The sequence below is a fragment of the Aeromonas sp. 5HA1 genome, assembly GCF_029237245.1.
Taxonomy (GTDB): Bacteria; Pseudomonadota; Gammaproteobacteria; order Enterobacterales; family Aeromonadaceae; genus Aeromonas; species Aeromonas salmonicida.
In genome coordinates this window covers 1-57671 of record NZ_JAACFW010000027.1, presented here as the reverse complement: position 1 = coordinate 57671, position 57671 = coordinate 1, and the positions used below count along the sequence as shown (strand labels likewise).

Sequence of the window (57671 nt, the reverse complement as noted above, 5' to 3'; positions counted from 1 at the left end):
GCAAACCGGCAATAAAGTTATCCATGATGACGGCTCCATCAGCACACAGACAGCGAGACCTGCCACTTGCAGAGCGGATCCCTTCCCTCTCCCTTTTCATTGTGTACCTATCTCGCCTGGTAGGGGGAGACTTGTCATCAAACCGACTTATAATGGCGTCACAAAAACAACATAACTGATTGAAGATATTAAGAGTTGGCGTCCGCCCCGCGTTCACTCTTGTGCCCTATACAAAGGAGTTCCCATGAAAAAAAGCGTCATCTGTGACATCGACGGCGTCATTCTGCACAACAACGATCTCATCCCCGGTGCCGACCGCTTCGTTCATCGCTTGCTGGAACAGGGCACCAAGCTCTTGTTCCTCACCAACTACCCGGCCCAGACCCAGAAAGATCTGCAAAACCGCTTCCGCTCCGCCGGGATCGAAGTACCGGAGGAGTGCTTCTACACCTCCGCCATGGGCACAGCCGATTTTCTCAAACGCCAGGATGGCAAGAAGGCCTATGTGATTGGCGAGGGGGCCCTGACCCACGAGCTCTACAAGGCCGGTTTCACCATCACCGACATAGACCCCGACTTCGTGGTCGTGGGCGAGACCCGCAACTACAACTGGACCATGATGCAGCTGGGGGCCAAGTTCGTGGATCAGGGGGCACGCTTCATCGCCACCAACCCCGATACCCATGGCCCCATGATGCATCCAGCCTGCGGCGCCCTCTGCGCTCCCATAGAGCGGATGACGGGCAAGAAGCCATTTTATGTGGGCAAGCCGAGCGCCTGGATCATTCGCGCGGCATTGAACCGGATGGAGGCCCACTCCGACGACACCATCATCATCGGCGACAACCTGCGCACCGATATTCTGGCGGGCTTCCAGGCCGGTCTTGAAACCGTGCTGGTGCTGTCAGGGGTGAGCAAGGTCGCGGATATCGATCGCATGCCGTTTCGCCCGAACCACATCTTCGACTCAGTCGTGGATATCGATATCGTCTGATGTGATCACAGGAGTCATCCATGGAACCGCTCTTCATTGCCGTCGCCTTCGCCTGCGGCATGCTGGTCAACCTGGTGGGGCTGCCGCCCCTGATCGGCTTTCTCGCCGCCGGTTTTGTGCTCAATGGCCTCGGCTATCAAAGCTCCGAAGTGCTGACCACGGTGGCCGAGCTGGGGGTGACCCTGATGCTGTTCACCATAGGCCTCAAGCTCAACATCAAGACCTTGCTGCGCCGTGACGTGTGGGGCACTGCCACCGTCCATATCCTGCTCTCCAGCGGCCTGTTCTGGGTGATCCTGCTCGCCTGCAAGGGGGTCGGCATGACCTTGATGCTGGATCTGGAGTGGCCCCACGCCATCATGTTGGGGTTTGCACTCTCCTTCTCCAGCACCGTCTTTGCGGTCAAGGTGCTGGAAGATCGCAGCGACATGAATGCCCTCTATGCCAAGCTGGCCATCGGGGTGCTGATCATGCAGGACATCTTCGCAGTGGGTTTTCTGACCGCCTCCACCGGCAAATTACCCAGTATCTGGGCGCTCTGGATACTGGCGCTGCCCTTCCTGCGCCCCCTGCTGTTCAAGCTGCTGGAGCGGGCCGGTCACGGTGAATTGCAGATGCTGATGGGGATCACCCTGGCCCTGGTGCTGGGGGCCGCCGCCTTTGAGGCTGTCGGCTTGAAGCCGGACTTGGGGGCCCTGGTGATCGGCATGCTGCTGGCTTCCCACCCTGCGGCGGCGGGGATGGCAAAATCCCTGTTCAGCCTCAAGGATCTGTTCCTCATCTGCTTTTTTCTCTCCATCGGCCTCAACGGCATGCCGACCCAGGAAACCATGTGGATGACACTGGTGCTGATGCTGGCACTGCCGCTCAAAAGCGCCCTCTATTATCTGGTCTACAGCGGTGCCCGGCTGCGGGTACGAACCGCGTTGCTCTCGACGCTGGCTCTCACCAACTACTCGGAGTTCGGCCTGATTGTGGCCGCCATTGCCGCCAAGGCGGGCTGGCTCTCCCACGAATGGCTGGTCGCCCTCTCACTGGCGCTGGCGGGCAGCTTCATGCTGTCGGCCCCGCTCAATAGCTACAGCGAGTGGATCTATCAGCACATAGGCCCCTGGTTGCGCCGCCTGCAATCGGACACCCTGCACCTGGATGACAGGCCCATCGAACTGGGGGATGCAGAGGTGATCATCCTCGGCATGGGGCGCATCGGACAGGGCGCCTATCATGAGCTGGAGCGCAAATATGGCAACGTCATACTGGGGGTCGAGAACAACGGGGACAAGGCCCCCCTGCTGCGCGAACAGGGAATGAACGTGCTGGAAGGGGATGCCACCGATACCGACTTCTGGGACAAGGTGATCCTCTCCCATCAGGTTCAGCTGGTGATCCTCGCCATGCCCCATCACTCGGGCAACCTCTACGCCATCGACAAGCTGCGCAGCCACGGTTTTCACGGCAAGATAGCGGCCATAGTCCGCTTCGAGGATGATATCGCCTCGCTGCGTGAACAGGGCGTCGATGCAGTGTTCAACGTCTACGACGAGGCAGGCAGTGGCTTCGCTCGCCACGTCATCAGGGAGTTGCAGCCACTCGGCACCGAGGCCCCCCTTGTCAAGGAGTGGCCACCTCGTTTAACTTAACGTCAACATTGTTAAACAAACTAAACGAATGCGGGGCCAGGATGGCCCCGCACTCTCAATCTCTCACTCACCATTGGCAAGGATGCACCATGAAAACCCTTAACGACTGGGTACTGCTCAACCAGCACGCCGTCTCCCCCACCCCGCTCACGCCCCCAGCCGAGCGCATCAAGGCCGGCAACCCTGAACAAACCCTCTGGAACCACTACTCGGATCCCAGCCAGCAGTTTCACGTGGGCTTCTGGGCCTGCGAGCCGGGGCGTTGGGCCATCCACTACACGGAGCACGAATATTGCCAGCTGCTGGAAGGGGATGTGGTGATCCACGACAGCCTGGGGGGTCAACTTGCCCTCAAACCGGGGGATCAGTTCGTTATTCCGGCGGGCTTTGTCGGGGAGTGGGAGACACTCACCTCCTGTCGCAAGGTCTATGTGATCTTCGAGCCCGCCACCGCTTGACGTTGGCGTCAACTCGCCCTGTTTTTCCACTCGGCCCATCTGCCCGTCTGCTTGACGTTTACGGCATGATTTTCTGCGGTTTTCCCGCTTGCAAAAGGTTTTTGCGCTAGGCATTGTGATTGACGAGGAATGTAAATGGAATTTCGAGCCCGTATGTGGGGGCTCCTATAAAAATCAAGAGGATTACCGCCAATGTGTTCTATTTTCGGCATTCTGGACATCAAATCCGATGCAGCAGCCTTGCGCAAATCGGCGCTGGAGATGTCCAAGCGATTGCGTCACCGCGGTCCTGACTGGTCCGGCGTCTACAGCACAGACAAAGCCATACTGGTGCACGAGCGCCTGGCCATCGTCGATCCGGGCAATGGCGCCCAGCCGCTCTACAACCCGGAGCGCACTCACGTATTGGCCGTCAACGGCGAGATCTACAACCACAAGGAACTCGAGAAGAACCTCAAGGTCGACTTCCAGTTCCAGACCCACTCCGACTGCGAGGTGCTGCTGGCACTCTACAAGGAGAAGGGCCCCGCCTTTTTGGACGATCTCAACGGCATCTTCGCCTTCATCCTCTATGACGCCGAGCAGGATGCCTACCTGATTGGTCGTGACCACATGGGGATCATCCCCCTCTATACCGGTCGCGATGAGCACGGCAACTTCTATGTCGCCTCCGAGATGAAAGCCCTGGTGCCGGTTTGCAAGAGCGTCGAAACCTTCCCGCCCGGACATTACCTCTGGAGCAAGGATGGTGAGCTCAAACAGTGGTACAAGCGCGACTGGATGGAATACGGCGCTGTCGAGCACAAGGTCAGCGACAGAGCGGAACTGAAAGCCGCGCTGGAAGCGGCCGTCAAGCGTCAGCTGATGTGCGACGTGCCCTATGGTGTGCTGCTCTCCGGCGGACTGGATTCGTCCGTCATCTCCGCCATTGCCAAGATCTACGCCGCCCGCCGGGTGGAGGACGATGGCAACAGTGCCGCCTGGTGGCCGCAGCTGCACTCCTTTGCCGTGGGGCTGGAAGGCTCGCCGGATCTCGCCGCCGCCCGCAAGGTGGCTGACCATCTGGGTACCATCCACCACCAGATCCACTTCACAGTGCAGGAAGGGCTGGATGCCCTGCGCGACGTCATCTATCACCTCGAGACCTATGACGTCACCACCATCCGCGCCTCCACCCCCATGTACCTGATGGCCCGTTACATCAAGGCGATGGGCATCAAGATGGTGCTCTCGGGCGAAGGCTCCGACGAGCTGTTCGGTGGTTACCTCTACTTCCACAAGGCGCCCAACGCCAAAGAGTTCCACGAAGAGAACGTGCGCAAGCTCGCCTCCCTGCACTTGTATGACTGCCTGCGCGCCAACAAGTCCATGGCCGCCTGGGGTGTGGAAGGCCGCGTGCCCTTCCTCGACAAGGAGTTCATGGACGTGGCGATGCGCCTCAACCCTGCCGACAAGATGTGTGGCAACGGCAAGATCGAGAAGCACATACTGCGTGAAGCCTTCGAGGAGCTGTTGCCCCACGAAGTGGCCTGGCGCCAGAAAGAGCAGTTCTCCGACGGCGTGGGTTACTCCTGGATTGACAGCCTCAAGGCCATGGTCGAGGTCGAAGTGACGGATCAGATGTTCGAGGCGGCGGCATTCCGCTTCCCCGTCAACACCCCGCTCACCAAGGAGGCCTATTTTTATCGCGCCATCTTCGACGAGCACTTCCCGCTGGAGTCCGCCGCCCGTACCGTGCCCTACGGCAAGTCGGTCGCCTGCTCCACTCCTACCGCCTTGGAGTGGGATGCCAAGTTCAAGGAGATGGCCGACCCGTCCGGCCGCGCCGTGATGGACGTCCACCAGCAGAGTTACTGACAGGCTGACGGGTATGCGCAGATAAGCAAATACCCACGACCAAGCCAGTCCATCACTGCCAAGCCCCTCACTCAGCTGAGGGGCTTTTGTTTTTCCGCGTCTATCCATTCCCATTTTTCGCATATTCCCTGCCACGCTTGCTGCTTGGCGAAGGGGCTCGCTCGTGTCACATTGTTCAGGCTTGGAAGCAACGAACAACACAAGGAGAAAAGGATGAAGCGACTGCTATTGCCGCTGGTGCTTGGCACGGCCCTGTTCCATGGCGAGGCGTACAGCACCGGCCATCTCTGGGCCAAGGCGCTGCCCGATTACAGTCAGGGATATGACAAGCAGCGGGATCCGGCGCAGGATCTGGCCTCCGCCACCGCCAAGGCACAGAGGGAGGGCAAGAAGGTGTTGCTGCTGGTCGGCGGAGAATGGTGCAGCTGGTGCCAGGAGATGAACCACTTCCTGGACCGGGAGCCAACCCTTGCCAGTCAGTTCAACCAGACCTTCGTGGTGGTCAAGGTGAACGTCAGCAAGGCGAACAAGAATGAGCCCTTCCTGAAACGCTACCCCGAGTACCTGGGGGTGCCCCACTTCTACGTGCTGGATGCCAAGGGCAAGCTGCTGGAATCGGTCAATACCGGGCTGCTGGAGAAGGGAAGGAGCTACGACGAGGCGAAATTCGGCAAGTTTATCGCCTTCTTCCAGCCACCATCTGAACGCAGCTGAGTTGCCTCGACTCACCCCATAACGCCATCGCCCCGCACTGTTGGAGACAAGGGGGCGGGGCGATGGGTTTCAAAAAACGCTTTCGAGTCAGTCAAATATCAAGGCTGCGCATCCGGCTGATTGGCGGGTGCGGCCTTGATAAAGGCCTGCAGTTGCTCGCAGTTGGCGACGATGCGGGCGATAGTGGGGTACTCATCCAGGGTCATGTCGTAGCGGCGGGCGTTGTAGACCTGGGGCACCAGCATACAGTCGGCCAGGGTCACCTCGTTGCCGACGCAATAGACGCCGGCCGTGGTCATCAACAAGGGCTCGAGCACCCTGAAGGTCTCGTCAATCCAGTGGCGATACCAGGCGTCACGCTGCGCCTTGCCTAGCCCCAGATCCTGCTCCAGATAGGTGAGCACCCGCAGGTTGTCGAGGGGGTGCGTATCGCAGGCGATCATGTTGACTATCTGGCGCACCCTGGCCCGCGCCTGGGCGGCTGATGGCATCAGCGGATAGGCAGGATAGGTTTCGTCGAGGTACTCCATGATGGCAACCGACTGACCGAACTGCACATCCCCGTCGATAAGAAAGGGCACCAGCCCCTGGGGGTTGACACGATGATAAGCCTTCTCGCGCTGCTCGCCCTGCCTCAAGTTGACCGGGTGATACTCATAATCGAGCCCCTTGAGCTGCATGACTATCCGTACCCGATAACTTGCCGATGAACGCCAATATCCAAACAACTGCAACATAATCTGTCCCTGTGTTGGCAGGTGCACGGGCACCTGCCGTTCACCAGTCGGCCCTGTGTCCGCGCTGGCTTATTCACTTCGTCTGGCTGGCATCCTGTTGCGTGACTTTTTGCAAAATGGTGCCGAACAGACTCATCCCGTTGCGATCCTGCATCGCGATGGACACTGTATCACCAAAGCACAGAAAGGGTGTAGTGGCTTGACCTGACTCGATAATTTCCAACATCCGCCGTTCGGCGAGGCAGGAGGAACCGGCGCTGCGGTCATAGTTGGAGACAGTCCCCGAGCCGATAATGCAGCCCGCCCCGAGCGGCCGGGTTTTGGCGGCATGGGCAATCAGCTCGAAGAAGTTGAAGGTCATGTCCACCCCGGCATTGGGCGCGCCAAACAGCGCGCCGTTGAGGTGCGTTTCCAGCGGCAGATGCACCTTGCCATCCTGCCAGTCACTGCCCAGCTCGTCCGGCGTGATGGCCACCGGCGAGAAGGCGCTCGACGGTTTGGACTGGAAGAAGCCAAAGCCCTTGGCCAGCTCGCCCGGAATAAGGTTGCGCAGGCTCACGTCGTTCACCAGCATCAACAGTTTGACGTGGGCGGCGGCCGCCTGCGGGCTGGTGCCCATGGGCACGTCGTCGGTAATGATGGCCACTTCCGACTCAAAATCGATACCCCAGGCCTCCGAGCCCATGACGATGGGACCACGGGGGGCCAGAAAGCAGTCCGAGCCGCCCTGGTAGATCAGGGGATCGTGCCAGAAGCTTTCCGGCATCTCGGCGCCGCGGGCCTTGCGCACCAGCTCCACATGGTTGACGTAGGCGCTGCCGTCGGCCCATTGGTAGGCACGGGGCAAGGGCGAGAGACACGCACTCTCATCAAACGGGAAGGCATCGGCACAGGTGCCATCGTTGAGGGTCTGATAGATGGAGGCCAGCTTGGGCTCGGTCTCAGCCCACTCATCGAGGGCCGCCTGCAGGGTGGGGGCGATGGACGCCACCCGCACTGCACGGCTCAAATCCCGGCTGACCACCACCAGGGCGCCATCGCGCTTGCCATTGTTCAAGGTTGCAAGTTTCATAAAAATCCTTATTTGCCAGTGGCAGTCGAAAGTTCGGGACGCTGCCAGCTGCTGACGTAGCGCGGGTTTTCTATCCCCTCGCACAGGCCGCCAACATTGAGCGCATCGCGGGTATCCAGCATCACGGCCACCTCGTCGGTGAACTTCTTGGCATAGGCCTGCCCCGCCGCAAACGCCTTGGGATGGGGGCCGTGGGTGAAACCGGCGGGGTGGAAAGTAACCATGCCCCGCTCGATATTGTCCCGGCTGAAGAAGTCCCCTGCGTGATAGAAGAGCACCTCGTCGTAGTCGTCGTTGCTGTGGTAGAAGGGCACTTTGAGGGCGCCGGGGTCACTCTCTATGGGGCGCGGCACGAAGGTGCAGATCACAAACCGGCTCGCCACGAAGGTGGAGTGGGCCGAGGGCGGCAAGTGGTAGCGGTGGCTCATCAACGGGCGAATGTCGCGCCAGTTGAGGCGCACCACGCACAAATCCCCGTGCCAGCCCTGGGCATCCAGCGGGTTGAAGGGCCAGGTGATAACCGACACCTGGTTGTGGCGCTTGACCTGCAGCGACCAGGGATTCTCATCCTGCTGGGCCAGAAAGCGTTCATTGATGGCAGGCACATCCAGCGCCGCCGGATCGAAGATGGCGTGATTGCCCACCAGCCCCTTGTCCGGCAGCTGATAGCTGTCGTTGGTCGCCTCTATCATCAAAATGAACATGGGCGCCGTGGGCTCGATGCGCCACATGGTGCCACGGGGGATCACCACATAGTCGCCATCCCGCAAGGTCAGGTGGCCGTAGTCGCAATAAAACTCGCCACTGCCCTCGTGGATGAACAGCAGCTCGTCGCCGTCGGCATTGCGCACCAGAAACGGCATAGGCTCGTGCAAACGCCACATCCGGTAGCGGCAGTGAGCATTGTGCAGAATATCCGGCATCACCCAGGGGGAGAGGGAACTCACCTCCTCCTGCAAGCCGTTCAAGTCAAACGCCCTCGGCCGCAGCGGCCCCTCCCAGTTGGTCCAGTCAGTGGGAGCATGCTTGTGGTGCATATGGGTGGCGGGGCCGAAGAAGCCGGCCCGCCCCAGTTCGCGCTCATAGATGGCCTGCTCTGGCAGATCGGCATGAGCCTGACGGGAGTGAGTTCCCTCCCGATGAGGAAAGCTTATCCAGTTACGCATCGCTGGGTTCTCCATGCAACACACCACGGCGGATCTGGTCCAGTTCAATGGATTCGAACAGTGCCTGGAAATTGCCCTCGCCAAACCCTTCATTGCCCTTGCGCTGAATGATCTCGAAGAACACCGGGCCTATGACGGTGTCGGTGAAGATCTGCAGCAGTATGCCGTCCTTGGTGGGAGAACCATCGATGAGGATCTGCAGATCCTTGAGGGAGGCCAGATCTTCCTGATGGCCCTCGACCCGGCTGTTGACCTTCTCGTAGTAGGTGTCCGGGGTCGGCATAAAACCGGTACCACGGCCACGCAGGGTGCGGATGGTCTGGTAGATGTCACTGGAAGCGAGCGCTATGTGCTGGATCCCCTCCCCCTTGTACTGACGCAGGTACTCCTCAATCTGGGACTTGTCATCGGAGGATTCGTTGATGGGGATGCGGATTTTGCCGCAGGGGGCCGTCATGGCACGAGAGTGCAGGCCGGTCAGCTTGCCCTCTATGTCGAAGTAGCGAATTTCACGGAAATTGCCGATCCGCTCATAGAAGTTCGACCAGACATCCATGTTGCCACGCTGGACGTTGTGGGTCAGGTGATCGATCTCGTAGAGTCCCGCATCCACCTCGGCCATGCGCGCCTGCCAGTCGGGGTAAAATACAAAATCCACGTCATAGATGGAGCCCTTGTCGCCGTAGCGGTCAACAAACGACAGTGTGCTCTCGCCTATGCCATAGATGGCGGGAATGTTGAGCTCCATGGGCCCTATCTTGCCGACGAAGGGCTTGGCCCCCTTGGTGATGGCGTATTGCTGGGCCTTGCCCGCATCCGCCACCCGAAAGGCCATGCCGCACACACTGGGCCCGTGCAGGCTGGCGAACTGCTCCGCCTGGGAGTGGGGCTCGGCGTTGACCACGAAGTTGATGTCACCCTGACGATAGAGCCAGCACTGCTTGTGCTTGTGCTTTGCCACTTCGGCAAAACCCAGTGAAACGAACAACGCCTTGAGAGCGGCAATGCCCTTGGCATCCGGCGCTGTGTACTCGACGAATTCGAAGCCATCCGAGCCGAGGGGATTGATGGTGTGGGAACGGGAAGAGGAGGAAGTGGTCGTCATGATGCGCTCCTTGCAATGTGCTGATGACTGAAAGTGGTTAAAGCGGTTTGACCTGGGGCGACGGCCTGACCGTCGATCCCGTCAAACAGGCCTTGTTAACAACTTGTTTCATTAGATGCAGGTGCGCAGCAGAAGAGAAGAGGCGGGTTTCAGATACTTTCTCGGGGTCCTCCACCAAAAGATGTAAATAGATTGTGACATTCAAGCCGCAGCCTTGCGGATCGCCCCATGGCGACCCGGCAGGCTGTCAGCTTTGCCTTACAGTCGCCAGCATTTGGTCATGATGTGGGGCAAACAGGCCTGCGCCTTTTGCAGACGAAGCGGGGTGGGATTGATGAGCCAGGCCTCTGCGCCCTGCGCCAGCAGCGGCAGATCGTGCAGGCTGTCACTCAGGGCCAGCGTCACAGTGAGGGCGCGGATCTCGGGCATTATCTTGTGCTGACCGTGGCAGTAAAAGCGCGGCATCAAGCCCCCCAAGCGGTAGTGCATCCGCGAGCCCAGGGTGCGATGGGGCAGCTTGCCAGGCAACTGTTGATGGAGCTGCCCGCGCACCAGGGCGCGAGGGCTGGCGGAGATCACCCAGCAGCGATCACCGTCTTTCATCAGCAAGGCGCGCGCCTCGCGAAACAGCCCAGGCCGGGTGCGGCAATAGGCCCGCACCAGTTTGCGCCAGCCCAGTGGCGAAAGCCCCAGTGTGATGGCCCACCAGATCAGCGAAATCCCCTGCCTGCGCCGGCTTGGCACGAGGTAAACCAGGCCACCCAGTGCGATCACCGGCAGCAGCAAGAGTGGCCAGAGGCGACGGCGCAGTATATAGCGCAGCAAGCCGGCGTGGCTGTCGCCCGGGGCCAGGGTGTCGTCAAAGTCAGCCAGGATCCAGTCTGTACGCATAGTATCTTGTCCTCCCCTCACTCACTCAATCCGGCGATGGCGACATGGAGCTCGGGGGTGAGAAACATGGCCCCCTCATCGGGAGGGCAGATAAAATCGAATGCCTCGTCTGCCAGGGTGAAACTCAGGCGCCAGGCATGCAGGTAGCCGCGGTCGGCCGCCGTGCCGCCGTAACGTTCATCCCCCAGAATGGGTGCCCCTATGCTTTTCAAGGCAACCCGGATCTGGTGGGTCTTGCCGGTCTGGGGCTTGATGCGATAGAGCCGCAGGCCCTCGCGCACCGGCACAGAGTCAAACCAGCTGATGGCGGGGTTGTCCAGGCTGCGCGCCAGCATCCAGCTGCCACCCCGCCCTTTTTGCATGTCCCCTTTTACCCAGCCCTGCTTCTTTTTGGGCTTGCGATCTGAGAGGGCCAGATACTGCTTGCTCACCTGTCGATCCGCAAATGCCATGCTGAGTGCCCGGTTCGCCTCCGTGGTACGCGCCAGCAACACCAGACCAGAGGTCATCTTGTCGAGCCGATGAACGGGATAAAGCACCAGCCCGGTGTCGGCCTTGACGCGACTGACCAATCCCGGATTGACCTGACCCGACTCACCGGCTTCGTCATGCATGCCAAGGCCCGGCCCTTTGTTGATCAACATAAAATCTTTGTGCTGCGCTAGTATCCGGTACATCTATAACCTTTTAGAATGTGTTTCATTACAAGAATATGACTCCATCAAGGGGTCGCCCCCCCATGAATACTCAGAACAAGAATCGCACGGATGAAGAGATACTTGCTTTGGTTACTGCTGATTGGCGCCAGTTATATCGGGCCCCTCCTGGCCAATGAATCCTCCCTTGAAGCCCCGGAGCAGGTGGTGCTCCAGTTGCGCTGGCTGCACCAGCCCCAGTTTGTGGGCTATCACATGGCCAAGGCCAAGGGCTTCTATGCCAAAGCCGGACTGGACGTGGAGATAAGGCCCGGTGGCAAGGGAATAAGCCCGGTGGACGAGGTGCAAAGCGGTCGTGCCGACTTTGGCGTCGGCAACACAGAGGTACTGACCGCCTATGCCAATGGCAAGCCACTGCTGGCACTCGCCTGCGTCTTTCAGCACTCGCCGTCCATCTTCCTGGCCCGTCGTGACAGCGGCATTCTCACTGTTGATGGCATGCGTGGCAAACGGATCATGATGTTTTCCGCCCATCAGGATGCCGAGTTGCTGGCGACACTTTTCTATCAAGGTCTCAATGAAAGCCAACTTACCCCGATCCAGACCTCGGTCAATATCGATGATCTCGTCGAGGGCAGGGTCGATATCTTCAACGCCTATCTCAGCAACGAGCCTTTCTATCTGGAAGAGCGCGGCATCCCCGTCTCCATCATCAACCCGCGCAATTACGGCATCGACTTTTACAGCGACATACTCTTCACCACTCAGGCGCAGGAGCAGGCCCATCCGGGCAGGGTAGAGCGGTTTCGGACCGCCAGCCTTGAAGGGTGGCGCTATGCCCTCGCCCATCCCCAGGAGGCCATCGCCCTGCTGCGCAGTGAATACGGCGTCAACCGCAGTCAGGCCCACATGGAGTACGAGCTGCAGGTAAGCAAGGAGATGATACAACCGCTCTATGTGGAGATCGGGTATATGAACCCGGATCGCGTCACCCACATCATGGAGCAGCTGGCCGAAATCGGGCTCATCAAGCGACCCGTGCCGCTGACTGACTTTCTCTATCAGGCCCCCTCCGAGCAGTGGGTATTCTGGCGTCCCTGGTTTTTGCTGAGTCTGGCCGCCTGCGTGCTCATATTGCTGCTGGCGGTCTACCTGCTGGTGTGCAACAAACGGCTCAATCGCGAGATTGCCCTGCGCCAGCAGCGGGAAGAGGAGATATTGCAGCTGGCAAGGCAGGACCCGCTCACCGGCCTGCCCAACCGTCTGAGCCTGATGGAGCGGCTGGAGGCGCAGATAAGCAGCCCCAACCCCGGCTGCCTGCTGTTTTGCGATCTCAACAACTTCAAACAGGTCAACGACGGCTTTGGCCACAGCCATGGCGATGCCATCCTCTGCCAGCTGGCGGAGCGGATCACCCGCAGCCTCAACCACCAGCGCTTCTTCGCCAGACTGGCCGGTGACGAGTTCGTGCTCTTGCTCCCCGATCACGACCTGCTCGATGCCGAGGCCATTGCCGAGGTGATCAGAATGGCCATGGCCCAGCCATTTCAGGTCAAGGACCATCAACTCGAGGTTGGCATCAGCGTCGGGGTCAGCCAATACCAGCCGGGCTGGCGTGCCGAGCAGTGGCTTATCCACGCCGATCGCGCCATGTACAACGACAAGGGGATCGAGCTGGCGGTGGCGCCCCCCTAAGCCCTTCATCCTGACCTAGTCAGCCTGGCTGCACCTCACAACATCGCGCTGGCAGCGCCAAGGCGCAGGGCAGTACAAGGCAACAAGGCCACCGCTAGGTGGCCTTGTTGCTTTTGGTGAGCGCGCGGGAGATCAGCCGAAGGTCTGCCCCAAGGATTTGAGCTGTCTGGCCTTGGTCAACAGTATCTCGCTCGACTCATCCACATCCTGCATCTTGTTGCTGTTGGCGTGGGAGTGCTGGGAGATGAGGTTGACGTTCTGGCTGATGTTTTCGACTACCGCCTGTTGCTGCTCCGCCGCCGCCGAGATCTGGGCAGAGAAATCCATCACCAGTTCAATTTCGGCCAGTACCTGATGCAGGCTGCCGGAACCCTGACGGGTCATCTCCACGCAGGACTGCGTCTGTTGCAGGTTGTTCTGCATCATCCCCTTCCAGCCGTTCAGGGTGCGCTGGATCTGCCCTATGCTGCTCTGGATCTGCTCGGTCGCCTTGTGGGTCCGGGTCGACAGGGTACGTACCTCGTCCGCCACCACCGCAAACCCCCGCCCCTGCTCTCCCGCTCTGGCCGCTTCGATGGCGGCGTTGAGCGCCAGCAGGTTGGTCTGATCGGCGATGCCCTGAATTTCGCCCATCAAGACCCCGATACGATCCGATTCACTGGCCAGCGCTACCGCAGAAGCAAACGCATGCTCCGCCTCCGTCGCGAGCTCGGTTATCTTGCGCTCCGTGTCGAGCAACTGCTTGTCCGTGTGCTGGCAGTGAGCCTTGGCCTGAGCAACCTGGCTGTTGGTATCCTGAATGTTGCGGGCTATCTCCTGCGCCGTGCTCGCCATCTCGGTAATGGCCGCCGCCATCTGCTGGGTCTGGGCATCCTGCTCGGCAATGTCCGAGCTGACCTCACTGGAGGCACTCTTCAGGTGTACGGCCAGATCCTGCAGAGCGTGGGTGGCATCGTCTACCCGCCCCAGCACGGTCCGGATGCGGGCCTGCAGCAACTTGATGTGAAAATCGGCGATGGCGCTGGGCTCCTGACCCGAATAGATAAGCCGCGTCAGACTGTCATATTCATCGGCCAGCTGCTGCAAATAGCGCGGAGTCGTGATGAGCTCGTGGCGGTAGAGACCTCCCAGCAGCAGGAGTGGCAAAGCCATATAGAGCGGAGCCCAGGCTCCCAGCTGCACGGCCCCCAGCCAGGCCAGCGCCAGCAATCCTGCACCGGCAACCAGATGGCGCAGCCGTGACAGGGAAATACGGGGCTTGCGCCCTCCCTGCTCGGCGGCGCGCAGGCGGGCATAAGTCCTGGCGGCAATCTCCTTCATCTGCGGATCGGCACGGCAACGCACCGACTGATAGCCACTTATCTTGCCCTGCTCGAAGATGGGAGTGACATAGGCATCGACCCAGTAGTAGCGACCATCCTGGCAACGGTTCTTCACCATGCCGCGCCATGGCTGCCCCTGCTTGAGCTTGCCCCACAGATCGGCAAAGGCGGCCTTGGGCATGTCGGGATGGCGCACCATGTTGTGGTGCTGGCCTATCAGTTCGGCACGGCTGTAACCGGCAACCCGGCAGAAATGATCATTGGCATAAGTGATGACGCCACGCAGATCCGTGGTGGATACCAGCTGTTCATCCGCTGGGAAATCTACCTCCTGATCAACGAGATGTGTCTTTGTTTCACGCATACTCCACTCCCTCCTGAGCAATCACTCAACCAAGTGTTGGTAAGGAAATCAGGGCTGTAAAGGCGCGTAAAAACAGAATATGAAATATGCAGGCTGGCGCAGATTATGTCGTCAAATGGATGCTGACTGCAGGGCGATGAGACGCAGTAAAAAACCCGGCCAACAGCCTTGGTCGGGCTTTTTGTCAACCTGGCGAAAGGGATATCCCCGTCAATCTTTGGGTATAGTCCGGGGCGATCAGGACGTGGCCTGGATTGGCCAGGAAAGCAGGAATGTGGTGCCGCCCCGCCCGGTGGGCTGGCAAACCGCGCTGCCGCCGTGGGCCTCGGCAATGGCCTTGACCACGGCGAGTCCAAGTCCACTGCCGCCGCTCTTGCGCGAGCGTGACGGATCCCCCCGGCGAAACGCATCGAAAATGTAGGCCGCCACCTCCTCGCTGATGCCCGGGCCTTCATCTTCCACACTCAGGACGCACAGGTTGTCTGAGCGATACAGACGCACGGTCAGCAGGCCCGGCAGCGCGTGCTTCCGGGCATTCTCCAGCAGCGCCATCAGGGCCTGACGGATGCGAAACAGATCGCAGCAGACATGAAGTTCGCTATCCAGCTCACGCTTCAATACAAATCCGCTCGCCGCCAGAGGGTTGGCAAACGCCTCAAGCACCACGGCGAGCTCATCGGCCAGCCGGACCTCTGTCCGTTGCAACTCCAGGTGACCGCTGTCGTTGAGGCTCAATACCCGCAAGTCTTCGATCAGGTGATTGAGGCCTTCCACCTGACGCAGCAAGCCTTGGAACAGTTCGCTGCTGGGAGGAAACACCCCTTCGGCCAGCCCCTGCAAGCGGCCGCGCAAAATGGTGACGGGAGTGCGCAATTCGTGGGCGATGGCGGCATTCCAGAACTCCCGCTCACGGGTCATGCTCTGCAGACGTTCGGCCATGGTGTTGAAGTCGCGCACCAGTTGCGCCGTCTCCCCGATCGCCTGTTCATCCATCGGCACGCGGGCATCGAGCTTGCCCTCGGCCACCTCGCGCAGGCTGTTCGCCACCGAGTTGAGCGGGGTCAGTATGCGGCGAGAGAGGCGAACCGCCACGTACAGCGCCATTCCCAATGCAATGAGAATGGTCGAGCCGATCCAGATCATCTCGACCCTGGAGGGTATCCAGCTCTCGGAGATGCTGCCCGGCACATAAGTCACTGCAATGGCGTAGAAGACATAGGTGCCTATCACAGCAAGGGAGATGATGCCGAGCGCCATCAGGCCCAGAGAGCGGATGATCTGTCTGCGCAGGCCAGGTGTTGGTTTCATGTGTCGCCCCCGAAGCGATAGCCAACACCCCAGACACTGGCGGGGACCCCCTGAATGCCGTGTGTCTCCAGTTTTTTGCGCAACTTGCTGATGTGGCTATCCACAGTGCGCTCCTGGGTATCCCCCTCCGGCAAGCAGTGAGTCAGCAGTTCGGCGCGGCTGAACGCCCGTTTCGGCGCCCGCATCAAAGAGGCGAGCAACTTGAACTCGGTCAGGGTCAGCTCCAGCACCTGCTGCTGGTCATCGCGGACAATGCTGGCTTCGTGGCTCTCCAGATCGATCTGAAACTGGCCGACCCGCAGCACGTTCGCCGTGGCAGGCTTTACGGCCCGGGTGCGCCTGAGCACGGCCTGCACTCGCGCCACCACTTCGGCCGGATTGAAGGGTTTGACCACATAGTCATCCGCCCCCATGCGCAGCCCCATCAGCTTGTCGAGATCCTGATCGAGGGCGGTCAACATGATCACCGGCGTATCGCCGCGCGCCCGGATCTCGCTGAGCACCTGCCAGCCATCCAGTTGCGGCATCTGCACATCCAGCAGCAGGAGGTCGGGTTTGAATGCCTGATGCATGGCCAACGCTTCACGGCCATCGGCGGCGTGCAGGGAGCGCAAGCCATGACGTTGCAGGTAAGCGGCGAGGATATCGGCGATCTCGGCTTCATCCTCTGCAATCAGTACCAGTGACTGGCCTGCCGGGCTGGCGGAAGCATTGAGATGGGACATAGTCGGACTCGAAAAAAGGTGGCGTTGAACTTTATCATCGCCTCCATGGATTCTCCACAAAGCCTCGAATCATTCGCAATAGCCCCTCGCCATAATGGCCACTCGATGCACTCTTCGGTCATATCACACCGGAGAGACGGTTTAACGAGGTGAGTGGATGATGTTTGTCAAACAGCGGTATGCGGGCGCCCTGCTCGCCGTCATTGCCGCATTCGGGTTGGCGGGGTGCGATGTCGCGCCGCAAGAGCAGGAGGCACCCGCCCTGCCTCAGGTGTCGGGGCTGACATTGACTGGTCGGGAGCTTGTCATCAGCGAGGAGCTGCCCGCCCGGGTGGCGGCACTGCGCAGCGCCGACATTCGCGCCCAGATCAGCGGCATAGTCCAGCGCCGCCTGTTCGAGCAGGGCGCCGAGATCAGCGCTGGCACCGTGCTGTTCCAGATAAACCCGGCCCTCTTCAAGGCGGATGTCGACAGCGCCGCCGCCGCATTGCAACGGGCCGAGGCCGTGCTGGCCCGCGCCCGCATCCAGATTGAGCGCCTGAAGCCGCTGCTGCGCACCGACGCCATCAGCCGCCAGACCTATGACGATGCGGTCTCCCAGCGGGATCAGGCGGCCGCCGATGTAGCCCAGGCCAGGGCGACCCTGGCCCGGCACCAGCTGAACCTGCAATTTGCCAGCGTGGAGGCCCCCATCGCCGGACGCATCGATCAGGCGCTGGTGAGTGAAGGGGCCCTGGTGTCGCCCACCGATGCCACCCCCATGGCCAGGATCCAGCAGATTGATCAGGTCTACGTCGATGTGCGCCAACCAGCCTCTGTGCTGGAATCCCTGCGCCAACAGGCTGGCTCAACGGCACCGGAACTGGCGGTGGAGATCCTCGGCAGCAATGGCACACCGCTGGGCATGCATGGGCGCATCCTCTTCTCCGGCATCGAGGTCGATGCCGGGACCGGCGACGTGCTGCTGCGGGTGCTGGTGGACAATCCCGAGAGGCGGCTCTTGCCCGGCCTCTATGTGCAGGCGCGCATCCCCCGGGCCCGCTATGCCAACGCCCTGACCGTGCCCCAGCAGGCGGTAGTTCGCAAATCGGGTCAGACCAGCGTCTGGGTGCTGGATGGCCAGGGGCAGGCACAGCTGGTTCCGGTCAACACCGCTGAACTGGTGAATAGCCAGTACCGCATCGCGTCCGGGCTCAGTGCCGGGCAACAGGTGGTGATCGAAGGGATCGACCGTCTGACCCCGGGGGTTCAGGTCACAGCTTCCCCCTGGCAACCACCCGCTGTCAGCCAACCGGCTGACGGTGGCATTCGCTGAATCGGAGAGTTATCCATGCCGCAGTTTTTTATCCATCGCCCGGTGTTTGCCTGGGTGATCGCCCTGTTCATCGTGCTGGCAGGGGTCATTGCCATCCCCAAGCTCCCCATCTCCCGCTATCCCTCGGTGGCGCCGGTGTCGGTGACCCTCTATGCCACCTATCCGGGCGCCACGCCGCAGACACTGAATGATGCGGTGGTGAGCCTGATCGAGCGCGAGCTGTCGGGAGTGAAGAACCTGCTCTACTTCGAGTCCTCTGTGGACGCCTCGGGCAGCGCGCAGATCACTGCCACCTTCAAGCCGGGCACCGATCCGGAGCTTGCCCAGATGGACGTGCAAAACCGCATCAAGGCGGTCGAGCCTCGCTTGCCACAAGCGGTGCGGCAAACCGGCCTGCAGGTAGAGTCAGCCTCATCCGGCTTTCTGATGATGGTCGGCATGACCTCACCGGATGGCCGCTTCGATGAAGTTGCCCTCAACGACTACATGGCACGCAATATTGTGCAGGAGCTGCGCCGCATCGACGGGGTAGGACGAGTGCAGCTGTTCGGCGCCGAGCAGGCCATGCGCATCTGGGTAGATCCGGCCAAACTCGCCGCCTACGGGCTGACCATCAGCGAGGTGGCACAGGCCATCGAGCAGCAGAACGTCCAGATAGCACCGGGGCGCATCGGCGACGAACCCGCCCTGCCGGGGCAACGCCTGACGGTCCCCCTCACGGTGCAAGGGCAGCTGACGACCCCCGAGGCGTTCGCCGCCATCGTGTTGCGGGCCGGTACCGATGGCGCCAAGCTGGTGCTGGGTGATGTGGCACGGGTCGAGCTGGGGGCGCAATCCTATGCGTTTTCCAACCGCGAGAACGGCGTAGCCGCCACCAGCGCCGCCATCCAGCTCTCCCCCGGTGCCAACGCCGTGCGTACCGCAGATGCAGTGCGCACCCGTCTCGCCCAGCTCGTCCCCACCCTGCCGGCGGGCATGGCCTATTCGATCCCGTTTGACTCAGCCCCCTTCGTCAAGGTATCCATCGAAAAGGTGATCCACACCCTGCTGGAAGCCATGGTGCTGGTGTTCCTGGTGATGTTCCTCTTCCTGCAGAACCTGCGCTGCACCCTGATCCCGGCCATCGTCGCCCCCATAGCGCTGCTCGGCACCTTCGCGGTGATGCTGCTCGCCGGCTTTTCAATCAACTCCCTGACCATGTTCGGCATGGTGCTGGCCATCGGCATCATAGTCGACGACGCCATCGTGGTGGTGGAGAACGTCGAGCGCCTCATGGCCACCCGGGGGTTGTCACCAAAGGAAGCGACCACTCTGGCCATGAAGGAGATCACCGGGGCGGTGATCGGCATCACCCTGGTGCTCACGGCGGTGTTCATCCCCATGGCGTTCGGCAGCGGCTCCGTGGGGGTCATCTACCAGCAGTTCACCCTGTCGATGGCGGTGTCTATCCTCATTTCGGCCTTCCTCGCCCTGACCCTGACGCCGGCGCTCTGCGCCACATTGCTGCGCCCAGTCAGCCCGAGTCATCATGAAAAACGCGGCTTCTTCGGTGCCTTCAACCGGGGCGTCGAGCGACTCACGGCAAGCTACGGTGCGCGGGTGACCCGCCTGGTCGGGCGCAGCGGACGCATGATGGCGGCCTTCGTCGCTCTCTGCGCCGTGCTGGCCATCGCGGCCGCCCAACTGCCCTCCTCTTTCCTGCCGGACGAGGATCAGGGCTACTTCATGACCTCCATCCAGTTGCCGACCGGCGCCACCAGCGAGCGCACCCAGGCCATCATCAAGGAGTTCGAGGCCCATGTGACCTCTCGCGAGGCGCTCGACACCAACCTGGTGGTGCAGGGCTTCAGCTTCTCCGGTGCCGGCCCCAATGCGGCCATGGCCTTCACCATGCTGAAAGACTGGGATCAGCGCCATGGCGCCACGGCTGCCGAAGAGGCAGACCTGGCACAAGCGGCCATGGCAAACATTCCTGAAGGCACGGTAATGAGCCTGTTGCCGCCCGCCATCGACGAGCTGGGCACCTCTTCGGGTTTCACGCTCTTCCTGCAGGACAGAGCCAACCAGGGGGAAACCGCGCTGCTGGCCGCCCAGGCGCAACTGCTGGCGCTGGCCGCCCAAAGCGAGGTGGTAAGCGATGTCTATCCCGACAGCCTGCCCCCCGGCGAGAGCATTCATCTTGAGATCAATCGGCAGAAGGCCGAGGCCATGGGACTCTCGTTCACCAGCGTGAGCAGCACACTGTCGGCCGCTATGGGGTCGCTCTACATCAACGACTTCCCCAACGGCGGGCACATGCAGCAGGTCATACTGCAGGCCGACGCCAAGGCGCGCATGCAGCTTGATGACGTGCTCGGCCTGCGGGTGCGCAATGCCAGCGGCGGCATGGTGCCCCTACGGGAGGTGGTGACGCCAACCTGGCGCCAGTCGCCGCAACAGATGATGCGCTTTGAGGGCTTCCCCGCCGTGCGTCTCTCCGGGAGTGCCGCCCCCAGAGTTTCCAGCGGCGCCGCCATGGCGGCGATGGAGCGACTGGTGGGACAGCTGCCGCCGGGCTTTGCCCTGGCCTGGACGGGGCAATCGCTGCAGGAGCGCCAGTCGGCGGCCCAGGCCCCCATGCTGATGCTGCTGTCGGGGCTTGTGGTGTTCCTGGTGCTGGCCGCGCTCTACGAGAGCTGGTCCATCCCGCTCTCCGTGATGCTGGTGGTGCCGCTGGGCCTGCTCGGTACTGTCGCGGCGGTGATGCTGCGCGGCATGCCCAACGACGTCTTCTTCAAGGTGGGCATGATCACCATCATCGGTCTGTCGGCCAAGAACGCCATCCTCATCGTGGAGTTTGCGCGCCAGTTGCACGCCGAGGGTCGCACGCTGCTTGATGCGGCTGTGACCGCCGCACGCCTGCGCCTGCGCCCCATCCTGATGACCTCGCTCGCCTTCACCCTCGGCGTGGTGCCGCTGATGCTGGCCAGTGGTGCCAGCGCGGAGACCCAGCACGCCATCGGCACCGGCGTATTCGGCGGCATGATCAGCGGCACCCTGCTGGCCATCTTCTTCGTGCCGGTCTTCTTTGTCTTCGTCATCGGCATCCAGGAACGCTTTCAGCTCTGGCGGGCCCGGCGTGCTCAGCAACGGGGGGAGCAATAATGGCCGTGCTCTGCCCCCTGATCCTGTTGTGCGGCCTGAACGAGGGCCGCCAGACAACCGGGGTTAAGGCCAGCGCAGCCAGCCCCCATTCATTGGTCATTACGGAGGAGTCACGCCATGTTTTCTGACGCTCAACGCCGCTGGCTGGTACTGCTGGCCGTCATGCTGGCCTTCCTGCCGGTGGTCATCGACATGACCATACTGCATATTGCAGTGCCTTCGCTGACCCAGACCCTAGGCGCATCCGCTACCGAGGTGCTGTGGATCATCGATATCTATCCGCTGCTGATGCCGGGACTGCTGGTGGCCATGGGCGCTCTGGCGGATCGTATCGGCAACCGGCGTGTGTTGCTCACCGACCGGGCTTGCCATCTTCGGGGTTGCCTCCCTGCTGGCCACCTTTGCGCCGACGCCAGCCATGCTCATCAGTGCACGGGTGCTGCTGGCGTTGGGAGGATAGATGATCATGCCATGCGTGCTTGGCACCATACGGCGCACCTTCGAAGAGGAAAATGAGCGCGCCATGGCGCTGGGCCTGTGGGGAATGGTCAGTGCTGCGGGGGCGGCCGTCGGCGCCACTCACACCCCTGGGATGGCACTCGCCGCGCCGCTCGGTGGCGCCGGGCTACTGACCCTGTTTGCGCGCCTGTAGTTGCGCTCGGCCACCCCCATGCTGGATCTGTCGCTCTTCTCGCGCCCGGCGATCCTCGCAGGGATGATCATGGCGGTGGTGGCAACAGGCGCCCTGGCAGGTGTCGAACTGACGCTGGCGCAGGAGCTGCAATACGTGCTGAGCATCACGCCGCTGCAAGCCGACATATTCATGATCCCATCATGGCCGCAGCCGCCGTGGGCGGCCCGGTCGCGGGTTACCTCTTCAACCTCTGCGGTCTGTGCACCGTCGCCAGTTCATCGCTGGCATTGTCTGCGGGGGCTTTGTGCTATCTGGCGCAAGCCGGCTTTCAAAGCCCGGGTTTCTGGGTACCGACCATGCTGGCCCTGCTGGGGCTAACCCTCAGCATCGGCCTGACGGCCTCTTCCATTGCCATCATGGGATCGGTGGAGGCAGACAAGGGGGTCGCCGCAGGCTCGCTGGAAGCGACCGCCTACGAACTCGGGACCGGGCTCGGGCTCACCTTCTTCGGTGTCTTTATGTCCAGAGTGTTCAGCCGCGCCATCCTGCTGCCCTCCACGCAGGCCGAACCACTCAAGGATCAAGCCGTGCACTCCATCGGCGACAGCTATCTTGTCGCACGGACGCTGGCGGAGCCTCCGGCAACCGCGCTCATCGAGGCAGCGAAAGCCGCCTTCTCAGCAACCCATTCAACCCTGTTGATGAGCACTGCCGGGCTGATGAGCGGCCTTGCCGTGCTCGTTTTCATCATGCTTGGCAGCTATCGAAGAGATGGCTAAGTGAGAGAAAAACCGTTCAGGTCATCAGTCAATGGCGCCGACTTGTGGCACGCGAATACGAAAAAGCCCATCTCATGAAATGAGATGGGCTTCAATGTCTGGCGGAGGAGGTGGGATTTGAACCCACGGATGGTCGCCCATCGCCGGTTTTCAAGACCGGTGCATTCAGCCGCTCTGCCACCCCTCCGAACGGCGTGCATACTACGTCAAGCCCATGTTCATATGCAATACATATTTGTTCTGGGATAGTAGGGGGCAACAGGCTGGGGTGGCGCTTGAAATCAGCGCTCGTCATCCCAACATTGAGTGCATACAATGCGATAACGAAGCGGAATGTACCGCCTCAACCCGGAAATCAAGAGGACACCCAAGATGGATACCCGTTCTATCTATACCGGCACCCAGAGTGCCGCGCGTGATACCAACAAGGTGCTACGCAACACCTATATGCTGCTCTCCCTCACTCTTGGCTTCTCTGCCGTTGTGGCCGGGGTCGCCACCGTGATGAACATGCCGCCCCTGCACTGGGCCGTGTTCCTCATCGGTGTGTATGGCCTGATGTTTCTGACCCAGAAGAACCAGGACAATGGCATGGGCCTGGTGTTCACCTTCGCACTGACCGGCCTGCTTGGCTACAGCCTGGGCCCCATCATCAACATGTACATGAACAATGGTGGTGGCGAGATAGTGATGACGGCGCTCGGCGGCACAGCCTTGACCTTCTTCGGTCTGTCCGCTTATGCCCTGACCACCAAGCGTGACCTCTCTTTTATCGGTGGCATGCTGTTCGTCGGTTTCTGGGTGCTGCTGGTGGCCATGGTCGCCAACATCTTCCTGCAGATGAGCGCCCTGAGCCTGGCCCTGTCCGCCATGTTCATGCTGTTCTCCTCCGGCGCCATACTGCTGACCACCCAGCAGATCATCCGTGGCGGCGAGACCAACTACATCTCCGCCACCGTGACCCTGTATGTCTCCATCTACAACATCTTCCTGAGCCTGCTGAGCCTGCTCGGCGGCAACCGCAACTAATGAAAGACCCCGCTTCGGCGGGGTTTTTATTGGTGCCTGTTTCTGTCAGGATAAGTTGTAAATCAAGGATATGAAGCTAAGCGGCCCTGATCCAAATCAGGGCCGCTTCGTGCTTGGCGGGTTAGTATCCCGTTCTCGTTTCATTCAAGGGTTGCTCTTGTCTCATGCCGATGGATTTCTCTGGCCTGCTGCGCCGACTGCTGACTGACAGTCACATCTACTTCGCCCTCAAGGTCTTGCTGGCCATGGTGGGGCTGCTCGTCTTCACCCTGGCGACCGGCGATATCCAGCTCACGGTGCTGCTCTCCCTCGGGGTGGTGGCCGGTGCCATCGCCGAAACCGACGACAGCCTGTGGGGCCGGGTCAAGAACCTTGCCATGACGCTGCTCTGCTTCCTGTTTGCCTCCCTGTGTGTGCAGTACCTCTTCCCGACCCCCTGGCTGTTTGCCATCGGGCTGGCAGGGTCGACCTTCCTCTTCGTGATGGTGGGGGCGCTCGGTCAGCGCTACGCCACCATCAGCTTCGGCTCCCTGCTTATCGCCATCTACACCATGCTGGGGGCTGCCAAGGCGCCGGATCTCCTCTACCAGCCGCTCGCATTGTGCGCCGGTGCGCTCTGGTATGGCCTGGTCTCCCTCATCTGGCTCTGGCTGCTGCCCTACAAGACGCTGCATGAGCAGCTGGCCCAGAGTTACTTTGCCCTCGGCCGCTATCTGCTCGAAAAATCTCGCTTCTTTCCGGCGGACGAGCATGGCGCCCAGGCCATTCGCCACAATCTGGCCCAGCTCAACATCAATCTGGTCAATGCGCTGACCCTGACCAAATCGGCACTCAACGCCCGCCTCAGCACCCGCCATCAGGCGGCGCCCGAGCTTGCCAGCCTGCTGCGCCTCTATCTGCTGGCACTGGAAATCCAGGAGCGTGCCACCTCCAGCCACTATCCCTACAGCAAGCTGGAAGCCGAGCTCAAGCAGGGTATCGTCCTTGACGGGTTTCAGGAGGTGTTTTTGCAGCTCTCCGAGGCGTGCCAGCGGCTCGGTTACGCCATCCTGGTGCACAAGCCCTACGCCCACAACAAGCGCATCCACTGGACCCTGGAGGCTCTCGGCGATCAGCTGGAGTTCACCCACCTCAAGCAGCACTACCCCAAGACATTGCTGACGCCGATGAAGTTCCTGCGCCGCAATCTGGCCAGCATCAACCAGTTGCTGGGCAGCGCCGAGGAGCTGCAAAATCCGACGCAGGCCCCACAGAGCTTGCCGCCTCTGGCGCGTCCTGTCCGCCTGCCATTGCTGGCTCAGCTCAAGCAGCACCTCAGCCCGAACTCCATGGTGTTTCGCCACGCCCTGCGCCTGTCGCTCGGGTTGGTGGTGGGCTACGGCATACTGCAGGCCTTCAATCTGGACAAGGGTTACTGGATCCTGCTGACGGTGCTGTTCGTCTGCCAACCCAGCTACAGCGCCACCCGTCGCCGGCTGGTACAGCGGATGCTCGGTACCTTCGCCGGCCTGCTGGTAGGCGTCCCCGTGCTCTGGTTGTTCCCCGAATTGCATGTTCAACTGGTGGTAATGGGGCTGGCCGCCTTCCTGTTTTTCACCCAGGTACGCAGCAACTACAGCGCCGCCGTCTGCTTCATCACCCTCTATGTATTGATGGCCTTCAACCTGCTGGACGGCATCGGCTTTGCCATTCTGGGGCCGCGCCTGCTCGACACCTTCCTCGGCTGCCTGCTCTCCTACGCCCTGGTGGCCTGGCTCTGGCCGGACTGGCAGTACAAACGGCTGCCGACGCTTATCGCCAACTCCCTGTCAGCCAACGCCCGCTACTTGGCGGCCGTACTCGCCAGCCTGCAACAGCAAAGGGATGAATCCATCGACTACCGGGTGGCCCGCAAGAGCGCCCATCTGGCCGACAGCGAGCTGGCCATGGCCTGGCAGAGCATGCTGGTGGAGCCGCAAAAGCGTCGCAGCTTCCTCGATCTCTGCTTCACCCTCACCTGGCGCAACCACGCCCTGCTCTCCTACATCTCGGCGCTGGGTGCCCATCGCGACAAGCTGGAGGCCATCGGCGAACTCGATGAGATCAGCCGCCACCTGAGCCATACCCTGGAGCGGGCCGCAGGCCATCTGGCGGGCGAGATACCGGCACAGATCGAAGGGCAGTGCCCCGTCATCACGCCGGACAGCAGCGAGGAGCAGCTGATGCTGACCCAGCAGCTCACCCTGATCAGCCAGCTGGCGGACGAGTTGCTCACCCTGGCCAACGAGAGCCGGTTGCTCACCGGGGGCCAAGGCGCTACCATGCCCGCCCAATCCTGATAGCCCTATTTGCGAGGAGCCCTCTTATGGCTGAGCATCAGCTGGAATTCAACGGCCAAACCATCGAAACCGATGCCAAGGGCTATCTGCTGAACAGCAGTGACTGGAGCGAGGAGCTGGCACAGGTGCTGGCCGAGCAGGAAGGCATAGTGATGGAAGAGCCTCACTGGGAAGTGGTGCGTTTCGTGCGAGCTTTCTATCTGGAGTTCAACACCTCCCCTGCCATCCGTGCTCTGGTCAAGGCGATGGAAAAACAGTACGGCCCGGAAAAAGGCAACAGCCGCTACCTCTACAAGCTGTTTCCTGAGGGGCCAGCCAAACAGGCCACCAAGATAGGCGGCCTGCCAAAACCGGTGAAATGCATCTAAAAAAATACCGCGCCCATCTGTGAAATGAAGCGCGGTATTTTTTATCTCATTGAACTATCAGGGTTTGTAGGCCACAACGGATCCACTGAGTCCTGTCATCTGACCAATCCGGCCCTGCATTCCCTGCAGCTTGGCCCTGGAAACATCCGGCCCGATGAAGACCCGGTTGAGCTGACCCTGCACCGGCGTACGCGGCGAAGTCTGGGCCGAATAGCCCGCCGCCCGCAACTTGCTCACCAGCGCATTGACGCTGTCCACGTTTTTGAAGGCACCAAGCTGCAAGATCCAGCTGCCCTGCGACGAGGCGGCAGGCGCCTGTGACTGCGGCGCCATCTTGCTCGCGATGAGGTCATCCATCGACTTGATCTGGCCGACCTGTGGCTTGGTTTCCACCGGTTTGGGAGCTACCGGCTTTGGCTTGGGTGGCTCCACCGGCTTCTTGGCGATCACTTCGGGCTTGGGCTTGACCACTGGCTGAGCAACAGGCTTGGTAGCTGGCTGCTGTGCCTGCTCCGCCGATGGGTTCTTGTTGGTGGCGAGCGTCACGGGATCCGAGACCTCTTCGACCTGCCACTGCTCGGCGGCAGAGGCCTGCTGTTGGCTGGCCAGGTGTTCCGCCGGCAAGGTACTGGCGGCCGAGACCTGCAATGCCGGCTTGGCGGGTTCAAGCTCGGGACGCAGCGGGATCTTGGCAAACGCCTCGTCTTTTTGCTCCAGCTTGTTGCCATCCATCAGATCCGGCAGAAAAATGACAACCAGGGCCACCAGGATGACGGTGCCTACCAATCTGTTTTGAAACTTCGAAGCCAAGTTAATCCCCACCCATGTTACTTAGAATTAATTGCAATTTTGCGGACATCAATGATGGACGGTCCCTTCAAGCCACTCTGTGTTGAGACTTCGAAGCCAAGTCAACGCCTATACCCATGTTGCTTGGCCGATGGCGCGCCGAAGAAGATTTGGCCCGGCAAAACCAGCCTGAAGCCGTGCCGTTCAACCGGCCCTGTGCCGATCAGGACGCAGTGCCCGCCAGAATGTCGGCGACAGTGTAAAACGAACCAAACACAATGACCATATCATCAGGACTCGATGCGGCCAACGCAGCCTGATAGGCGGCGCTGACATCATCAAAGCGCTGAGCCTGTCCCTTGCCCTCCCCCAGGGCAGCGGCGAGCTGCTCGGCGGTAGCGGCGCGCGGACCGGTGAGGCTGGCCAGGAACCATGCGTCGATCAGACCATCAAGCTCGGCGAGCGAACCCGCCATGTCCTTGTCTTTGAGCATGCCGACCACGGCGCAGCGCTTGCCCTTGCAGGGGATCTGGCGCAACTGGCTGGCAAGGTAGGCCGCCGAATGGGGATTGTGGGCCACATCGACGATGACCAGGGGCTCGCTTTGCAGCCGCTGCATCCGCCCCACCAGCCGGGCATTGGCCAGCCCGTCACGGATTGCAGACTCAGGTAGCGGCAAGCCGAGGGATTCCAGCGCCGCCAGCACGGTTACAGCGTTCATCAGCGGCAGTGCTGGTTTGGGCAGATCCCGCCACTGGTGCAGACCCAGGTAATCCCAGCTGGTCTCATGCTCTTTGCCAGAGAAGTCGACACCGACCTGACGCAGGCAGGCACCTATGCGCTGCGCCTCGCTGGCGATGGTGGCAGGGGGCTTGGGTTCACCGCTGATGGCGGGTTTGCCGGCGCGATACACTCCGGCCTTCTCCACTGCCACCGCTTCGCGGGTATCCCCCAGCCAGTCGCAGTGATCAAGCGCAATGGAGGTGATCATGGCCACATCGGACTCCACCACATTGGTGGCGTCGAGCCGACCACCCAGCCCCACTTCCAGCAGCAGCACATCCGGCGCGGCGCGGCGAAAGAGCCAGAGGCCCGCCAGGGTAGCGAACTCGAAGAAGGTGAGCGCTATTTCGCCGCGGGCCGTTTCCACCTCGGCAAAGGCAGTGCGATGATCGTCGTCGGTCAGCTCTTGTCCATTGATGCGTACCCGCTCGGTAAAGCGCAGCAGATGGGGAGAGGAGTAGACACCGACCTTGTAGCCCGCCGCCATCAGAATGCTGGCCGCCATGGCGCAACTGGAACCCTTGCCATTGGTGCCAGCGACCGTGATCACCTTGAACGGCAACTGGGTGAGGCCCATGCGACGGGCAACGGCACCGACCCGATCCAGCCCCATGTCGATGTTGACGGGGTGGATCTGCTCCAAATAAGAAAGCCAGTCGACCAGCGACCGGCTTTGGGATTGTTGCATGTTTGAACTCATCTTCACTCTTCGATGACGTGAGTATTCAGCATTTTGGCGAGCAGGCTGGCCAAACGGTTACGCATCTCGCGGCGATCTATGATGAGATCGATGGCCCCCTTCTCCAGCAGAAACTCGGAGCGCTGGAAGCCTTCCGGCAGCTTCTCGCGCACTGTCTGCTCGATGACGCGCGGGCCGGCAAAGCCGATCAGCGCCTTGGGCTCGCCCACATTGATATCACCCAGCATGGCCAGACTGGCAGAGACACCACCCATGGTGGGGTCGGTCAGCACAGAGATATAGGGCAGGCCCGCCTTGGTGAGCCTGTCCAGCGCAGCACTGGTCTTGGCCATCTGCATCAGGGAGAAAAGCGCTTCCTGCATGCGAGCACCGCCTGACGCGGAGAAGCAGACCAGACCGCGACCTTCCTTGATGCACTCCTCGACTGCGCGTACGAAACGGGCACCGACCACGGAGGACATGGAGCCACCGATGAAGGAGAACTCGAATGAACAGGCGACGACCGGTACCCCCTTGAGGGTCCCCTTCATCACCACCAGCGCATCTTTCTCTCCCGTCGCTTTCTGAGCGGCGGACAAACGATCCTTGTAGCGCTTGGAATCCTTGAATTTCAAGATATCCTGCGGCTCCAGCTCGGCACCGACTTCGGTGCGGCCCTGCTCATCGAGAAAACTCTCGAGACGGGCACGGGCGCTGATGCGCATATGATGATCACACTTGGGGCACACTTCGAGGTTGCGCTCCAACTCTGCCCGGTAGAGCACCTGTTCACAAGCACTGCACTTGGTCCACACCCCTTCCGGAATGTTGTGACGACGAGGTGTAGTTATCTTGCTCTTGGGAAGGATCTTCTCAAGCCAGCTCATGGAATTCCTTAATGCTTTTGTGCCTGACAAAACGCATCGAGCCTAGATTGTTCAATGACTTAATAGCTCGATGGCAATAAATGACGGATCATTAAACCACAAATTTTCGGGGCCAGTTACTAAAAACTGGTCGTACCCGGTGCCGAGTCCGGCAGCCAGAGCGGGCCGAGCGGCAGCTGTGGCAACGCCAGTTCCGCCGGGTAATCCACGTCAACCAGATAGAGTCCACCGGCCTTGGCGGTCGGCCCGGCCTGGTTGCGATCCTTGGCGGCCAGCAGCTCGGCAATCCACTCCACCGGCTTTAACCCCTGCCCCACCAGTAGCAGGGAACCTGTGATGTTGCGCACCATATGGTGCAAGAAGGCGTTGGCCTTGATGTCGAGCACGATGTAGGGGCCGGAGCGGCTGACGCACAGGTGCGTCACATTGCGCCACGGTGTCTTGGACTGGCACCCTATGGCCCGAAACGAGGTAAAGTCCTGCTCCCCCAGCAGGCATTGACCCGCCTGGTGCATCAACCCTGCATCTATGGTCTCGTGATAATGGCTGACACCGCTGCCGAGAATGGCAGGGCGGTAGTTATGGTTGTAGATGACATAACGGTAGCGACGGGCGGTGGCACTGAAACGGGCGTGGAACGTCTCGTCCACCTCCTTGACCCAACGCACGGCGATATCCGGCGGCAGGTTGGAGTTGAGCCCCAGGGTCCAGGCCGATTCGCTGCGGATGGCGTGGGTATCGAAATGGATCACCTGACCGGTGGCATGCACACCGGCATCGGTGCGACCTGCGCACTGAATGGAAACCGGGTGGTTGGCGATCCGGCTGAGGGCTTTCTCCAGCTCAGCCTGCACGCTGATCACTTCTCGCTGACGCTGCCAGCCGAAATACCGGCTGCCGTCATATTCAATACCTAGGGCGATTCGCATGGGTAACACTTGTCTTATGGTGAAAAGAGGCGATGAAAGAAACGGGGCGGATTATACGCGCTCGGGGTGAAAAGTCCCAAACACCGCAAGCCCGCACGCACAGTCCCCAATAGAGAAGGGCAGCCCGCAGGCTGCCCTTCTCAAGGTCCTAACGCCAGAGAGGCGGTTATCCCAGGCGCTTGAGCAACTTCTCCGCCTCGGCACGCTGGTGATCACTTCCCTGCTCTGCCGCCTCTTGCAGCAGTTCGCGAGCACTGTCTTTGTCGTCGATCTCGAGGTAGGCCCGGGCCAGATCCAGCTTGGCACCCACACCGCCGTCGTCGGCATCCACGTCAAAGCCGGTGGACTCCGGCAGCACCTCGGGGAAACCGTCCAGTCCCACATCCAGCGAGAAGCCCTGATAGGGTTCCTGCTCCGTGGTGGTGGCATCGGCTTCGGCGAGCAGCTTGTCTATCTCGACATAACCACTCTCGTTGGCCTGTTCACGGGGCTTAACATCGCCCTCATGGGATTCCACCTCGGCGAAAGCATCCTCAAAATCGGAGAGTGCCAGCTCGTTGGGATCCAACGCAAGATCCGGTTCCACCGCCTCGGTCGGCGCCAGGCCCAGCTCCGCCAGCATCTCGTCGGCGCTGGTATCGGCGGCGCTCTGTTTCGCACTTTCCTGGTCAGCTTCAGCCTCGGCAAAGGCGCTCTCAAAGTCGCTCAAATCAAAAGCGGCAAGTTCTTCGTCACTGATGGGGGCGTCGGTATCCGGCTGGCCATCATCGTCCGCATCCAGATCCAGATCGGCGGTCAGGTCGGCATCCAGCTCGGCAAACAGCGCCGCCTGCAGTTCCTCTTCACTCATGACCTCATTGCCAGCCTTGGCGGGCGGGTTGAACTCGTTGGCGAGATCAAGATCCGGCTCAACATCGAGTGCAATGGCTTCATCGTCGGCCAGATCCAGGTCTGGCACCAGATCCGGATCACGACCGGCCGCTTTGGGCGCAGGTTCCGCCTCAAAACCGGCCAGCTCCATCTCGCCGTCATCGCTGAACACTATGTCAGCAGGGGCCGCCGGCTCTTCCACCGCCATGTAACCATCCGGGGTGTTGAGATCCGGCATGGGGCGAACCGGCTCGTCATCGGTGATATCGGCGCTGAACAGATCATCAAACTCGCTGTGTTCCTGATCCATCACCATGGAGGTCGATTCGGAGAGGCTCTTCTCCTGCTCTTCCAGCTCGCGGCGGGCACGGGCACGCAGCCAGAGCGTCACCAGCGCCAACACCAGCAACACAGGCAGCAGTATGATCATGGCGAGGTTGAGCGGTGAGGAGAGCAAATCCATCAGCCAGTGCTGCTTGGGTTCAGGCGTCGCCGCGACCGGCGGAACAGGTTTGGTCTTGAGCTCGGCAATTTCTTTTTGCAGCGCTGTCTGCTCCAGCAACTGGGCCTTGAGGGTTTCCACCTCTTCGGTCAGGGATTGCAACCGCAGCTTGAGCCTGTGGTTCATCTCAGTGACCTGACCGAGCTGGGCATTGGCATCTTCCAGCGCCAGTGCCATTTCGGTAGAGGGCTGGCCGACCGGCTTGCCAAGATCAGCAGGCAGCGGTGCAGGGGCGCTGGTAGCGGGTGCCTGGCTTGGTACCGGCTCGGCAACCTTGGCAATCTCTTTCACTTCGGTTGCAGGTTGAGGCGCAGCCACCTTGGGTGCCGGCGCAGGAATGGGCGCAGCTTTGGGTGCCGGCGCAGGAATGGGCGCAGCTTTGGGTACGGGTGCCTTGGCGGGCACGGCAGCAACCTTGGGCGCGGCCGGTTTGGCTGGCTGAGTTTGCTTGCTGGCCAGGTATTTCGGGCTCAGCCCTTTCCAGCTGGCGTTGTCGCTATTGAAACGCTGGCGGGCCTGGGCATCGGTGATGACACTCGCTTCCGCGGCGGTAGGCAGCAGAATGCGGGATCCCACCAGTATGTGGTTGATGTTGCCATCGGCGAAGCTGCGGGGGTTTTTCTCGTAAATCGCCACCATGGTCTGGTAGACGCTGACGCGATTGGAGGGGCGATGTTTGCTCGCCAGACTCCAGAGGGTATCAGTAGGACGGACAGGGCCATAACTGCCGGCATTGCTTGCGACCTGCCGCACAATCGGCTGGGCAGTGGGACGGCTGGGCTGGGACGTGGCGCGGGGAGCGGCGACAGGTTGTGCCAGCGGCTGGGAATTGACGGCAGGCGGAGCCGGTTCATCCGGGCCTTTGAGCTCAACAAAAAAAGGCTCCCGCGCCGGGTCTTCAGCCTGAGCGGTGCCCAGCAGACCCAATGCGAGTAGCATTGCCAATGTTATGCGGGAATGTCCCATTTTCGTTCCTTCGTATGACGGCCCTATCACATTGAAAAATCTGGATAGTTACCCCAAAACAGTCGGTTCAATATAAATCAGGCTCAGGTTGCAAGCCAGCAGTCCGACACATTTAGCACCCAACTTGTTCCTGAGTGTAGGAAAAAACTTAATCAGTTGATATCACGAAAAATTCTCGGGGCCATAGAGTGCGGCCCCGGTCACATCCACACCGCACGCGGGTGGCAAGGGACAGGCCCGATGGAACTTGCCCTCCACCGGGCCGGCAGATCCGCAGATCAGAGGTAATCGCGCACCAGCAGTTCGGCAATCTGCACACTGTTGGTCGCGGCGCCCTTACGAACGTTATCGGCCACGATCCACATATTGATACCGCTGGGGTGAGAAATATCCTGACGGACACGGCCAACCAGCACCTCATCCTTGCCGGTGGCATCGCGCACCGGGGTCGGATAGTCCGTTTCGTCATCGAACAGGGTAACGCCCGGGGCGTTGCGCAGCAGCTCCTTGACCTGATCCGCATCGAGCGGTTGATGCAGCTCGACGTGCACCGCTTCGGCATGACCATAGAAGACGGGCACCCGCACGCAGGTGGGGTTCACGGCTATGCTGGCATCCCCCAGGATCTTCTGGGTTTCCCACACCATCTTCATCTCTTCACGGGTGTAGCCGTTGTCGGTGAAGCTGTCGATCTGCGGAATGAGATTGAAGGCGATCTGCTGCGGGTAGAGGGTCGGCTCCACCGGACGACCGTTGAGCAGCTGCGCGGTCTGGCCGGCCAGCTCGCTTACCCCTTCCTTGCCAGAGCCGGAGACGGACTGGTAGGTCGCCACGTTGATGCGGGCGATCCCGACCTCGTCGTGCAAGGGCTTGAGCGCAACCAGCATCTGGATGGTGGAGCAGTTCGGGTTGGCGATGATGTTGCGATTGCGAAAATCCGCCAACGCGCCCGGATTGACTTCCGGGATCACCAAGGGGATATCTTCGTCGTAACGGAAGCAGGAGGTGTTGTCGATGACGATGCAGCCGTGCTCGGCGGCGATCGGCGCCCATTTGGCAGAAACCTCGGCACCGGCGGAGAAGAGCGCAATCTGCACCTGACTCCAGTCAAACTCTTCCACATCCTTGATTTCAAGATTCTTGCCACAAAAGCGCACCGTATCACCGGCGCTGCGGCTGGATGCCAGCGGATAGAGGGTACCGACCGGGAAGGCGCGCTCCTCCAGAATTTCAATCATGGCCTGACCCACGGCGCCGCTGGCGCCCAATACCGCTACGTTGAATTGCTGACTCACTGATGTTCTCTCCTGTGGTATTGCAAATAGTGCCGGCAACGCACGCTGGCATCACCGTTGGCAGGCGAACCTGCCTGATAGAGGGCTCGGCATGACACCAAGCCAGAGACGGGCGAGGCTGGCGTCGAAGCCGCTTACCCCAGCCGTTTGGATCTGTTGAATCTGGTTTAGCCGGGTTGGACGGTGAAACCGAGCCGGGCCAGGGTATCGCTGGCGAAGGGGCCATTGACGTGCAAAGAGGATAGCTCGCGCCGCTCCGGATAGTGCTTGCGCTGTTCATCGAAACTGCCGGGCAGCTCAATCCGGTTGCGAAAACGGGCATCGTCGCGGCGCACATCGTAAATAAGGTGCACCAGCTGTTTGATAAGCGCCTGATCCGCCGGTTGACCCGGAGTCAGTGCGCGCACCTCGGGGGCGGGCAGCAAGGATTGCAGATCCTGGCGCGCCGTGCGGCCCAACTGCTGACAAAGCGCCTGATAGAGCATCCAGGTGCCACGCGCCTTGCCCTCCAGGCTGTAGCCTGCGATGTGAGGGGTCGCTATCTCGGTATGGGGCACCAGGGCACGCAGTGGCTCTGGCTCCCCTTCCCACACATCCATCACCAGCCGCAGGGGCTCAAGCCCTTGCTGGCGAGCGAGCAGCGCCTGGTTGTCCCACACCTCGCCACGGGAGGCGTTGACGAGGATCTGCCCGGCAGGGCGCGCGGCGATCATCTGCTCATCCAGCAGGTGGAAAGTAGCATCCGGCCCCTCGCGGGTGATGGGCACGTGGAAGCTGACGATGTCGGCACCGAGTGCCGTCTGGTAGTCGACGAATGCGCCTGTCTCGCCTGCCTGCCCGGCGACTCGAGCCCGCGGCGGATCGCAGCGCAGCACCCGCATGCCGAGGGCCTCGGCCTTGAGCGCCACGCATTCACCGGTATTGCCCGCCCCTATGACGGCGAGGCTCATCTCGCTCAAGTTGAGCTCATGACGCTCGGCCAGCACCAGCAGGGCAGAGAGCACATAATCGCCGACCGAATACTTGTTGCAGCCGGGCGCGCTGAAGAAGGGGATGTTGCGCGCCGCCAGCAGCGCCTTGTCTACGTGGTCCGTGCCTATGGTGGCGGTGCCGACGAACCCGAGCCGCGGGCTGGTGGCGAGGAGCTCGGCATCGACCCGGGTCACGGAGCGCACCAGCAGCACGTCGGCATCTTGCAGATCCGCCGCCTGCATCTGTCGTCCCGGCAGGGGGATCACCTCGCCAAATTCGGCAAACAACTCAAGGGCGTGGGGCATATTTTCATCAACGACGATCTTCATCGGGCTCTCTCACTTCGCAACCGGCCACAGGCGCGCCATTCTAGCCCAAACCAGCAGAACTTTCAGATGCTTATTCGCCCATGACCTTTCACCACAATCACTCCGTCCGGCCTGCCCAAACCGACCAGATGTTCAGATGCCTGTTCGCCGACCCTCTTTCACCACCATCGCACCACAGTGCCTGGGCAAACCGCCAAGATGCGCAGATGATGATGACCCCACGCCCGTATTGCCATGTCGGCCCGGGTGACACTCATTTGTAAGCCCATGTTACAGCCAGACCTGCGCGACTTGACCGACCCGCCGAGGCTGGCACAATGATGCCTCTTTTTTCCTGCCCGTTTAACGCGCACCTGTTACGAGCCTTGTTATGCCGACTCATGCCTCTTCGCTACCGCGCCGTCAGGTGCTTGGTTTCAGCGCCGCCCTGATCCTGCCGCTACTGTTGCTGGCCAGCCTGCCCTGGCAACCCTTTATGAGCCAGGCCCTGCAATCGGGCTGGTTGTGGTGGCCCTACGCCCTCACCCGCATGGTGGATGTGCCCGGCATTGCCATCAGCATTGCCGCCCTCCTGCTGCTGACCCGACACAAGCTGACGCTGAGCCTGCCCGCCATGCTGGCACTGGTCTGCGCCCTGTTTGCCATGCTCGCTGGCGACTGGGCCATCAAAAGCATCATCAAGCACCTGACCCAGGAGCCGCGCCCTTATTTGCTCTGGCTGGAGGGCCAGAGTCTGATCCCCGCCATCCAGCAGTTCTACTCAGGCAGTGTCGAGGTACGCAGCGAACAGGTGCATGCGGCGAGCCTCTTGCTGGCCCTGCCCGAATGGCTCACGGACCACTGGCAGGCAGAAGTGAACTACGCCTTTCCCTCCGGCCACAGCATCGCCGCCATGAGTCTCGCCCAGTTCTTCGGCCTGATCTGGCTGGCCCGTGCCCCTTCAGGGGTCTGGCTGCTGCCACTGTGGGCACTGGGCATAGGCCTGTCGCGCATGCTGATCGGCATGCACTGGCCGATGGACGTGCTGGCGAGCGCCCTGCTCGGCAGCCTGACCGCCCTGTTTGCCGCCCGCTGGTGGCTGCGCCGCTACTGACGTCTGTGACCATGCCAACAAAAACGGGCACCTTCTGGTGCCCGTTTTTATTGGTGCGATAACGTCACATACCGATAGCCAGGCTCAGTTGCTGGCACTCTGCCCCTGCCAGCCCTCGGGATACTTGTAACCCACGAAGCGCTTGGCGGCATAGGCCTTGAACTCGGGGGAGTTGTAAGCAGCCGCCACGTCCTTGGCGAATGGCTGATCGGCATCGGCGCTTTTCACCACCACCCAGTTGATGAAGTTGTAGCTGCGCTCGAGGAACAAACCCTCGCTGAACGCAATGCCGCTGGAGGCGGCGAAGTTGCCGTTGATGACGGAGAAGTCCACGTCCTCCCGCGAACGCGGCAGTTGCGCAGCTTCCAGCTGGATCAGCTTGATATTGTGCGGATTTTTCGCCACATCAAACTCGCTCGCCTTGAGCGGATTGATCCCCTCCTTGAGGGTGAGCCAACCCAGATCCTGCAGCATCAGCAGAGCACGCGCCTGATTGGTCGGGTCGTTGGGGATGGCGACAGTGCTCCCCTCTTTCAACGCCTTCAGCTCGCCCAGCTTGCCGGCGTAGAGACCCATGGGTCCGGTCGGCACCTGGGTGATGGGAGCCAGTGACAGGCCCCTGTCTTTTGAAAAACTCTCCAGATAGGGTTTGTGCTGGAAGCAGTTCACATCGAGCGAGCCATCGGCCAGCGCAATATTGGGGGTCACGTAATCGGTGAACTCCACCAGTTTGACCTTGTAGCCCTTGGCCTCCAGCTGCGGCTTGATGGAGTCGGTCACCATGTCGGCAAAGTCCCCGACTGTCGTGCCAATCACTATCTCTTTTTTGACCGGATCGGCGGCAAGAACGGAAAACGGCAGGCTGCTGGCCAGCAGTGCCAGCGCTGAGAGGGTAAAAAAGGAACGACGCTGCATAAGGGACTCCCTGTCAAAATAATCATCAAAAGGTGGCAGGATGACGGCGACGACCACAATGGGCTTCTCGCCATAACCATCTAGCCATCCAAACGGCTAATGCATGCAACCATAACAGAGCCTCTTCCCGTCGCCAAGCAACAAAACAGGGCAAGCTTAACCAGGCAACAGCCAAACCCACACTTCATGCATTGCTAGCCTTGATGCAGAAAATCTTTGATAAACCACACAGTATTGCTTTTGCCCCCTCCCCGAACCGGCCTCAACTGGCTTATTGTGGCCAATTGTCACCACCTCGTTGCAGGCCCTGATTACTGGCGGGCTAGCGCCTTGGCGGATAATCTCTCTTTTGGCAAGACGGGTACGTCGCCACGCCTTTAAAATTAGTATCTACATTCAGAGAACCGGTGTAGCAGGTGACGTTAAATGACAGGAGGTCATTTGAAGGACAAAGAAAAAATTGCTGTATTTATCGATGCAGACAATGCACCTGCCAGCAAGATTGACAGGGTATTGTCCGAGCTGGCTCGTTATGGCGTAGTCAATATCCGCAAAGCTTATGGTAACTGGAAGAATCCGACCCTCAAATCATGGGAGGAAGTATTGCATGAATTTGCCATCCAACCGGTGCAGCAATTTGACTTGGCCAAAGGAAAAAATGCGACCGACATGGCGTTGGTGATTGATGTGATGGATGTGCTCTATACCAAGGATGTAGACGTCATCTGTCTCGTCTCTTCAGACTGTGACTTTACTCCTCTCGTTACTCGCTGCCTCGCAGACGGTAAATTTGTGATCGGATTTGGTGAACGTAAGGCCTCAATGCCATTCGTCAATAGCTGCTCTCGCTTTCTTTATCTTGATACTGAACCTAATGATATAAAAGAAGAACTTCCGATAGCAAAGCAGATCAAGAATATTAAAAGTGATACTCGCCTCATTAATTTGCTACGTCAAGCCATCGATGCGGTTGAGGAGGGAGGTGGTTGGGCAATGCTGGGAGCAATAGGAAATCATATATCAAACCATGCTTCTTTTGATCAACGGAACTACGGCTTTCAAAAACTCAGTGATCTATTCATGGCAATCGACCTGTTCGAGATGAAGAAGACTGACAACTCAGTCTTATGGGTTAGAGATAAGAAACGGGCATCCCAGCTGAACAAACAGAAATGAAATATAAAATCAGCCCCATAAACAAGAGAAACCGTCAACATAGTACATACGCATATCATAAATATATTGTTGCTCGGTCTGGTCAACAGGAAAGCGCCGACAAAATTACCTATCCAGACTACTCATGCATTTTCCATAATGATATTTCCATCACTACATTTACAATTTGAATTACTTTATTTTTGACTGATGCTGGCATTGCCGGTAGGTTTATGGGCCTCATCGACAGGGTGCCGTGACTCATATTTTATACGCCACCATGTCAATAGCGAACAACATGGAAGGCACGCTAAATCACGAGCAGGGAGCAAGACCACACCCTATTCAAGGAGTATTCATGAGCCCCAAACAACAGCTGATCGCCAAAGGCATCTTCATCGCTTCGACGCTTTTTTCTTTGGCCCTGATAGCGTTTGTTGCATGGTCGGTCGTCATGGTCAGCCCGCTGCACCCGGCCGGATCAGCCCCGTCACAGGGGGTCGGCCTCGCACTGGCCATTGGGTTGTTTGTCATGGCATTCAACTATGTAGCTTATCGCGGGCTCACAGAGCCGGTGAAGGGCTTCAAGGTTGTCTTCTGGTGCTTTATTGCGCTGCATCTGTTCGCCTTGCCGATCGGTACCGCCATCGCGCTGACCCTCATCTATTTGTGGAACCAGTCGCGTACATCTGTCATCCGTCCACTGGGCGCCACACTCTGACCTGATCCAAGGAGCCATCATGCTGACCGCCTCTACCACAGGCCTGCTAGTCGTCGATATTCAGGGCAAGCTGGCACGGCTCGTCGAGGAAAGCCCAGCCCTGATTGCCAATAGCGCAAGGCTGGTACAAGGGGCCCAGGCGCTGGGCTTGCCGGTTGTCTGGCTGGAACAGAATCCGGACAAGCTGGGGCCAACGGTGCCCGAGTTGCAGCCGCTGCAGAGCGGTGCCCCCGTGCTGACCAAATTCAGCTTCGGCGCGCTGGGGGAGCCGGCAGTGGCAGCCGCCCTCGCCCGGACCGGCAGACGTCACTGGCTGGTGTGCGGCATAGAGGCTCATATCTGCGTCTACCAAACTGTGCTGGGGCTGCTCGGCAGCGGCGCCGATGTCTCCCTGGTGGTGGATGCGGTGTCGTCCCGCAGCGCCGCCAACCGCGACTTGGCCATCACTCAGCTGGCCACCCGCGGCGCGCGGCTCACCTCGGTGGAAATGTGCCTCTATGAGCTACTGGGGGATTGCCGCCATCCGGCGTTTCGCCCGATCCTGGCCTTGATCAAATAGCGGCTGACCACTCTCGGTCAGCACCTCACACAAACGCGGCGCCACTGGCGCCGTTTTTATTGTCACTTGAGCACAAAACCCGCTGTCGGTATGGCAGGCTTGCCTGCCACATAACGCCAGCTTGGGGATGAGCCATATCAGATCAGGGCCTACTCAAAGCGGCAGCCTCGGCACGACCGCAGCCAGGGTGAATGATGGATTAATAACATGTTGATCTATAAAGATAAATATCAACAACCATCAACTGAGAAAAATTCTCAATACAGCACATAAAGGGATTCGCAGGAACCCCCATATGGTTTGAAACAGATTTGTGATGGGATTTTTTTGAGCCTTATCCCAGAACTGAAATGAGCGCTTTTTGGCTCTGTTTTTCCCGTGTATAGATGCCAGTCGCACCCAGGACGGTGCGATATAAGATGGAGTTTATCAATGAGAAAAACATCGTTGGCGTTGGCAATCTCGGCCCTGATCTCGGCCCTGCCTATCGCTTCAGTTCAGGCTAATGAGAGTTGCACCCCACTCACCGGCAAAGAGGCCGGACTCGATACCGGCCGCAGCAGCGCAGTCCGTTGTCTGCCCGGCATCAATCCCCTGCAGGACCAGCAGTGGCACCTGCTCAACAGCGGCCAGAATGCCTTCAGCACCCGTGGCGGCGTGGCGGGCAATGATCTCAACCTCTGGTGGGCACACCGCACCGAAGTATTGGGTCAGGGCATCAATGTGGCCGTGGTGGACGATGGCCTGGCCATAGCGCACCCGGATCTGGCCGACAATGTGCGCCCGGGTTCACGTAACGTAGTGACCGGCAGCGACGATCCGACTCCGACCGATCCCGACAGTGCCCACGGCACTTCGGTATCCGGCATCATAGCCGCGGTGGACAACAGCATAGGCACCTTGGGGGTAGCCCCTCGCGCCCAGTTGCAGGGCTTCAACCTGCTCGATGACAACAGCCAGCAGCTGCAAAAAGATTGGCTCTACGCCCTTGGCGGCAACGCCGTCACTGCGGACAACCGGGTCTTCAACCAGAGTTACGGCATGAGCATGGTCGATCCAGAAGGGGCCAACGGGCTGGAGCAGGTGCAGCTCGATCGCCTGTTCGAACAGCGGACCCAGCAGGCCCAAGGCGCAGCCTATATCAAGGCAGCGGGCAACGGCTTCAACCGGATTGCTGCCGGCAACTATGTGCTCAACCGCACCGGCAACCTGCCCAAGCTGCCGTTCGAGAACAGCAACATAGACCCCTCCAACAGCAACTTCTGGAACCTGGTGGTGAGCGCCATCAACGCGGACGGGGTGCGTTCTTCCTATTCCAGCGTCGGCAGCAACGTCTTCCTGAGCGCCCCCGGCGGGGAATACGGCACGGATGCGCCAGCCATGGTGACCACGGATCTACCTGGCTGCGACATGGGTTACAACCGGGTGGACGATCCCAGCACCAACCGGCTGCACAACAACCCGCAACTTGATGCCAGCTGCGACTACAACGGCGTGATGAACGGCACCTCCTCGGCCACTCCGAACACCACAGGCGCCATGGCGCTGCTGATGTCCGCCTATCCGGACTTGTCGGTGCGGGATCTGCGCGATCTGCTGGCCCGCAACGCCACCCGGCTCGACGCCAATCAGGGGCCCGTGCAGATAAGTTACACGGCCGCCAATGGTCAGCGCCGCCAGGTGACGGGTCTGGAGGGGTGGGAGCGCAACGCAGCCGGCCTCTGGTTCAGCCCGACCTATGGTTTCGGCCTGGTGGATGTGAACAAGACCCTGGCCAGCGCCGCCAGCCACGAACCGCTGCCGCCACTGGTGCAGCTGCCCTGGCAGAAGGTGACGATACGGGATCGCGCCGTCAGCGCCATCCCGGATGTGGGCAGCAGCCCGACCCGCTCCAGCACGCAGGTCGATCAGCCATTGACGGTCGAGGCCGTGCAGGTGATGGTGAGCCTGGATCACCAGCGGCTGCCCGACTTGCTGATCGAACTGGTCTCGCCATCCGGTACCCGCAGTGTGTTGCTCAACCCCAACAACAGCCTGGTGGGACAATCCCTCGACCGGCAGCAGCTGGGCTATGTGCGCACCAAGGGGCTGCGTGACATGCGCATGCTCTCCCACAAGTTCTACGGCGAACCGGCCCAGGGCGAGTGGCGCCTGGAGGTAACCGACGTGGCCAATGGCAGCCGCAAGGTCTCGCTGCTCGATCGCAGAACCAACACCCGCAGTACCCTGACCGAGCGCAACAACAGCCAGCCGGGTCAACTGCTCGACTGGTCCCTGCGGGTACTCGGTCACGACGCAGCCCGTTCCTGATCACAGAGGAGTCATAACATGAAACACAGCTTACTCAGCCTTGCCCTGGCAAGCCTGCTGGCCTCGGTCTGCGTGCACGCAACGGCCGACGAATCGGTGGTGATCGATGGCAAGCAGTACAACACCATAGAGGTGAATGGCAAAACCTACCTGACGCCGGATAACGGCAGCAAGAAACGGGTCGCCCGCAGTCTGGATGGCAAGGTGCCACAACAGACCCTGCGCAGCGGCGACGTCCTGCTGCAAGGGGTCGCCAGCCCTGAGCTGACCGTCAGCGGTACCCTGCTGGTAGAGACCGATGACAATCAGGCCAAGACGCTGGCGGGTCGCCACGGTCTGCAGTTCAAGCAGAGCAGCGGCGGTATCGCCCTGCTGGAGGCCAAGCCAGGTACGGATCTGAATGCCATCGCCACCCAGCTCAAGCAGCAAGGGGTCAGGGTGCAGATCGAACTGGCCGGAGCACTGAAACAGCCAAAGTGAGCAAGCCCTTGCGCTGACAAGCGCGAGGTATCTTGCACACGCCGAGGGGGCCGCTGGCCCCCTCTCTTCTTGCCCGAGCGCCTGTGCCCTACACCATGCGCCCTGCACCTCGCGGCAAATCGCGACCCAAGCCGGACCGCCCTGTTGCCGCCATCCTCAATGGTCGGCCATCCAGCCTCCCCTTTCCCCTCCCTGCCGCGCAGCCTGTGATGCGACCACTGTCACAACTTGGCCCCCTTGCTCCCAACTGCACATTTCTCGCTCCGCCAAGGCAAGGCACAGTCAGCCCGACTTGCTAACCTGCCTGCGGCTCCGGCCATGGCTGCCCCCTTGCACATGCACCCTGGCCCACCCTGAGCCGTCATCGATATCCATGGGAACCCGCCATCAGAGCGGCCGCCCGGCCCGATCACTTGCCGGTGTCGATATCGCACTTGCCTTTTTATTCAGACAGTTACGAGGAAGTCTTCATGCCTATCACGACAAAAATGAAAGCGGTTTCAATCGGCGTCAGCCTGGCGCTGGCCGGGCTGCTGGTTGGCTGCAACCAGAACGACTCGGACCCCTTGGTAAAAGACGATGCCTACTACCGCGGCCAGGCCGAAGCCATGGTGGCCAAGCTCACTCTGGGGGAGAAGCTGGACCTGCTCTCCGGCCCCGGCTATGGCAGCGCCAACGGCGCCATCAACCTCAAGCAGGATGTCGCCGGGGTGGCGGGCTACATCAACGGGGTAACGCGCAGTGCCGACGGCATCGACATTCCGGCCCTGAAACTGGCCGATGGTCCGGCGGGCCTGCGGATCAACGCCAACCGCGACGGCGACAGCGCCACCTATTACGCCACCGCCTGGCCCATCGGCTCCCTGCTAGCCTCCAGCTGGGACGTCAACCTGGTCAAATCCGTCGGGGAAGCCATGGGGGACGAGGTGCGCCAGTACGGGGTCGACATCCTGCTGGCCCCCGGCATGAACATCCAGCGCAACCCGCTCAATGGCCGCAACTTCGAGTACTACTCGGAAGACCCGCTGCTCACCGGCAAAATCGGTGCCGCCATGGTCAACGGGGTGGAGAGCAACGGGGTAGGCACCACCATCAAGCACTACTTTGGCAACAACTCGGAGACCAACCGGAATCAAATCAACGACATCGGTGAACCGAGAACCTTTCGCGAGATCTACCTGCGTGGCTTCCAGATTGCGGTAAACGAGGCCCAGCCATGGGCAGTCATGACCTCCTACAACAAGTTCAACGGCACTTATGTCAACGAGCGCAAGGATGCCATAACCGATGTGCTGCGCGGTGAGTGGCAATTCGACGGCCTGGTGATGTCAGACTGGTTCGCAGGCGACGTAGCCAACAACGCCTACAAGCAGGTGCTGGCGGGGCAGGATTTGATTGAACCTGGCAACGTCAAGGAGCAGTTGCAGCAATCCATCGAGCAGGGCGATCTGAACGAGGCCAAAGTGACCGAGGCCGCCATCCATATCCTGACCCAGGTGATGAAGAGTCCCTCTTACAACCAGTTGGCCGTCAGCAACAGCCCGGATCTGGCCGCCCATGCCAAACTGGCTCGCCAGGCAGGGGCCGAAAGCATGGTGCTGCTGCGCAACGACGCCGCCGCCCTGCCCATCGCTGCGACCAGCAAGGTGGCCAGCTTTGGAATCAACCAGGTCAATACCTACAAGGGTGGCACCGGCAGCGGGGATGTGAACGCCGCCAGCACCACCACCATAGCCCGGGGGCTGGCCAGCCGTTTCCCGGTCAACGACACGCTGCAAACTTACTACGGCGATTTTTATGAGGCCAACAAGGTCTATCACGAGGGGCAATTCGGCGCCAAAGGCTACTACACCTGCGATGAGGCCACCGTCAGCCCCGAACTCGCCACTTTGATCACCACGGCTGCCGGTGAGCAGGATGTGGCGGTCATCAGCATAGGCCGTCAGGCCGGTGAAGGGGCGGATCGCACCGACAGCAAGGGCGACTACCTGCTCGGCGATGACGAGACCGCCCTTATCGATGCGGTGAGCACCGCCTTCCACGCCCAGGGCAAGAAGGTGGTGGTGGTGCTCAACGTCAACGGCGTCATCGACACAGCCCAGTGGGGCCACAAGGTGGACGCCATACTGCTGGCCTACATGGCCGGTCAGGAAACCGGCCATGCGGTGGCCGACGTGCTGTCGGGGGCGGTCAACCCCAGTGGCAAGCTGGCCCAGAGCTTCCCGTTAAGCTACGCCAGCGTGCCCTCCGCCGGCACCTTCCCGGGTGAAGATACCGACGGTGACGGCGAGCCGGACGATCTCTACTACAACGAGGGGATCTATGTGGGCTACCGCTACTACAGCACCTTCGACAAGGCGGTTTCCTACCCGTTCGGCTTTGGCCTCTCCTACACCAGCTTCGGCTACACCAGCCACGCCATCGCCAGCAATACCCTGGCCGAGGGCACGGCCGGCAGCCTGGTGCTGACGGCAACCATCACCAACACGGGCACCGTTGCGGGCAAGGAGGCGGCCCAGGTCTATGTCACCGCCCCCGAGGTCAAACTGCAAAAACCGACCATAGAGCTCAAGGCCTTTGCCAAGACCAAACAGCTGGCACCGGGCGCCGCCGAGCAACTGAGCTTCACCATTCCGGCCAGCATACTTGCCAGCTTCGATGAGGCCAGCAACCAGTGGATAGTGGAACCGGGCAGTTACAGCGCCTACATCAGCCCCTCTTCGGATGTCTCCGCCACCACGCCGGTCACCTTCACGGTGAGCAAGGAGATAGTGGTGAGCAGCACGACCCCGGGCACCCTAGCCCTGCCGGAAGGCGTGGACCCTGCCACAGTGACCACTGTCACCAAATAAGCCGGCGACAGTGACAGCATAAAATGATGGGAGCGGCGTGTTAGCGTGCGCTCCCATTTTCTGTACCGGGAAAGCTTGACGAGACCAGCGCCGTTATTATTGGCGAGTATTTCGGTAAGCCAGCGGCGTCATATTGGTATTGGCCTTGAAGAAACGATTGAAGGCACTCTGGGAGGAAAAACCCATCAGGTCACTGATATTTTGCAGTGGCTGGTCCCCATCCCCCAATAAACGGCACGCCTCCATCATCTTGACCTGTTTCAAAATAGCCGAGAAACTGCTGCCCTCCCCCTGCAATTTCCGGTTCAGGGTCCAGCGGCTGATATTCATGGCCGAACAGACATCCTTGAGTAAATTGTCATCGCACTCCATGACACCGCTGCGAATGTTATGGCGGATCATGTCAGCCACCAGATTGGCAAAGGGCACCCGCTCATCAATGTCGAGGCAGATATGCTCAAGCTGGTTTGTCTGCAAACGGCAAAGGGGCCCGTTATAACCATCGGCTCGGCTATCCAGCAGGGCATTGCTTATGGTCAGGGTGTTGCCAGGCTGATCCCAGCGACAGTGGGTTCCAAAGAAGTGATCCAGTTGGCGGTGAGAGCCCAGCGACTTGCCAATGAGCCCCACCGACACCGTCAGGTTTGGCACATAGACCCGCAGGATCCGGTAGAGGATGACAAAATTGGGGATGGCCTGGCTGGCGGCAGGCCCTTGATTGATATATTCATATCGGGTGTGAGACGCCCCCTCCCTCACCTGAAAATCGTCGCAGTTGCCGATGACGGTGCGATAGGCCAGCAGGGCTTTGATGGCGGCGCGAGGGGACGGCTGGTTCAGGCATAGGCTGATGAGCGCCGGATAGTGCTGGTAGAGCTCGGCGATATCGTAAGACAGTATGCCCTCGTGAAAGCCATTCAGATGCCGCTGCATCAGGCCCAGCATGCGGTAATGACTGTGGGCCAGGATCCGGCCATGCTCACGGTGGATATCGAATGGCGTCAGACCGGCAGCCATCAGGATGGCATCCGTATCTCCCCCTTGCTGCTGACAGGCTGCCAGCATTCTTCTGATCACTTGATTTGATACGCTCTGTGACATTTGCCTGCCCTGGCCACATTAATAACAAGAAACATATTTATTGATGAATCGAGTACAAGTGGAACCTGTATTTTCAACCTGACCCGACATGAGGTGAATATGGTGATTCGCCAGTCTGTCCATGACATGGAAGGGTTATTATGGCGTGGTGCGGCAGTGAACCTATGTAACGGAGTGTAAGATCAGGATCTGGCGCGCTTATTTTGGCAGAGAAGTAAAAATACGACGTAAAAATAATACAGAGCAGTCATTAAAAGATAAAAACGGCGCCCTGTCAGGGCGCCGTTTTTATTATCACAGTTGTTAATCAACACAGACTCAGCGAGCCTTGTGTTGCTCCGCCAGATAGAGCCAGGTATCGACTACTGTATCCGGGTTGAGGGACACAGAGTCTATGCCCTGCTCGACCAGCCAGGCGGCAAAGTCAGGATGATCCGAGGGGCCCTGACCACAGATGCCGACATACTTGCCCGCCTTGCGCGCAGCCTGGATAGCCATCGACAGCAACGCCTTGACCGCCTCGTTGCGTTCGTCGAACAGGTGGGCGATGAGGCCCGAATCCCTGTCCAGTCCGAGCGTAAGCTGGGTCATGTCGTTGGAGCCGATGGAGAAGCCATCCACGTGCTGCAGGAACTGATCCGCCAGCAGGGCGTTGGAGGGGATCTCGCACATCATGATCACCTTCAATCCTCGCTCGCCACGGCGCAGCCCGTTCTCGGCCAGAATGTCCATCACCTGGGCGGCCTCACCCACTGTGCGCACGAAGGGGATCATCACCTCGACGTTGGTCAGCCCCATGACGTCGCGCACCCGCTTGATGGCTTCACACTCCAGCGCAAAGCAGGGACGGAAACTGTCGGCGATGTAACGTGCCGCGCCACGGAACCCTATCATGGGGTTCTCTTCGTGAGGCTCGTAGTCACGGCCGCCTACCAGGTTGGCGTACTCGTTGGACTTGAAGTCCGACATCCGCACTATGACCCGCTCCGGCCAGAAGGCCGCACCCAGGGTGGCGATCCCCTCGGTCAGCTTGGCGACATAGTATTCCCGCGGATTATCGTAGCCTGCGATCATCTTAGCGATGGTGACCTGAAGTTCCGGGCTCTGCTGGTCGAATTCCAGCAAGGCCTTGGGATGCACACCAATCATGCGATTGATGATGAACTCGAGCCGCGCCAGACCCACACCGGCATTGGGCAGCTGGGCGAAATCAAACGCCCTGTCCGGATTGCCGACGTTCATCATGATCTTGATGGGCAAGGGTGGCATGTTGCCCACTTCGGTCACAGCCACATCGAAATCGAGCTCGCCGTCATAGATGAAGCCGGTATCCCCTTCCGCGCAGGAGACAGTGATGAGCTGACCCGGGGCAATATGATCGGTGGCGTTGCCGCAACCCACCACGGCCGGAATACCAAGCTCCCGGGCTATGATGGCGGCGTGACAGGTGCGCCCGCCACGGTTGGTGACGATGGCGGAGGCCCGCTTCATGATGGGCTCCCAGTCCGGATCCGTCATGTCGGTGACCAGCACATCGCCGGGCTGCACCTCGTCCATCTGGCTGATGGAGGAGATGACCCGCGCCGGGCCCGCACCAATCTTGTGGCCGATGGCACGCCCTTCGATCAGCACCTTGCCCGCCTGTTTAAGGGCAAAACGCTCCAGGGTGTTGACCTCCTGGCGGCTGCGCACCGTCTCGGGACGCGCCTGCACTATGTAGAGATGGCCATCCTGTCCATCCTTGGCCCACTCGATATCCATGGGGCGACCATAGTGCTGCTCTATGATGAGGGCCTGCTTGGCCAGCTCCATCACCTCGGCATCCGTAATACAGAAGCGGTTGCGCTCGGTCTCGCTGGTGTCGACGATCTGCACCTGACGGCCATGACCGGCATCGTCCGAGTAGGTCATCTTGATAAGTTTGGAGCCGAGGGTCTTGCGCACCACGGCAGGGCGCCCGCCCCTGAGGGTTGGCTTGTGCACATAAAACTCATCCGGGTTGACTGCGCCCTGCACCACCATCTCGCCCAGGCCCTGAGCGCCAGTGATAAAGACTACGTCGTTGAAACCGGATTCGGTATCCAGGGTGAACATGACGCCGGAGGCGGCGAGATCCGAGCGCACCATGCGCTGTACCCCGGCCGAGAGCGCCACGCCCTTGTGGTCATAACCCTGGTGCACCCGATAGGAGATTGCGCGGTCGTTGAACAGTGAAGCAAACACATGCTTGACGGCAATCATGACGGCATCGATGCCGCGTACGTTGAGGAAGGTCTCCTGCTGACCGGCAAAGGAAGCGTCCGGCATATCCTCGGCGGTGGCGGAGGAGCGCACCGCGAAAGAGGCATCCAGACCCGCACTCAGCTTGTCGTAGGCGGCGCAGATCGCCTGCTCCAGTGCTGGCTGGAACGGGGCTTCGATCACCCAGTCGCGGATCTGCTGACCCGCCCGGTTGAGGGCGCCTATGTCGTCCACATCCAGGTTATCGAGCAGATCATGGATCTTGCCGTTGAGGCCGCTTGACTCCAGAAACTCGTTAAACGCAAAGGCCGTGGTCGCAAAGCCACCCGGCACGGATACACCGGCACCAGAGAGGTTGCTGATCATCTCGCCAAGGGATGCGTTCTTGCCGCCAACTCGTTCTACATCTTGCATTCCGAGTTGTTCGTACCAGAGTACGTACTGTTGCACTTGCATGTCTCCAGGTTGGTGGGCTCGGGTGCCATGGCACCTTCTGCGCCAAATTAGGTGCGTGAGTTATATGCGTTATTGTCCGTTTCTACTGTTGCAAACGACCATGAAAACGTTTTCTACTTATTGTCAAAAAAATCCCCGAGCAAGATTTGGGGATGGTCGAATGACACAGACATTCTACAATGCCAACACAAAAAGGTAACGACTCAGGTTTGCAAGCCACTTCACAACTTGGGCACAGCAGATCGGTTGACAAAATAGATATGGTTTCGAGAGATACTGACTGCTCGCAACCTCGCCAGCCCGCATCACAGGAGCGCATCGTGCACACCGTATTCTATGTTTCCGACGGCACAGCCATCACGGCCGAAGTATTCGGTCACGCCGTGTTGAGCCAGTTTCCACTGGTGTTCGAACAAGTCACCATCCCCTTCGTAGAGACCCTGGAGAAAGCCAGACAGGTGCGGGCACGTATCGACGAGCAGTTCCGCCAGACCGGGCTGCGCCCCATACTGTTTCACACCATAGTCGACCCCCTGGTACGAGAAGAGGTGCTCAAGGCCCAGGCGAGCGGCCACGACTTTCTCAACACCTTCGTCAGCCCGCTGGAACAGGAGCTGGGGGTCAAGGCCGAGCCGAGACTGCATCGCACCCACGGCATGGAGAACCGCAAGCTCTATGACGATCGCATCGAGGCGGTCAACTTCGCACTGGCCAACGACGACGGCATCACCACCAAGGAGTATGAGGAGGCGGACATCATCCTCATCGGGGTCTCCCGCTGCGGCAAGACGCCAACCAGCCTCTATCTGGCGCTGCAATTTGGCATTCGTGCCGCCAACTATCCCTTTATCGAACAGGACATGGGCACCCTGGTGCTGCCCACCGCCCTCAAGGCCAATCGCCACAAGCTGTTCGGCCTCACCATAACGCCCCAGCGGTTGCACGAGATCCGCAATCAGCGCCGCGCCAACAGCCGCTACTCTTCGCTGGAGCAGTGCGAGCAGGAGCTGGCAAGCGTGGAGCGGCTGTTTCGCCAGGAGGCGATCCGCTTCCTCGACACCAGCTCTCACTCGGTGGAGGAGATAAGCGCGAAAATTCTGGAGGCTACCGGCATGCGCCGTCAGCTCTATTGAAAGGGAAAAATATCCTGGAGATCAACGCACTGCCAACTTCATCCCAGGTGGCAAGTTGACGGGACAGATAAGCAGAAATGAAAACGGAGCCCAATGCAGTAGCATGTGGCTCCGTTTTTGTAGCTAGCGGGGACGGGAGCCAGTGCTGTTCAACTCCTTGTTGTTCATCAGCATGGCGTAAAAGTTGAGCACGCCATAGCGCCTTCGTACCCGTTCAGTCAACCAGAGCGCCGGCAGTAAACCAACAGCGCCAGCTGTCAGCAGCACGGTTCGAAAGTGCATCACCAGATAGTCGTCACCCTGCACTGCCCAAACCAGCATGCATCCCGCCGCCATGGCAAGCAACAGGGGCGAGAGCCAGACCGTCAACCAGAGCGCGACGGCCAACAGGCTGCCAATAATACGTTGCATGAAGCCTGTCCTTTTCACGGAGGAGGCTTTATAAAACAGGAATCACTGAAAGAGTCAACTGAACAGCATTCGATTGTTCACAATACAGCCAACCACTCCTCTTTTTGTATTTGGAGTCCTGAAAAACCTGCTTGATGCTGAAAAAACCAACGAATGATAAGGAAAACAGGTGCGTTGACGGCTGATTATCACTATTCTGCTTCCGTTGGTAGCCGCTACAAAAAACAACAAGCGACCTGCCGTAACGAAATAAATACGTATTTCGTCACGTTTCAAGCACGTTTTGCCGTGCAAGGTCACATGGAGTGACTCGACGGGCGAGATGACAGACGAGTGACATCAGAGACGTAAGGAAGGAAGAATGGATCTTCAACAAGACGGCGAGGAGCTGAAGCGCGGCCTGAAAAACCGCCATATCCAGCTCATCGCATTGGGCGGTGCCATAGGTACCGGCCTGTTTCTCGGGATTGCCCAGACCATCAAGATGGCGGGCCCCTCAGTGCTGCTCGGCTATGCCATCGGCGGCTTTATCGCCTTTCTCATCATGCGCCAGCTGGGCGAGATGGTGGTGGAAGAGCCGGTAGCGGGCTCCTTCAGCCACTTTGCCTACAAATACTGGGGTGACTTCGCCGGTTTCGCCTCCGGCTGGAACTACTGGGTACTCTACGTGCTGGTGAGCATGGCCGAGCTGACGGCGGTCGGCATCTATGTCCAGTACTGGTGGCCCGAGATCCCGACCTGGATGTCGGCTGCCGTCTTCTTCGTGCTGATCAACGCCATCAACCTCTCCAACGTCAAGGCGTTCGGCGAGATGGAGTTCTGGTTTGCCATCATCAAGGTGGTCGCCATCGTCGGCATGATTGGCTTTGGCGGCTACCTGCTCGCCAGCGGCAACGGCGGACCGGATGCCAGCATCACCAATCTGTGGGACCAGGGCGGTTTCTTCCCCAACGGCATCAGCGGTCTGGTGATGGCGATGGCGGTGATCATGTTCTCGTTTGGCGGCCTTGAGCTGGTAGGGATCACGGCCGCAGAGGCGGATGACCCCGAGAAGAGCATTCCCAAGGCCACCAATCAGGTGATCTACCGTATCCTGATTTTCTACATTGGCGCCCTGGCCGTGCTGATGTCCCTCTATCCCTGGGGCAAGGTCGTGGAAGGCGGCAGTCCCTTCGTGATGATCTTCCACGCGCTGGATAGCAATCTGGTGGCAACCGTGCTCAACATGGTGGTACTGACCGCTGCATTGTCGGTCTACAACAGCTGTGTCTACTGCAACAGCCGCATGCTGTTCGGTCTGGCCAAGCAGGGCAACGGCCCGCGCAGCCTGCTCAAAACCAGCAAGAGCGGTGTGCCCGTAGTGGCCATCTCCGTCTCCGCAGCGGCAACCCTCTTGTGCGTGCTGATCAACTACCTGATGCCGGGCAAGGCGTTCGAGTTGCTGATGGCACTGGTGGTCTCGGCACTGGTCATCAACTGGGCCATGATAAGCCTTGCGCACCTGAAGTTTCGCAAGAGCAAGCAGGCCGAAGGGGTTGAGCCCAAGTTCAAGGCGTTCTGGTATCCGCTGGGTAACTACCTCTGCCTCGCCTTCATGGCCGGTATTCTGGTCATCATGTATCTGACCCCGGGCATCCAGATCTCGGTGCTGCTCATCCCGGTCTGGATCGTCGTGCTGGCCATCGGTTATCAACTCAAGCTGAAACGTCAGGGACGTCTTGCCGCCGACCTTGGCTGATTTTTCCGACGCTCGTTATTCAAATGCCGGTCACTGACCGGCATTTTTCTATCCATCTTCTATCTGCTGCCAGATGCTGAGCACAGGGATGCAAGCCATCAAGCCTGCCCCCCTTGCCTGTCATCAAGCCTGCAAGAGCGGGAACCTGCTGCCCGCCAGGCGACATCACTTGCTCGCTAATGCGCGCAAACAATTGCCGTAAAAACAACAAGCCCGAGGGGTGAGCCTCGGGCTTGGGACAGGTGAGGGACAGGGCCGGAGGCCATCCCCTTACTCCAGCAGGAAGACGGCTTCCACGTTGTCCGTGATGCTGATCTGCTGCTGTTGATAACTGTTTTCCATCATGTCGGCGGCAGGGGCCATGGCGGCGGCCTTGAGTGCACGGCTATAGATGGGCATGGGGGTGTTGTTGCGGTACTCCACGCTGTAGACCTTGCCAAGCTTCATGCCGAACGCCTTGGCCAGGGACTCCGCCTTGTTCTTGGCATCCTCGACCGCACCAATACGAGCCTGCTCCTTGATGATCTGCGGCGACTTGAGACCGTACTCAATCTGGGAGACTGACTCCAGACCCGCCTTGAGAGCGGTATCCATCAGCCCGCTCAGTTTGTCGAGCTGGTAGAGTTTGACCGCGAGTTGACGCTGGGCACGGTATCCCACCAGTTCCGGTTTCTTGTTCTGCGGATACTGATACTCGGGAGAGATCACCAGGTTGCCCGCTTCCACATCGCTGCGCTTGATGCCCAGCCCTTCCAGCTGACCAAAGAAGGCCGCAACCTTGCTATCGACCTGCTGCTTGGCCTTGATGCCCTGCTTTTCCAACGCAGTGACCGCAACATTGAGGGTCAGCATATCGGGTTCGGCCTTTTGCTCGGCATAACCACTTACCACCAGATGTGGGGCTTGCGGTACTTCGAGCGCGAATAACGGAGCACTGACAACCAGAGCGGAAAGGGTAAGAAGGGAACGCCACATATAAAAAAACCTCAATCAATTAGAGTGAGGTCATTATGCCCGTGGCTGAATGGGATTCATATATCGTGCAATGGCGGTATCTGATCCAGTACCTGATTGGTCATATCGATACTGATGCTGATCTCATTGCCCATCGGCTCAGGATGACTCGAGGCAACAGGTGCGACACTGCGGGAAGTGATCAGGTCTTCATCATCAAAATGGAACGAATCCCACGACAGAACATGTCCCTGTACCTGACTAATAGGGTCTGCCAGCGTGGATGTGGTCAGTGGAGCACAGTCGATACTGTCGGAGTGAATGAGCAGATCCTGCAAGCAGGCATGGCTCAAACTCTGCAGCGAATACTCCTGCTGCCCCTCATCATGCCCGACCAGCACCACCCTGTGAGGTGGCTCAGCATCCATTACCGGATTAAATGCGATGGTGGCCGCCGCGAAGTCCACATTGAGAGAACCCGCCACGTCGCCATCTTCGCTTTCAAGATCCAGCCCGTCAATCCGGTCACCCGCCATGGTTGCCTGATAGCCAAACTGGCCGGTGCAGGTAATGCTGCCCTGCCCGTCCCAGCTATAGCGAATGCCATCAATATCGACCCAATTAAATGACTGCATGGTGACCCTCTCCTCTACTGCCGCTATCTTAGCCGCCCCCTCAGTCAAAAAACAGGGGCCAGGCATAGCCCGGCCCCGTTACCTGATTACGGATCAACCTTGAGGTTACCATCATCCAGCAGTTGCTTGATGATATCCTGGTTAGAACCCAGGGAGGCAAGATCAAGGGAGTTCTGGAACTGAATCGTCAGCTCAGAACCACCGACCACACCATCAGGGTCTATCGTCAACGTCTTGGTGGCGGTATCAAACTGCAAGTAACTGTCCAACGCCGCCGCCAAATCATCGTTGCTGCCGCCAGTGGGAACCCCAACCAGCAAATCAGACAAATCCAGCACATCCCCCCCACTGGCCATATTCCCCAGGGTAAAGTCCGTGATGTTGTCCGTACTGCCATCAGCATCGCCAGCAAGCCACTTGAAGGTATCGCTGCCAGCGCCCCCTGTCATGGTGTCGCTACCGAGGCCGCCGATCAGAATGTCATCACCCAGGCCACCGATCAAAGTGTCGTTGCCTGAGCCGCCATGCAGGTAATCATCCCCTTCACCACCATCAAGGGTGTCATTGCCTTCCTGGCCAAAGATAATGTCATTGCCAGTCCCGCCCAGAAGAGTGTCATTACCACCGCTACGACCACCTTCAACACTCAGCTCTGTGAGGTGGGTACGGATATAGTCCACCGTCTGTTCACGGGTCCAACCATGACTTGTTTCCAGGGTCTCGAATACCAGCCAACCGGACCCTGCAGGCAAGGTCAGGCCCAACTGGGTTGCCAACGCATCGGTATTGAGCGCATCACCAAACAAAATGTCATTGCCTGCGCCCCCATCGACCACATCATTGCCAGCCCCAAGCAGCACGGTTATCTGATCGCCCTCGGTCAGTGCCGCCGTCAACTGCTCGGCACTGGTCACAATCTGGGCTTCCCCTATCGAGGCGCTGAAACCCTGCTCGACCCGGATATTGTCTATTCGCACTTCGGCAGTGCGATTGTTGGAGTTATCAAGCAACTCGAACACAAAGCCGTATTGCCCGGCTGCAAGCCCGTTGGTGGTGATGGTACTGTAAGATGTTGTCCCAGATGTACCAATACCGGTGATCGTGCCACTTTGTAGTGGGCTGGCCAGATCCCAAGCACCGCCATCGAGCCTTACCAGCTTCCAGGTGAAGCTGTCACTGGAATTGACAGAACTCAAGGCATACTGGAACTGCAGGCTTGCGCCAGCTTGTGCCGCCGAAATCTGGATAGCGTTGGCAACGGCCAGCGCCAATACGGTTCTGTCAGTATCGGAACTCGTACGGTCATCCCTGATACGCAAGTAGCCTCCAGTGACAGTGTGGGCCCCCTGTGGATCACCGCTACGTACCCACCCCGAGGCTGCATTGATGCCACTGCCTCCACTGCCAAAGGTAGCCAGATCGAGGAAGCTGCCAGCGGAGTAGAACTGCGAGCCGGTTTCCGTCGTGTTGTCAAAGAACTTGAGCAGCTCCTGATTGACGCTGTTGGTCACCCCGATGGCATTGACCTGACTGATGCTGCTCAGCGACTCAAACGCATCGACAGACTCCTTGATCACCGTGTAGGTAGTACTGCTGCCCGGGCCGGCAACCTGATTACTGTCGTTGATGTAGTAGGTTGGATTGCCATCCGTGACGAAGAAGGTCAGGTTTTCATAATCGGGATCTGCCTGACTGCCGTTGTTGAACCACTGCACCGCCTGGTTGAAAGCTGCCTCATAGTTGGTCCCTCCGTTGGCAACCAGGGCATCAATGGCATTGGTCAAGTTGATCACATTGCTGGCATCCAGACCTACAATGGTCACGCGTTCACTGGCATTGGTGGCAAAACTGATCAGGGTGATATTGATCTCGCCATCATGATCCTTGAGCTGATTGGCCAGATGTGTCAGGGACGCCTTGAGCATGCTCAGGCGTCCGCCTTCCATACTGCCGGACACATCGACAACCAGAGCGATATTGTAGCTCTGGCCCGGGATGAAATTGGTGGTTGTGCCACCCACATCCCCGACCAGAATATCGTGACCAGCACCGCCTGCCACAACACCATCCACATTGCCATCCGAGTTGGGTACCTTGTGATCGTCGCCTGTGCCTGGTGTCCCCGTGCTGTCGGGGGTATCCGAGGAGTTGCTGCCCACCACCAGGATATTGGACGCCACAGGGGGCTCATTGCTCTTGACCGATACAGTGAAGTTGGCGCTGGCCTGATCGCCATCGCCGTCCGTCAAGGTAGCGCTGAAGTCGAGCTCAATATCGGGGGGCGTTATCTTGTCTATCACCCCGAAGTTCTCAATTCGTACCGAGTCATTACCATCCAGCACAAAGCGCACGTAGAGCTGACTGAACTCGCCGTCGGGCTCTATGCTGGCCAGCTGCATTGAGCCATTCAGACCTGACAGGACAAGCTCTCCTGAGTCGATGACGGTGACACCATCGGCCGCATAGGCCACCCACTGTATGGTGCTGGTATTGGTATTGCCAACCCCATACACATTGAAAGAGAGGCCATCAACTCCCGTCGTGGTGGATACCTTGAACCCTTCGTTATTGTCCAGGTTGCCATTTTTGATCCCGAACCCGTTGTTGTTCGGATTAAGATTATCTGCATCGCTGCCAGGCAGATTTTGAGGGTCATTGACACTGCCATTGAACAGCAGTCCATCGAACAGGACACCAATCCCGCCAGCAGTCACTCCGATCGTCTCAACCGGCCCACCGGCACCGAACTGTGAACCGATCGAGAAGGTCTGGGTTGGCTGCGGAGTGACAAGATTGAAGCTGTAAGTATTGTCTTCATTGAGTGTCAGGGTATAGAAGACTTCGGGTGGTTGCCCACTGCCATCAATAGTGGCTACCAGGGTCTTCCCGTCCATAGACAAGGTCTCGGTGATCCCGGCCAGATCCGGCCATCCGGTCAATGTCAGTCCACCACTGGCCAGAGGGCCGTCAGCCCCAAAGGAGACGCCAAACAATCCCCCCGTGGTGATGGTAGCCACATTCATAACCTCAAGGCTTTCGATACCTGTGATCACCGGCATATCATCTTCAATGACAACACTGACCTGCTTGGTATCACTCAAATCACCGTCGCTGACCGACAGGTTGAATGTAAATGTCTCCAGCCCTTCCTGATTGTCTCCAAACTCATGATCGATGGGGCTCAGCAGGTCGACCGTGTATTTGCCCGTCGGATCCACAGATACCTGTATGACCGGGTTCCCACCCACAGAGCCAACCAGGATCGCAGAGCCGATACCGCTCCACACAACAGGCTGCCCACCGGAGCTCAAGCTGGATGGTGCTGAGAGAGTGAAGGTAAAGGCACTGCTGTCGATGTCCGTCACACCTGCCGTGGCATTGGCTGATGTGCTGTCAGTGGTATCGCCCGGATTGGGTGAATTATCCGGATTGGCCCCAAGCAACCCCTCTTCAGAGATACGCAGATCAGAGACGGTCAGCATGGGGGCATTATTGGTCGCCGTGACCGTCACGGTGAAGTCCTGATTAGCCGCACCGCCCTCGTCCGTGGTCCCCGCTACATTGCCATTCACTACCCCGCTCCAGTCCGCCGGCAAGGTAAAGCCCGGCACACCCGCCACGCTCG

At 59.7% G+C, this 57671-nt stretch carries 47 protein-coding genes and 1 tRNA gene (1 of these 48 running past the window's edge); 23 read left to right on the top strand and 25 right to left on the bottom strand.

Annotated features, from left to right (window positions below; genetic code table 11):
* Positions 1-25, bottom strand: partial view of an adenosine deaminase gene (locus GWQ27_RS19630; RefSeq protein WP_275908129.1) — the 5' end (the start) only. Its footprint begins 995 nt before the window's first position; only the first 25 of its 1020 coding nucleotides appear in the window; it begins with the start codon at positions 23-25; the stop codon falls past the left edge of the window.
* Positions 26-244: 219 nt separating this feature from the next.
* Here GWQ27_RS19630 and GWQ27_RS19625 point away from each other — a divergent pair, with 219 nt between their 5' ends.
* The 5 genes from GWQ27_RS19625 (at position 245) to GWQ27_RS19605 (ending at position 5663) form a co-directional block, all read left to right on the top strand.
* Positions 245-994: an HAD-IIA family hydrolase gene (locus GWQ27_RS19625; RefSeq protein WP_058395458.1), complete on the top strand. Its 750-nt coding sequence runs from the start codon at positions 245-247 to the stop codon at positions 992-994.
* Positions 995-1014: 20 nt separating this feature from the next.
* Complete coding sequence (locus GWQ27_RS19620; RefSeq protein WP_275908128.1) at positions 1015-2634, top strand: cation:proton antiporter family protein; 1620 nt, start codon at positions 1015-1017, stop codon at positions 2632-2634.
* 89 nt (positions 2635-2723) lie between these two features.
* Positions 2724-3092: a cupin domain-containing protein gene (locus tag GWQ27_RS19615; RefSeq protein ID WP_275908127.1), complete on the top strand. Its 369-nt coding sequence runs from the start codon at positions 2724-2726 to the stop codon at positions 3090-3092.
* 192 nt (positions 3093-3284) lie between these two features.
* The gene (asnB, locus tag GWQ27_RS19610) at positions 3285-4949 is read left to right on the top strand and encodes an asparagine synthase B (protein ID WP_275908126.1); all 1665 of its coding nucleotides are present in this window, start codon (positions 3285-3287) and stop codon (positions 4947-4949) included.
* A gap of 213 nt (positions 4950-5162) precedes the next feature.
* Positions 5163-5663, top strand: a complete 501-nt coding sequence (locus GWQ27_RS19605; protein WP_275908125.1) for a thioredoxin family protein — start codon at positions 5163-5165, stop codon at positions 5661-5663.
* A 98-nt stretch (positions 5664-5761) separates the two neighbouring features.
* Here the strand turns inward: GWQ27_RS19605 and maiA are convergent, their stop codons facing one another.
* The 6 genes from maiA to GWQ27_RS19575 form a co-directional block, all read right to left on the bottom strand.
* Positions 5762-6400: a maleylacetoacetate isomerase gene (maiA, locus tag GWQ27_RS19600; RefSeq protein WP_059112193.1), complete on the bottom strand. Its 639-nt coding sequence runs from the start codon at positions 6398-6400 to the stop codon at positions 5762-5764.
* A 73-nt stretch (positions 6401-6473) separates the two neighbouring features.
* Positions 6474-7472: a fumarylacetoacetate hydrolase family protein gene (locus GWQ27_RS19595; RefSeq protein ID WP_275908124.1), complete on the bottom strand. Its 999-nt coding sequence runs from the start codon at positions 7470-7472 to the stop codon at positions 6474-6476.
* Between the two features lie 8 nt (positions 7473-7480).
* Positions 7481-8638: a homogentisate 1,2-dioxygenase gene (locus GWQ27_RS19590; RefSeq protein ID WP_125608853.1), complete on the bottom strand. Its 1158-nt coding sequence runs from the start codon at positions 8636-8638 to the stop codon at positions 7481-7483.
* The gene (gene hppD, locus GWQ27_RS19585) at positions 8631-9743 is read right to left on the bottom strand and encodes a 4-hydroxyphenylpyruvate dioxygenase (RefSeq protein WP_058395467.1); all 1113 of its coding nucleotides are present in this window, start codon (positions 9741-9743) and stop codon (positions 8631-8633) included. Before hppD ends, GWQ27_RS19590 begins: the two co-directional genes overlap by 8 nt.
* A 258-nt stretch (positions 9744-10001) precedes the next feature.
* On the bottom strand, positions 10002-10634 hold the full coding sequence (locus GWQ27_RS19580; RefSeq protein WP_096118303.1) for an HAD family hydrolase: 633 nt from the start codon (positions 10632-10634) through the stop codon (positions 10002-10004).
* Positions 10635-10651: 17 nt separating this feature from the next.
* A complete protein-coding gene (locus GWQ27_RS19575) occupies positions 10652-11311 on the bottom strand; it encodes a TIGR01621 family pseudouridine synthase (protein ID WP_275908123.1) in 660 nt (219 codons plus the stop codon).
* 90 nt (positions 11312-11401) lie between these two features.
* On the opposite strand from GWQ27_RS19575, the gene GWQ27_RS19570 reads away from it, so the two are divergent.
* Entirely contained in the window at positions 11402-12985 is a 1584-nt protein-coding gene (locus tag GWQ27_RS19570; RefSeq protein ID WP_275908122.1) for a GGDEF domain-containing protein, read from the top strand.
* A gap of 132 nt (positions 12986-13117) precedes the next feature.
* Here the strand turns inward: GWQ27_RS19570 and GWQ27_RS19565 are convergent, their stop codons facing one another.
* From GWQ27_RS19565 to GWQ27_RS19555, 3 genes are all read right to left on the bottom strand, one after another.
* Positions 13118-14671 carry a PAS domain-containing methyl-accepting chemotaxis protein gene (locus GWQ27_RS19565; RefSeq protein WP_275908121.1) on the bottom strand — a complete coding sequence of 518 codons (1554 nt, stop codon included), beginning with the start codon at positions 14669-14671 and terminating at the stop codon, positions 13118-13120.
* Between the two features lie 237 nt (positions 14672-14908).
* On the bottom strand, positions 14909-15979 hold the full coding sequence (locus GWQ27_RS19560) for an ATP-binding protein (protein WP_275908120.1): 1071 nt from the start codon (positions 15977-15979) through the stop codon (positions 14909-14911).
* Positions 15976-16704 carry a response regulator gene (locus GWQ27_RS19555; RefSeq protein ID WP_059112184.1) on the bottom strand — a complete coding sequence of 243 codons (729 nt, stop codon included), beginning with the start codon at positions 16702-16704 and terminating at the stop codon, positions 15976-15978. The genes GWQ27_RS19560 and GWQ27_RS19555 overlap by 4 nt, the downstream gene beginning before the upstream one ends.
* A 157-nt stretch (positions 16705-16861) precedes the next feature.
* On the opposite strand from GWQ27_RS19555, the gene GWQ27_RS19550 reads away from it, so the two are divergent.
* The 5 genes from GWQ27_RS19550 to GWQ27_RS19530 all read left to right on the top strand — a co-directional run bounded on the left by GWQ27_RS19550 (position 16862) and on the right by GWQ27_RS19530 (position 22576).
* Positions 16862-18019 carry an efflux RND transporter periplasmic adaptor subunit gene (locus GWQ27_RS19550; protein ID WP_275908119.1) on the top strand — a complete coding sequence of 386 codons (1158 nt, stop codon included), beginning with the start codon at positions 16862-16864 and terminating at the stop codon, positions 18017-18019.
* A gap of 15 nt (positions 18020-18034) precedes the next feature.
* Positions 18035-21163 carry a multidrug efflux RND transporter permease subunit gene (locus tag GWQ27_RS19545; RefSeq protein WP_275908118.1) on the top strand — a complete coding sequence of 1043 codons (3129 nt, stop codon included), beginning with the start codon at positions 18035-18037 and terminating at the stop codon, positions 21161-21163.
* Between the two features lie 117 nt (positions 21164-21280).
* Positions 21281-21679, top strand: coding sequence for a hypothetical protein (locus tag GWQ27_RS19540; protein ID WP_220085146.1), 399 nt, complete (start codon positions 21281-21283; stop codon positions 21677-21679).
* Positions 21630-21815: a hypothetical protein gene (locus GWQ27_RS19535; RefSeq protein WP_204356870.1), complete on the top strand. Its 186-nt coding sequence runs from the start codon at positions 21630-21632 to the stop codon at positions 21813-21815. The genes GWQ27_RS19540 and GWQ27_RS19535 overlap by 50 nt, the downstream gene beginning before the upstream one ends.
* A 182-nt stretch (positions 21816-21997) precedes the next feature.
* The gene (locus GWQ27_RS19530) at positions 21998-22576 is read left to right on the top strand and encodes a hypothetical protein (protein ID WP_211183091.1); all 579 of its coding nucleotides are present in this window, start codon (positions 21998-22000) and stop codon (positions 22574-22576) included.
* Between the two features lie 99 nt (positions 22577-22675).
* Here GWQ27_RS19530 and GWQ27_RS19525 read toward each other — a convergent pair.
* Positions 22676-22763: transfer RNA gene (locus GWQ27_RS19525), tRNA-Ser, on the bottom strand.
* 185 nt (positions 22764-22948) lie between these two features.
* On the opposite strand from GWQ27_RS19525, the gene GWQ27_RS19520 reads away from it, so the two are divergent.
* The 3 genes from GWQ27_RS19520 to GWQ27_RS19510 all read left to right on the top strand — a co-directional run bounded on the left by GWQ27_RS19520 (position 22949) and on the right by GWQ27_RS19510 (position 26291).
* Complete coding sequence (locus GWQ27_RS19520) at positions 22949-23605, top strand: Bax inhibitor-1/YccA family protein (protein WP_159166169.1); 657 nt, start codon at positions 22949-22951, stop codon at positions 23603-23605.
* Between the two features lie 164 nt (positions 23606-23769).
* Positions 23770-25923, top strand: coding sequence for a YccS family putative transporter (gene yccS, locus GWQ27_RS19515; protein ID WP_275908117.1), 2154 nt, complete (start codon positions 23770-23772; stop codon positions 25921-25923).
* A 26-nt stretch (positions 25924-25949) separates the two neighbouring features.
* Positions 25950-26291: a TusE/DsrC/DsvC family sulfur relay protein gene (locus tag GWQ27_RS19510; RefSeq protein WP_005310577.1), complete on the top strand. Its 342-nt coding sequence runs from the start codon at positions 25950-25952 to the stop codon at positions 26289-26291.
* A gap of 57 nt (positions 26292-26348) precedes the next feature.
* Here the strand turns inward: GWQ27_RS19510 and dedD are convergent, their stop codons facing one another.
* The 7 genes from dedD to GWQ27_RS19475 form a co-directional block, all read right to left on the bottom strand.
* Positions 26349-27101: a cell division protein DedD gene (dedD, locus tag GWQ27_RS19505; protein WP_275908116.1), complete on the bottom strand. Its 753-nt coding sequence runs from the start codon at positions 27099-27101 to the stop codon at positions 26349-26351.
* Positions 27102-27303: 202 nt separating this feature from the next.
* Positions 27304-28563, bottom strand: a complete 1260-nt coding sequence (gene folC / locus GWQ27_RS19500) for a bifunctional tetrahydrofolate synthase/dihydrofolate synthase (RefSeq protein WP_275908115.1) — start codon at positions 28561-28563, stop codon at positions 27304-27306.
* Between the two features lie 2 nt (positions 28564-28565).
* Entirely contained in the window at positions 28566-29429 is an 864-nt protein-coding gene (gene accD, locus GWQ27_RS19495) for an acetyl-CoA carboxylase, carboxyltransferase subunit beta (protein ID WP_005310570.1), read from the bottom strand.
* Between the two features lie 119 nt (positions 29430-29548).
* Positions 29549-30358 (bottom strand): tRNA pseudouridine(38-40) synthase TruA, encoded by an 810-nt coding sequence (gene truA / locus GWQ27_RS19490; protein WP_021140877.1) that lies wholly within the window; start codon positions 30356-30358, stop codon positions 29549-29551.
* Between the two features lie 166 nt (positions 30359-30524).
* Positions 30525-32696: a FimV/HubP family polar landmark protein gene (locus tag GWQ27_RS19485; RefSeq protein WP_275908114.1), complete on the bottom strand. Its 2172-nt coding sequence runs from the start codon at positions 32694-32696 to the stop codon at positions 30525-30527.
* Positions 32697-32974: 278 nt separating this feature from the next.
* Positions 32975-33991: an aspartate-semialdehyde dehydrogenase gene (locus GWQ27_RS19480; RefSeq protein ID WP_275908113.1), complete on the bottom strand. Its 1017-nt coding sequence runs from the start codon at positions 33989-33991 to the stop codon at positions 32975-32977.
* 167 nt (positions 33992-34158) lie between these two features.
* A complete protein-coding gene (locus GWQ27_RS19475; RefSeq protein WP_275908112.1) occupies positions 34159-35292 on the bottom strand; it encodes a 4-phosphoerythronate dehydrogenase in 1134 nt (377 codons plus the stop codon).
* Between the two features lie 370 nt (positions 35293-35662).
* Here GWQ27_RS19475 and GWQ27_RS19470 point away from each other — a divergent pair, with 370 nt between their 5' ends.
* A complete protein-coding gene (locus GWQ27_RS19470; protein WP_159166162.1) occupies positions 35663-36385 on the top strand; it encodes a phosphatase PAP2 family protein in 723 nt (240 codons plus the stop codon).
* A gap of 84 nt (positions 36386-36469) precedes the next feature.
* Here the strand turns inward: GWQ27_RS19470 and GWQ27_RS19465 are convergent, their stop codons facing one another.
* Positions 36470-37300: a MetQ/NlpA family ABC transporter substrate-binding protein gene (locus tag GWQ27_RS19465; RefSeq protein WP_059112171.1), complete on the bottom strand. Its 831-nt coding sequence runs from the start codon at positions 37298-37300 to the stop codon at positions 36470-36472.
* 441 nt (positions 37301-37741) lie between these two features.
* Between GWQ27_RS19465 and GWQ27_RS19460 the strand changes: the two genes are divergently transcribed.
* The 6 genes from GWQ27_RS19460 (at position 37742) to GWQ27_RS19435 (ending at position 45377) form a co-directional block, all read left to right on the top strand.
* Positions 37742-38476 (top strand): NYN domain-containing protein, encoded by a 735-nt coding sequence (locus GWQ27_RS19460; RefSeq protein WP_059169615.1) that lies wholly within the window; start codon positions 37742-37744, stop codon positions 38474-38476.
* 337 nt (positions 38477-38813) lie between these two features.
* Positions 38814-39176, top strand: a complete 363-nt coding sequence (locus tag GWQ27_RS19455) for a hypothetical protein (RefSeq protein WP_275908111.1) — start codon at positions 38814-38816, stop codon at positions 39174-39176.
* Between the two features lie 19 nt (positions 39177-39195).
* On the top strand, positions 39196-39735 hold the full coding sequence (locus GWQ27_RS19450) for a hydrolase (protein ID WP_275908110.1): 540 nt from the start codon (positions 39196-39198) through the stop codon (positions 39733-39735).
* A gap of 432 nt (positions 39736-40167) precedes the next feature.
* Positions 40168-42045 (top strand): S8 family serine peptidase, encoded by a 1878-nt coding sequence (locus GWQ27_RS19445; RefSeq protein WP_275908109.1) that lies wholly within the window; start codon positions 40168-40170, stop codon positions 42043-42045.
* An 18-nt stretch (positions 42046-42063) separates the two neighbouring features.
* On the top strand, positions 42064-42525 hold the full coding sequence (locus GWQ27_RS19440; RefSeq protein ID WP_265462800.1) for a hypothetical protein: 462 nt from the start codon (positions 42064-42066) through the stop codon (positions 42523-42525).
* Between the two features lie 470 nt (positions 42526-42995).
* Positions 42996-45377, top strand: coding sequence for a glycoside hydrolase family 3 C-terminal domain-containing protein (locus GWQ27_RS19435; RefSeq protein ID WP_275908108.1), 2382 nt, complete (start codon positions 42996-42998; stop codon positions 45375-45377).
* Between the two features lie 96 nt (positions 45378-45473).
* Here GWQ27_RS19435 and GWQ27_RS19430 read toward each other — a convergent pair whose 3' ends face one another.
* Positions 45474-46442, bottom strand: coding sequence for an AraC family transcriptional regulator (locus GWQ27_RS19430; protein ID WP_275908107.1), 969 nt, complete (start codon positions 46440-46442; stop codon positions 45474-45476).
* Between the two features lie 354 nt (positions 46443-46796).
* A complete protein-coding gene (gene ppsA, locus GWQ27_RS19425; protein WP_275908106.1) occupies positions 46797-49175 on the bottom strand; it encodes a phosphoenolpyruvate synthase in 2379 nt (792 codons plus the stop codon).
* A gap of 320 nt (positions 49176-49495) precedes the next feature.
* Here ppsA and GWQ27_RS19420 point away from each other — a divergent pair, with 320 nt between their 5' ends.
* Positions 49496-50308, top strand: coding sequence for a pyruvate, water dikinase regulatory protein (locus GWQ27_RS19420; RefSeq protein ID WP_021140498.1), 813 nt, complete (start codon positions 49496-49498; stop codon positions 50306-50308).
* 123 nt (positions 50309-50431) lie between these two features.
* Here the strand turns inward: GWQ27_RS19420 and GWQ27_RS19415 are convergent, their stop codons facing one another.
* Positions 50432-50719 (bottom strand): hypothetical protein, encoded by a 288-nt coding sequence (locus GWQ27_RS19415; protein WP_059169622.1) that lies wholly within the window; start codon positions 50717-50719, stop codon positions 50432-50434.
* A gap of 361 nt (positions 50720-51080) precedes the next feature.
* Between GWQ27_RS19415 and GWQ27_RS19410 the strand changes: the two genes are divergently transcribed.
* Complete coding sequence (locus GWQ27_RS19410) at positions 51081-52457, top strand: amino acid permease (protein WP_058395488.1); 1377 nt, start codon at positions 51081-51083, stop codon at positions 52455-52457.
* A gap of 270 nt (positions 52458-52727) precedes the next feature.
* Here GWQ27_RS19410 and GWQ27_RS19405 read toward each other — a convergent pair whose 3' ends face one another.
* From GWQ27_RS19405 to GWQ27_RS19395, 3 genes are all read right to left on the bottom strand, one after another.
* Positions 52728-53432: an SIMPL domain-containing protein gene (locus GWQ27_RS19405; protein ID WP_021140495.1), complete on the bottom strand. Its 705-nt coding sequence runs from the start codon at positions 53430-53432 to the stop codon at positions 52728-52730.
* A 56-nt stretch (positions 53433-53488) separates the two neighbouring features.
* Positions 53489-54046: a hypothetical protein gene (locus GWQ27_RS19400; protein ID WP_219598770.1), complete on the bottom strand. Its 558-nt coding sequence runs from the start codon at positions 54044-54046 to the stop codon at positions 53489-53491.
* Positions 54047-54132: 86 nt separating this feature from the next.
* Positions 54133-57671: VWA domain-containing protein (locus GWQ27_RS19395; protein ID WP_275908105.1), on the bottom strand; the 3539-nt coding region annotated here is incomplete at its 5' end.

Bases quoted from the DNA above. Each gene is read 5' to 3' on its own strand.
- GWQ27_RS19615 (WP_275908127.1), top strand. From the start codon at position 2,724: ATGAAAACCCTTAACGACTGGGTACTGCTCAACCAGCACGCCGTCTCC.
- GWQ27_RS19620 (WP_275908128.1), top strand. From the start codon at position 1,015: ATGGAACCGCTCTTCATTGCCGTCGCCTTCGCCTGCGGCATGCTGGTC.
- GWQ27_RS19465 (WP_059112171.1), bottom strand. From the start codon at position 37,300: ATGCAGCGTCGTTCCTTTTTTACCCTCTCAGCGCTGGCACTGCTGGCC.
- GWQ27_RS19400 (WP_219598770.1), bottom strand. From the start codon at position 54,046: ATGCAGTCATTTAATTGGGTCGATATTGATGGCATTCGCTATAGCTGG.
- GWQ27_RS19415 (WP_059169622.1), bottom strand. From the start codon at position 50,719: ATGCAACGTATTATTGGCAGCCTGTTGGCCGTCGCGCTCTGGTTGACG.
- GWQ27_RS19520 (WP_159166169.1), top strand. From the start codon at position 22,949: ATGGATACCCGTTCTATCTATACCGGCACCCAGAGTGCCGCGCGTGAT.
- GWQ27_RS19455 (WP_275908111.1), top strand. From the start codon at position 38,814: ATGAGCCCCAAACAACAGCTGATCGCCAAAGGCATCTTCATCGCTTCG.
- GWQ27_RS19570 (WP_275908122.1), top strand. From the start codon at position 11,402: ATGAAGAGATACTTGCTTTGGTTACTGCTGATTGGCGCCAGTTATATC.
- GWQ27_RS19605 (WP_275908125.1), top strand. From the start codon at position 5,163: ATGAAGCGACTGCTATTGCCGCTGGTGCTTGGCACGGCCCTGTTCCAT.
- GWQ27_RS19445 (WP_275908109.1), top strand. From the start codon at position 40,168: ATGAGAAAAACATCGTTGGCGTTGGCAATCTCGGCCCTGATCTCGGCC.
- GWQ27_RS19580 (WP_096118303.1), bottom strand. From the start codon at position 10,634: ATGCGTACAGACTGGATCCTGGCTGACTTTGACGACACCCTGGCCCCG.
- ppsA (WP_275908106.1), bottom strand. From the start codon at position 49,175: ATGCAAGTGCAACAGTACGTACTCTGGTACGAACAACTCGGAATGCAA.
- GWQ27_RS19540 (WP_220085146.1), top strand. From the start codon at position 21,281: ATGTTTTCTGACGCTCAACGCCGCTGGCTGGTACTGCTGGCCGTCATG.
- GWQ27_RS19450 (WP_275908110.1), top strand. From the start codon at position 39,196: ATGCTGACCGCCTCTACCACAGGCCTGCTAGTCGTCGATATTCAGGGC.
- GWQ27_RS19590 (WP_125608853.1), bottom strand. From the start codon at position 8,638: ATGCGTAACTGGATAAGCTTTCCTCATCGGGAGGGAACTCACTCCCGT.
- GWQ27_RS19545 (WP_275908118.1), top strand. From the start codon at position 18,035: ATGCCGCAGTTTTTTATCCATCGCCCGGTGTTTGCCTGGGTGATCGCC.
- GWQ27_RS19565 (WP_275908121.1), bottom strand. From the start codon at position 14,671: ATGCGTGAAACAAAGACACATCTCGTTGATCAGGAGGTAGATTTCCCA.
- GWQ27_RS19470 (WP_159166162.1), top strand. From the start codon at position 35,663: ATGCCGACTCATGCCTCTTCGCTACCGCGCCGTCAGGTGCTTGGTTTC.
- folC (WP_275908115.1), bottom strand. From the start codon at position 28,563: ATGAGTTCAAACATGCAACAATCCCAAAGCCGGTCGCTGGTCGACTGG.
- accD (WP_005310570.1), bottom strand. From the start codon at position 29,429: ATGAGCTGGCTTGAGAAGATCCTTCCCAAGAGCAAGATAACTACACCT.
- hppD (WP_058395467.1), bottom strand. From the start codon at position 9,743: ATGACGACCACTTCCTCCTCTTCCCGTTCCCACACCATCAATCCCCTC.
- GWQ27_RS19550 (WP_275908119.1), top strand. From the start codon at position 16,862: ATGATGTTTGTCAAACAGCGGTATGCGGGCGCCCTGCTCGCCGTCATT.
- truA (WP_021140877.1), bottom strand. From the start codon at position 30,358: ATGCGAATCGCCCTAGGTATTGAATATGACGGCAGCCGGTATTTCGGC.
- GWQ27_RS19435 (WP_275908108.1), top strand. From the start codon at position 42,996: ATGCCTATCACGACAAAAATGAAAGCGGTTTCAATCGGCGTCAGCCTG.
- GWQ27_RS19595 (WP_275908124.1), bottom strand. From the start codon at position 7,472: ATGAAACTTGCAACCTTGAACAATGGCAAGCGCGATGGCGCCCTGGTG.
- GWQ27_RS19410 (WP_058395488.1), top strand. From the start codon at position 51,081: ATGGATCTTCAACAAGACGGCGAGGAGCTGAAGCGCGGCCTGAAAAAC.
- asnB (WP_275908126.1), top strand. From the start codon at position 3,285: ATGTGTTCTATTTTCGGCATTCTGGACATCAAATCCGATGCAGCAGCC.
- GWQ27_RS19430 (WP_275908107.1), bottom strand. From the start codon at position 46,442: ATGCTGGCAGCCTGTCAGCAGCAAGGGGGAGATACGGATGCCATCCTG.
- GWQ27_RS19405 (WP_021140495.1), bottom strand. From the start codon at position 53,432: ATGTGGCGTTCCCTTCTTACCCTTTCCGCTCTGGTTGTCAGTGCTCCG.
- GWQ27_RS19485 (WP_275908114.1), bottom strand. From the start codon at position 32,696: ATGGGACATTCCCGCATAACATTGGCAATGCTACTCGCATTGGGTCTG.
- GWQ27_RS19535 (WP_204356870.1), top strand. From the start codon at position 21,630: ATGCCATGCGTGCTTGGCACCATACGGCGCACCTTCGAAGAGGAAAAT.
- maiA (WP_059112193.1), bottom strand. From the start codon at position 6,400: ATGTTGCAGTTGTTTGGATATTGGCGTTCATCGGCAAGTTATCGGGTA.
- GWQ27_RS19440 (WP_265462800.1), top strand. From the start codon at position 42,064: ATGAAACACAGCTTACTCAGCCTTGCCCTGGCAAGCCTGCTGGCCTCG.
- yccS (WP_275908117.1), top strand. From the start codon at position 23,770: ATGCCGATGGATTTCTCTGGCCTGCTGCGCCGACTGCTGACTGACAGT.
- GWQ27_RS19560 (WP_275908120.1), bottom strand. From the start codon at position 15,979: ATGAAACCAACACCTGGCCTGCGCAGACAGATCATCCGCTCTCTGGGC.
- GWQ27_RS19575 (WP_275908123.1), bottom strand. From the start codon at position 11,311: ATGTACCGGATACTAGCGCAGCACAAAGATTTTATGTTGATCAACAAA.
- GWQ27_RS19510 (WP_005310577.1), top strand. From the start codon at position 25,950: ATGGCTGAGCATCAGCTGGAATTCAACGGCCAAACCATCGAAACCGAT.
- GWQ27_RS19530 (WP_211183091.1), top strand. From the start codon at position 21,998: ATGGCCGCAGCCGCCGTGGGCGGCCCGGTCGCGGGTTACCTCTTCAAC.
- GWQ27_RS19555 (WP_059112184.1), bottom strand. From the start codon at position 16,704: ATGTCCCATCTCAATGCTTCCGCCAGCCCGGCAGGCCAGTCACTGGTA.
- GWQ27_RS19475 (WP_275908112.1), bottom strand. From the start codon at position 35,292: ATGAAGATCGTCGTTGATGAAAATATGCCCCACGCCCTTGAGTTGTTT.
- GWQ27_RS19625 (WP_058395458.1), top strand. From the start codon at position 245: ATGAAAAAAAGCGTCATCTGTGACATCGACGGCGTCATTCTGCACAAC.